Origin of the sequence: Capnocytophaga endodontalis, assembly GCF_002209445.1 — a bacterium.
Taxonomy (GTDB): Bacteria; Bacteroidota; Bacteroidia; order Flavobacteriales; family Flavobacteriaceae; genus Capnocytophaga; species Capnocytophaga periodontitidis.
In genome coordinates, this window is the sequence record NZ_CP022022.1 from 2,978,944 (window position 1) to 3,036,614 (window position 57,671).

A 57,671-nucleotide genomic window follows, 5' to 3' on the forward strand; every position below is an offset into this window, starting at 1 on the left:
TTTTCCAACCTCTGTTAATATGCCATTAACTTGACACCTCAATAAGAATTTATGGGATCAAATTATGAGATCTTGTGAAGAGGGGAATTTTGAAATAGATGAGTATTCATATAAAATTGAATAGAATATGATTGTTTTACAATATACTGTACTGATAAGTTGCCTTGCAGGGTATGCGATAACATTCGACACAAAAATCCCTAAGAAGACATTTATGTTTATGAATATATTTACATTAATAGTTTGTGTAATATCAATAGCTGAAACGTATTATATAGAATGTAATACTGAGAATGAAACTACAATCCCCTTTTTGCTTATTTTTGCTGTAATTGTTCCTTGCATAATTACATTGATAACATTTCTATCTTTATCAATATATTTATCAAGCATTACAAAAGAGAAAAAATATTTGTTGAAAAGTATTCTTATATGTTTAGCTTTTGTAGTATTATTAATTTATACACCAGAACTACTAATTTTATTATTCAATTTATAAGTTGGTAGTTGAACCTGCTCTTTCAAAATAATTGAAATAAATAATATCTATTTTCAAAAATATTTTATTGAGGTGTTAAAATAATTTCATTATTTGTACTCTGAAAATTAATGTATTATGGAATTATTTAAGGGACAAAGCCTCTTAGAGTTTACTGAACGCTTTAAAACAGACTTAGTAATAATGGGAAGAATTTTCCTACATTACATAAGATAATACATCAAGTAACGTTTCCCTAAGTCAATTAGTATGTAGCTAAATAGATACCTCAAAAATTTTAAAAGAAAACAGATGTTACCATATACAAATAAAACAAGATTAGTCCCTATAGTAATATTATTACTATTATTTGCTTGCAAGAATCACAATACCCAAGAAAATAACTATATTGAAAATGATATAGATACCATTGAGGAAGCAGATTATGTACAAGAAATAACCGATGTGAGGATTACAAGGGAAATAAAGGATAAGAATTATGTTATCTTTGTGGAACCAACCTTATTTTACCTTGATAGCCTAAAGAATGTGTCAAAAGATGATGATTTCTATACAACGGTAGACGATGCTACTTTTTATATGACAATGGCAAGCGATCTTGCATTAGAAAAAAGAATAGATACAATAAACATAAAAATAGGCGAAATCCTAAAAATAGGGGAAAAAATAATTCAGGTATCCAAAGACAATCCTTGGACATTGATTTTATACAAACAGGGCGGAAAGACAAAAGAGTTATATCCTATAGAAATACAAATAGATGATAAAATTATTGACATTTTTTTCAATGAATAAGTCCGTATATCCTAACACAAATAAAACTTATTGGAGAGAAATAGGTGTCAGATTTTGTGCAAAGACGTTTCTGGCTTGGAACTGCTTATGAAAATGATTATAAAAAGAGAAAAGAAGAAAAAAGAGAAGTTAATTTTAAAATATTCAGATGGTAAAGATTTATTATTTTATTTCAGCGTGTTTATTGTTGTTTTCTTGTAACAATTGCAATACCCAAGTATCATCTTTCGATGATAGTACAGCTACTATTTCCTCTATCAAAAGAGATACCATAGTAGAAAAAGATACAATTGCACCAATTCAAGTGCCTAAAGAAGAAACTGATGAAGCTACAAAAATGATTTTGGAATTTTATGATAAGTACATCAGGCAACAAGATAAAATACTGTGCTCTGATTCATATGAAGAAGAAAAAAAATGTGAAGATGAATTAATAAGAATTAAGAAAAACTATTTATCAAATAAATTGATAAAAAAAATAAAACCTACTGAAGATAGAGATATGGATTTTATTCTAAATGCCCAAGATATTTACATAGAATGGTTAGACTCTATTAAGGTAAAGAAGATAAATTCAAAAAGATATAATGTGTATCTTTTTGACTTTTATGAAAACAGATATGATGATAGCATACAATTAAAAGTAGCTAAGAAGAAGGACAGGTACATCATTGATGATATTATATTTTAAAATATTCAGATGGTAAAAATTTATTATTTTATTTCAGCGTGTTTATTGTTATTTTCTTGTAACAATTGCAATACCCAAATATCATCTTCTGATGATATTAGAGATACTATTTCCTCTATCAAAAGAGATACAATAGTAAATAAGGATACAATTGCACCAATTCAAGCTCCTAAAGAAGAAACTGATGAAGCTACAAAAATGATTTTAGAATTTTATGATAAGTACATCAGACAGCAAGATAAAATGCCTTGTGGGGAGTTTTGCGAAGAAGAATTAAGGGAAATAGAAAGGGAGTTTCTATCAAGTAAATTAATACGGAAAGTAAATTCAGATGAATTAAGTTCAGATCCTATTGTAAAAGCCCAAGATACCAACCTAAAATGGTTAGACTCTCTTAAAGTAAAGAAGATAAATTCAAAAAGATATAATGTTTATATTTTTGATTTCTTTTTAAATAGATATGATAGCGTACAATTAAAAGTAGCTAAGAAGAAGGATAAGTATATTATTGATGATATTATTTTTTAAAATATTCAGATGGTAAAAATTTATTATTTTATTTCAGCGTGTTTATTGTTGTTTTCTTGCAACAATAGCAACACCCAAGTGTCATCTTTTGATGATACTACAGATACTATTTCCTCTATCAAAAGAGATACAATAGTAAATAAGGATACAATTGCACCAATTCAAGTGCCTAAAGAAGAAACTGATGAAGCTACAAAAATGATTTTAGAATTTTATGACAAGTATATCAGGCTGCAAGATAAAATGCTTTGTCATGATTGTCAAGAAGAATTGATAAGAATTAAGAAAAGATATTTATCAAATAAATTGATAAAAAAAATAAAACCTACTGAAGATAGAGATATGGATTTTATTGTAGATGCCCAAGATGTTTTCATAGAATGGTTGGACTCTATTAAGGTAAAGAAGATAAATTCAAAAAGATATAATGTGTATCTTTTTAACTTTTATGATAACAGATATGATAGCATACAATTAAAAGTTGCTAAAAAGAAAGACAGGTACATCATTGATGATATTATATTTTAAAATATTCAGATGGTAAAAATTTATTATTTTATTTCAGCGTGTTTATTGTTATTTTCTTGTAACAATTGCAATACCCAAGTATCATCTTCTGATGATATTAGAGATACTATTTCCTCTATCAAAAGAGATACCATAGTAGAAAAAGATACAATTGCACCAATTCAAGTGCCTAAAGAAGAAACTGATGAAGCTACATTAATATCTAATGCACAAGAACATTGTGATTTTGACAGTTTTATTAAGGAAGAGATTGGCTATTTAAATGGCGGTTTTGGTAGCAAAGGAAGACTTGATTTAAGGAACATTAATATAAGTTCAATGCTCTCTAAACCATCTTTTCCTTATGGGGTTATTCCTTATATTGGGTTTATTGATATAAAGATTAAAAGAAGATTAGAGATTAATTTTCTAAAAATAGAAAAATCAACAACAAATGATAGTCTTTATATAGCAAAAGGGAAAACAAAAGTTGGTAAAAATGTAAGATTGTTTGAAGGAGATATAAAAATCAAACATATATATTTTTTTGCAGAGCATTCTACAGGATTAGATGATGATATGGTGGGGAAAATAAAATCACAAGGAATTATTATTGCTGATTATTACTTTAGAGAAGATAAGAAATTATCAGCTACTGGTGTTTTTGAAGGAAAGGTTTTATTAAGATGGTATATTAACAATAAAGGAGTGTTTTTATATGATGATATTGATGAATATTCAGATGACTATAGAAATAACCAATTTGTAGGGACTTGGACAAGTTATAAGACAGGAGTTAAAAAAGTAGCTAATTGGGGTGTTTGTCGTATCCCTTGCTCAGGAGACTTAGATTGGGGTGCAGCTGAATTTTCTCCTGCTCCTGAATATAGAAAATATGGTTGGGAAGACTATAAACCTTAAATAAAAAACCCTTTACCTTTGCAAAACAAACAAACAAGATAGAACAATGAACAACCTACTCACCCATTATCCTGTAAATTGGATAGACGGAATGAAGCTAAGCAGCAGGACACACTCTTATTATACTAGGCACGAGCTACAAGCTTGCGCCAGCAGAGGGTGTGAGCCACACGGGCGATTATGGGACTTGTAGGACGGGTGCGACAAGTGGGACAAATGGGGCGAATAGGACGGGGAGAGAATTTTGAATTGTGAATTGGACACAAGCTACAAGCTTGCGCCAGCGGGGGGATTTTTGGGCTATTTTTTCTCTGATAAAGTAGCCGACCATATAGATGAAAATTAGTTGACTATGAAAATATTTACTTTTTTAAGAACTTTATTTAAATCCCCTTACCAGTATGAATTACGTTTTTTTTTACCTGAAAAGATAAGAACACAACTAAATATAGTATCTATTAAAAATTTAACTACTTTTTTCCAAGAAAAAGAAATTCCTTTCGATTGGGTTGGTTTTAATGAAGTTACTCCATATCTTTATGATACCTGTGTGAAATTCAAAGAAGAAAGTTGTTTAAATACTTTTAAAATTAGATTTGAAAAATTTAAGGATAAAGAGCCTCTTGCCCCTTGGGAAGTATTTCCTGACACTACTGAATATGGATATGGACCTTTTTGGCAGTTAGGTGGGTATCCTGAAAGTTATATAGAACTATGGTATAAATTTTATAGCTCTATTAGTGAAGAAGAAAAGAAATCATATCTATTAAGACATTACTGTCCAGAGAAATGGAATTGGTATTTTGATTTTGAAAATAGAAAAAAATCTTAGATTGCTGAGCGTTGGCTCTCAGGCAATGTTGTTGAAAAGGAAAACGCCCTTGTTGCCTTTCTTGAAAACCACCCCAACCACCCTGAGCAGGCGGAAACGCTTGCCTCTCTGCAAGCCCTGCGTGAGGTAACCCCACAGCCTATCGCCTTTGAAGAACTCGACTTTAACCTCGGCGAGCGTTGGTTTTCCAAAGAGATTTACAGCCGTTTTGCCTCGCATCTCTTTCAGACTGATGTTACTATCCACTACAACAAAGCCAGCTTTGGATTTGATAAGAGTGGAAAGAAATCAACTGGAGAGATTACCAGAACCTATTTTATTGATGAAAAAGGCAATGAAATCAAAAAAATAAGCGTAGGTGATACCATACGCGTATGTATTGACTCCAAAGGTGAAATAGCTGATTTTCTGCAATATACTATTTATGAAAAAGACAAGTATATTATTGATGATATTATTTTTTAAAATATTCAGATGGTAAAGATTTATTATTTTATTTCAGCGTGCTTATTGTTATTTTCTTGTAACAATAACAACACCCAAGTGTCATCTTTCGATGATAGTACAGCTACTATTTCCTCTATCAAAAGAGATACAATAGTAAATAAGGATACAATTGCACCAATTCAAGCTCCTAAAGAAGAAACTGATGAAGCTACATTAATATCTAATGCACAAGAACATTGTGATTTTGACAGTTTTATTAAAAATGAATTTCCCGCAAAAGAAAAAAATTTTATGGAGGGGAAACTAAATTTAAAAAACATCAATATAGGTTTTATTTTCTTTAAACCTATTCGTTATTTAGGTTTTATAGATTCAAAGATTAAAAGAAGAATGGATGTTAAATTTTTAAAAATATCTAAATCAGAAATAAATGATAGTATTTACTTAGCAAAAGGGAAAACTATAGTAGGAAAGAATACAAGACTTTTTGAAGGAAAAATTCAAATAAGACAAATTTATTTTTTTAAGTATATTTCTACTGGGGAAGAAGGAGAGATGGATGGAATAGTAAAATCACAAGGAATTATCATTGCAGATTATCATTTTAGAGAAGATGAGAAATTATCAGCTACTGGTGTTTTTGAAGGAAAGGTTTTATTAAGATGGTATGTTAATAATAAAGGTGTTTTTTCCTATGATACAATTAATAATTTCTCCGATGATTACAATAACAATCAATTTATAGGTACTTGGACAAGTTATAAAACAGGTGTTAAAAAAGTAGCTAATTGGGGGGCTCATCGCATCCCTTGCTCAGGAGATTTAGATATAGGTGCTGCGGAATTTATGCCTAATGAAAAATATTATAAATATGGCTGGGAAGACTATAAACCTTAAATAAAAACCCTTACCTTTGCAAACAATAAATAAAACAAGATATGAAATTATTACTTATTAGTTTATTTTTAATAGGGACAGTGAGTTCTTGTGAATGTGTTAATAGTAACACTAAAATAGATTTTCCTACAGATGACATTTCAAGTTTAAAATTTGATGATAAAACCTCAATAAATAATAAAAAAATCTTAAACAAACTCTTTTATCGTTTATTAGAAGAAAATAATAATATATTAATAGATACTCTTTACTCTATTGAAATTAAAGATAGTATTTTAATAGATAGATTGTCTATGGATTGGTATTTATTAAAAATCAAAAAGATTGATACTATTTCAGGAACTGTCAATATATACATAGGAGAAGAGTCTCAATATGAAGATGACCCTAAATTATATGAATGGGGTGAAATAATGAATAATAGATATATTTATTAATGCTAATCAAGGTTTAAAATAAATTTTCAAAGAGTAATGCAGTAGCTATTTTTCCAAAGATATGGACAAAAAGTCCTTTGCTAGAGCGCACTTTTCCAGCATATTGTATTTGAGTCTTTTCATTCAACCAATTAAAGAACGATTCAATAGGTTGTCTTATAGATGAAACAGCCTTATTATACAAAGATTCAAAAGCAAAATCTCTCTGTTTTAATACTTCTGACTTGTTCTTTTTCATTTTTATAGGTGTTATCATTTCACTATTATTTGATTTCAAAACTTCATTAACAGCAGCACTTTGATAAATCTTGTCAGCAATAAAACAAGTATCTGTTAGCTCTTGCCAATTTTCTTTGAAAACACTTAAATCATTTTCACTAGCTTTGGTAACAATATAATCTTTCAAATAAGGAAGAGTACCTTTTTGATAAGCACCTAAGGCGTGTAGTTTCACACCATAATACCACATTTTTTTCGAGGAACAATAGCTTTTATCAGTAAAATCACGAGCTACTTTTCCTTTGCCATTTCCTTTACAAGTAACAATAGGACAAGAGTCTAAAATATTGATAGACATTTCTCTTTGCTCTGACATTCCTATTAAAATTTGTTCAATAGATATATGCTTAAAGACTTCGCTAAGTCTGTTTAAACGATTATTAAAGGCTTGATAAGAAGGTATTTTAGGGAACCAATCAAGCCAGTAATCTTTGATGAAATTATACATTTCTTTTATTTTGTACTTGTGTTCAACACCAGTGCAAAATAGATAAATTGTAATAACTTCTTGATCTGTAAATACAGGTTTGTTGTTATTGCTAAATCGCTGACAAAAATATTGTAAATAATTATCGTATTTTTGACATATTGTTAAATATATTTTTACTAATTTTGTCGCCGTAGTCTGATTTATCATTTATATCTGATTTTTTTTTGACACCACAAAGATAGTGATTTATCAGACTACTTTTATTTTTTCTACTTTTTCAACTCTTGATTCGCATTATTATATAAAGAAAAAGGGGAAATATTTATCTATATCTAATAATCTAACACAAGGTTATGAAGATTTATGTATAGATAAAGATAGTGTGAAAAAATCTAAACTAGAATATTATATTTATGAAGAGTGATATAGAATAAAAACTAATTAATATCTATAATAAATTAAAAACAAGACAGAACAATGAACAATCTACTCACCTATATTTTTATTATATTTATTATTTTCAATAGTTGTACCCCAAATATAATTAATCAAGGAAAAATGGAATGGATTAGTAAATATGACTTATACGAAAACATTTATGGAAAAGGGATTGAATCTAAAAGAGGATTAAATGTTACAAAATTTTTAATTTCGAATGAATCTATCATTTTTATTGCAGCAGAAAAAGATAGCTACTTCTTTGACACTAAAGAAGATAATGCCATTTTATTCATCTCTAAAGATTTAGGAAATGAATACAAAGAAATCATATTTCCTGAAAAATCTATTGTTTCTATCCATTCATATGGCAAAAAGTCTTTAATAGAAACTAATATAGGAGGTTATGGAAACAATGCTAAAAATTGTATTTACTTATTAGATAATACCTCATTAAAATATAAAAAAATTAGAGAATTTTCTCCTAATAGTATTTCTCAGATAAAATTTAATGGAAATTTTATTTCATATAATGAAAATGGAGATGTTATATTAATAGATATTTTAAATAATGTAAATTATAAAATTCCCAATATAGTTACTAAAGGTAATTACATATTAGAAGATAAAGACGCAAATATAATTTTTTTAGATAAGAATAAAATAATTAGATATAATGTTATAGGAGAAAAATTTACAACAATACGAAATTTGACAAAAACATACTCTACCATAACTGATGTTTTTGGAGAGATTAATTTAGGGGAAATTGATTTAGTGACAGGAACTGTGTATATTTACGACCTAACTGAGAGGGAATTATTTAAATTTTCTCCTAAAGATGAAAAATATAAATATCGTTATAAAAATTTTGTATGCGACTATAAAAGAAAAGAGTATTATCCTACGATTCGCTTTTCATATGATTATGGAAAAACTTGGAAAGAATACAATACGAGCGATTTTACAATAGAATCAAGTATATATGGTTTTTATAAGGATAAATACATAATTTTTGAAGCTGCCTTTATGGAAAAAGGGGCGTATATTATGATTGGAGAAATAATGAAATAAAACTATTGAGGCGTCAAAAATAATTTCATATATTTGCACTCTGAAAATTAATGTGTTATGGAATTATTTAAGGGACAAAGCCTCTTAGAGTTTACTGAACGCTTTAAAACAGACTTAGTAATAATGGGAAGAATTTTCCTACATTACACAAAGTAATACATCAAGTAAAGTCTTGGATACGAGGTATATATTCTTGGGTTTCAGAGTTTAATATAGACCGCTATTTAGCTGAGTATAGTTTTAGAATCAATCGCGCTCACAGAGCAAAGAGACTATCTTTAACAATCTAATAAAAAGATTGATTGAAAGAAAACCTATTTTCCAATCTCAGTCGGTATGCTCTTAATTTGACTCCTCAAAAATAGTATTTCTAAAATAGGAGTTTTTATGTATATTGATCATATCAAAGTTGATATTATAGAATACCCTTACTCTTTTTTCAATATTGAAACTATTGATGGAATCCATTTAGCTTCTAAAGAAGATATTTGTGCAATGAAAATGAATGCTATCGTGGGGAGAGGGTCTAAAAAAGACTTTTATGATTTACATCAACTATTAAAAGAATATAATCTTGATGAAATACTTGAATTATATAAAAGGAAGTATAACATCAATAATATGCAAATGATAATGCGTTCTCTTATTTATTTTGAAGATGCCGATAATGAAGAATTTGAAAACAATAATGTCATTAGTCTTCAGAAAGAAACTTGGAATATTATCAAAAAAAATATAAGAACCGTCTATAACAAATTACTAAAAAAAGCACTCCACTAATATAATTACAATGGCAATACAAAAACCAAGCATACCAAAAGGTACTCGTGACTTTTCACCTACTGAAGTAGCTAAACGCAACTTCATTATCAACACTATAAAAAATGCTTTCAATACCTTTGGTTTTCAACCTATAGAAACACCAAGTTTTGAAAACTACAATACCCTAATGGGCAAATACGGCGAAGAAGGCGACCGCCTTATCTTCAAGATACTCAATTCAGGCGACTTTACACAAGGAGTAAACCAAGAAGATTGGGAGGCTAAAAACCCTCAAAAACTCACTCCTCAACTCTCCGAAAAAGCCCTTCGCTATGATCTTACCGTACCCTTTGCTCGCTATGTAGTACAACACCAAAGCGAACTAACTTTCCCTTTCAAACGCTATCAAATACAACCTGTATGGCGTGCTGACCGTCCACAAAAAGGACGTTTTAGAGAGTTCTACCAATGTGATGCCGATGTAGTAGGCAGCACCAGTTTGTGGCAGGAAGTGGAGTTCGTACAACTCTACGACACTGTATTCACAGCCCTCAATCTCAAAGGGGTAACTATCAAAATGAACAACCGAAAAATCCTTAGTGGCTTTGCCGAAATGATAGGTAAAAGCGATAAACTCACCGATTTTACGGTTGCTCTCGACAAACTTGATAAAATAGGCGAAGAGGGTGTGATCAAAGAAATGAAAGAAAGAGGTATTAGTGAGGAAGCTATTGCAAAATTGCAACCTATTTTCACTCTCAAAGGAACAGTTACCAAAAAACTATCTGCCCTAAAAGAGATTCTCAAAAGCTCGGAAACAGGTATGAAAGGTGTAGAAGAATTAGAGTTTATAGCCCAACAAATAGCCCAACTCGGTTTACAAACAGCTATCTTAGACCTCGATGTTACCCTCGCTCGCGGACTCAATTACTACACGGGAGCTATCTTTGAAATTGGAGCTCCTGCAGGCGTACAAATGGGTTCTATAGGTGGCGGTGGACGCTACGACGACCTCACCAGTATTTTTGGACTCAAAGGTATCAGTGGGATAGGTATTTCTTTCGGGTTAGACCGCATCGGGTTGGTGATGGAAGAACTGAATCTTTTCCCTGAATCGCTCAACAGTACTGTAGAGGTGCTTTGTATCAACTTTGGCGATGCTGAAGCATTACAGAGTATGAAACTGCTCAAAGCATTGCATCAACTTGGCAAAACTGCAGAACTCTACCCCGATGCCGCTAAGATAAAGAAGCAAATGGAGTATGCTAACAAGCGTAATATTCCTTATGTGGTGATTATAGGCGAAAGCGAACTCGCTAAAGGTACTTTTGTACTGAAAAATATGTTAGAGGGCACTCAAAAAGAATGTAGCCTCAATGAAGTAAGCAATGCTTTATTTCAGTAGTAACACGACAAACAATTAGAAAATTTTATAGACTTTGTCAAAGTCCCAAAACTTTGACAAAGTTTTTTTTGTGCGAGCCGCACAAGCTAATTCTATTTGTTTTTCATTGCGTTGATAGCGCATTTTAGAGCCAATACGCTTCCCAAATGTACCCCCTCGTGTGAGATATTGAAGTAAATCGCTTCTTCAATGGTATTGAGTTCATACTCTATACCTGTTACATAATGATTGTATTGCTTAAAAATTCCTTTTTGGTAATCAGTTTCGAGTAAATCTACAGTGCGGATGAGGAGTTGCTGTAGTTCCTCTATCTCGGCAGCAGTAGGGATATGCCCATCGGGGATGGTGCCTTTGCGATAACGCTCTACAAATTCAGGGGTGAGATAAGTAGGCAGGTCGCTATTGGCATAGCAATAATTTTGCTGGGTAACTACGCAGTGAGCGAGATTCCACAAGATATTATTTTTAAAGCCCGCAGGAATGATTGCCAATTCCTCGGGGGTAAAGCTATTGAGCAATTTGAGTTGTCGCTCACGCAATTTTCGGTATAAGGTAAATACTTCTTTCATATATTTAAAAATCAAAATCAAAGTCGTTAAGTTCGTCTAATTTGGTATTTTCTTCTTCCGTAAGCACTTCTTGCAAAAGTTCGGCTGTTGCTTCTTTTCCAGTACCCCAAAGGTCTCCTAAAAGTTCGGCTATACTATTTTTTTGGTTAGGCTCAAAATCGGCGAAAGCACGTCGCAAGAACACTACTGAGCGCATAAACTGTTCTTCGTCTAATTGGCGTACATAATTATCTAATTCTTGCCATATAATCGTACGCGATAACAATGCGTATCTATTTCTTCCAGAAAACCCTTCAAACCACGAAGCACCTAAATCGGCGGGAACACCTGCTGAAAGGCGGCGTGATACCTCACGTGCGCATTCTTCTTCAGTTGCTAAATTGTGTTCTAACAATATTGCAAAGGCTACCCCTGATAATTTGGTATTTACATCGTCGCGCCACGCAAGGTGAGTAAGTTCTTTTTGCCACGTTTCGGTATCTACAAGCTCGTATTGTTGTTCGGAGATGAACTCCATTGTATTGATCGCTTCTACGATTGGTTTAGAGGCTTTATCATCACAAGATGAAGCATCTATCAATAATAGAGAAGCGCGCAAAAAGAGTTGTTGCAAGATAGGTTTCAGCGGTTCGAGGTTAAACTGACGCAAATCGCCATACTGAATGAGCATTGAGAGTTCGTGAGCAGCAAAAGCAGTTTCGGCAAAATTATTACTGTCTACCAAAAGGCTTTGCAAGGTGCTGAGTGCATTGCTAAAAATATGCGTAAGCTGACATTCGCAAGCCTGCCTGATGATTTTAGCTACTACCGAAAGGTCGGTTGCTTCGCTCAGTTGTTCTTTGAGTATAAAGGCAGCGGCAATTTCAAGTGTTTCACCTTTGAGGTTAGCTTCAACAATTTCTATTTCTACTTCAGGACTCCATTGCAACACCCATTTTTCAGCCCACGAGGCTTTGTCTTGCTGTACGCGTTGCTGAGTGGCAAAGTGAATGCCTAAAAATTCTAAACGGTGGAGGAAAGTAGAGCGATTTAGGTCGATGAAAGCAGCGTCTTTGGTTTTTACTTTGAGGTTTTCGCGGAGGTCAAGAGAGAGGTCTTGTGCTACTGCCGATTTGTAGTTGGTGAGTTTCAAGCGTTTCAACTCCTGATTCATATCCTCCTGCACGGGCGTCTGACTCACCCCTTCGGGCAATGCCCCGATAGCTGTACCTATATCTACTTTGTTGATAGCTTCGGCTACCGAGGAGAGTCCTCCGCCACCAAAGCAAGTTACAACTGCATCGTGGAGGTCTTCGAGTACGGGATAAGTACCGCCTTTCATCGCGGAGAGCACATTGGCGAGTCGCACGGCTTCAATTACGCTGGCAGAAGAGGCATTTTGTCCTTGATTGCGGAGTATTTTGGCTACCTTGGTAAGATAGGTTGCCGCGAGTTTATCCATTGTATTGGTTTGCATCGCGCGCCACATCAGTTCAAAGTAGTAAGGCGCAATATTGCCTGCTCCGTAACCCGTACGGCTGCTGAGGCGGAGGTAGGAATAAGGCATTAGAGTAAGTTGAGCAGTAGCTTTAGGGAGTTTTTTAAGCTCGTCGTCGGTCATTGCAGGTAGGCTATTTTGTATGCCCAACAAATGGTAAGCACCTACAATCACTACTATTTCCTCGGGTTTGAACTCGGTGCAAGCCTTGTCGATTTCGCGTTTCATATACGCCTCGCGAATAAGGTTATACGAAAAGTCAAACGGTGCTTCTTCGCATTCTTTATCTACTACCATTTGGCGCATTTCGCCCGACTGCAATGCCAAAGCGGGGGCGAAAGTATCGGTATTGAGATTGTGTTCGTAATGGCGTTCCCAATAGTTTTCGTAATCGGTTTCGTCAACCTGTTCGGCGAGTTGTTTGTAGAGTGTATTGTGATACTTATAGAACTCACGTGCTTTTTCGCCTTCCTCGTCGGAGGGTTGTTCTTGGCGGAGTTTGAGCATATTTTCGGTAGGCAAGTCGATAAATCTAAGGGTGACTTTCTTTTTTACGCCCCAGCATATCGCTTGGTACTCAGGAGAATAAGTAGCAAAAGGATAAAGCACCGTTTCTATGGGTAGTTCGGTGGTATACCCCAACATTGCGATAGGCGGTTTCACCCCTTTCTGAGCGATTTGAGGCATCAGAGGGGTGGCATCAGCAGGACCTTCGATAAGGATACATTTAGGTTTATTTTTTTCTAAGAAATCCAAGAGGTGATAGGCAGCTGATGGCGACAAGTGTCGTACACCGAAGAAGTGAAGATTATTCATAATAAGTGAAAGTACGTTCTATAATTTGTCGGGGGTCGCCATTGATGAAGGTCGTTTTGGCAATCCAATTACCTTGAGTATCGTATTTATACTCATAAGTTGCTACATTTTTCTGTTTTTTAGGCAGTTTGGTTTCTGCTTGTAGTTTCACACAATCACCTTTGGCGTTGTATTTTTTTGTAGTGGTACTCACTAAGTTATTATCTTTATCATACACGCGATTGCTCAAGAGTTGGTGTTGTTTGTTAAACTTATTCTTTACTATTTGCAACAAGTTACCTTGCGCATCGCTATAGCGCATTTCCAGAGGATCACCTTGTTTGTTATAAGTATAAGTTACCACAGATTCTAACTGATTAGCGCGATAAGTTTCTTCTTTGAGTATTTGTCCTTCAGCATTTACCTGATAGGTGTAATGTGATTTGAGGAAGCCCCCAGGAGAGTAGGTAGCATCTTTGATGAGGTAGCCTTGAGGGTTGTAGACATAAAGGGTTTTATCGGAGTTGTAGCGAGTTTCAAACAATTGACCTTGAGGATTATAGTAGTAGTCCATACGGCTATAAAGGTCACCGTTCTTGAAGAAGAAACGAGTTTGGGAGAGGAAACCTTTAGGGTTAAAATCTTTTTGAAGGTTTTCGAGATTAGCGATTTTGTTTACCGTATCCAAATCGGCATCGATAGTAGATTTGGCAAAAGATTTCCCTTGAGCAGTTACTAAATAAGGAATACTTCGCATCGTTTTCACCTTAGCTTTGAGCCCTGAAATTTCCCAATCGGTGGGGTTTTGTTGTTGAGCAAAGAGAGTAGCTGTAGCTACCAATAGCATAGAAGTTATTAGATATTTCATCAGTTTTTTAGTTTTTAGTTGTGCAAAGGTACAAATTAATTTATTATTATGCAAATAAGGATTTAGGAGATATAATTTAGGTAATAGAATTTGGAAGATAGTGTTTTGGCACGGTTATTGTAACTATTTTATTCGTAAAACAAACTTATTTATTTTAATTTTTATACTATGAAAAAGTTTTTAACATTTGTATTTTTAGCATTTTTTGGTGTAATGGCTTATGCCCAAGACGCTGAGATTTCTTTCAAATCTGAAGAAATTGACTACGGTAACATCAAACAAGGTGCCGACGGCGTGCGTGTGTTCGAATTTACTAACACTGGTAAAGCACCGCTCGTAATTACTAACGTAGCTTCTTCTTGCGGTTGCACTGTTCCTTCTTGGACAAATCAACCTGTAGCACCTGGAGCTAAAGGGAAAATTGAAGTAAAATACGACACTAATCGTGTTGGCCCAATCAGCAAAACGATTACTGTAACTTCTAACGCTAAAAAAGAGCCTGTAAAAGGTTTGCGTATCAGAGGAAATGTTCAATAATCCATAACTATTTATATTTTAATTACTCCCTAAGTCGCCTGCCACTCCTCATTAGTAGGCGACTTTTTTTGTGTTAAACTTTTGTAAAAAAGACAATTGTAAATATTTTTTATTTACTTTTGCACTGTAAAACTAAATAATATTATCAAATATGAAATTACGTACAATCACTTTATTTGCTGGGCTTTTAGTAGCTCAGGTATCTTTAGCCCAAGTAGACGAAATGGGCACTATGACTGATACTACTATTCCAGTAGTAACCAATGTTGAGCAAACAACTTCTGAAGCAGACCTTAAAACTCAAAAAGAACAGCTTAAAGCACAACAAAAATTACAAAAAGAACAAGAAAAAGCGCTAAAAGCTGAAGAAAAAGCTGCTAAAGAAAAAGAAAAAGCTGAAAAAGAAGCTAAAAAAGCTCAAGAAAAAGCTAAAAGAGAACAAGAAAAAGCTGAAAAAGCTAAAGCTAAGGCAGAAAAAGAAGCTCAAAAGAAAAAAGAAAATTTGAACAAAGCTAACAGTGAAGTTGCTAAAGTAGAAACTAAAATAGCAAAAGCTAAAACTGATTTAGCGAAAGAGCAATCTAAATTTGATATGAAGAAAGCTAAAGGTACTCTTTCTCCTCAAGACGAAGCTAAGCTAAAAGGTAAATTGCTTGACAAACAGCAAAAAATCAACAGTCTTGGTCTTGATCTTATCAAAGCTAAAGAAAAAGTAAACAAATACTCTATGTAAGATATTTTTTACTAAAAAAGAGGGTTATCGCAGCGATAACCCTCTTTTTTATTATAATCATTTTTTAAAACTCGGCGCTTTGTGGAGTACGTGGGTAAGGAATCACATCGCGAATGTTAGTCATTCCTGTAGCAAAGAGTACCAAACGTTCAAAACCAAGACCAAAACCACTGTGTACAGCTGTACCAAATTTGCGAAGGTCGAGATACCACCAGAGCGTTTGCTCATCCATATTGAGGTCGGCGATTTTTTGTTTAAGTACATCGTAACGCTCTTCACGTTGCGAACCTCCAACAATTTCACCAATACCCGGGAAGAGGATATCCATAGCGCGTACTGTTTTACCATCTTCATTCAAGCGCATATAGAACGCTTTGATATTCGCTGGATAATCGTAGAGAATTACAGGGCACTCAAAGTGTTTTTCTACTAAGTAACGCTCGTGTTCGCTTTGCAAATCTACTCCCCATTCGTTTACAGGGTATTGGAATTTCTTCTTTTTGTTGTGATTGCTATTTTTGAGAATATCAATTGCTTCAGTATAGCTCACACGTTTAAACTCATTGTGTATTACAAATTCGAGTTTTTCAATAAGCGACATAGAACTGCGCTCGTTTTGCGGTTTGGTTTTTTCTTCTTCTAAGAAACGTTTATCGAGAAACTCAAGGTCGTCACGACGCACTTCTAAAGTATATTTGAGCACGTATTTGATGAAATCTTCAGCTAAATTCATATTGTCGATAAGATCGTAGAACGCCATTTCGGGTTCTATCATCCAGAATTCAGCTAAGTGACGTGAAGTATTAGAATTTTCGGCACGGAAAGTAGGACCAAAAGTATAAATCTTGCCGAGCGCCATTGCAAAGGTTTCTCCCTCTAACTGACCAGACACAGTGAGGTTTGTTTCACGTCCAAAGAAATCTTTTTTATAATCTACTTCACCATTTTCGGTAAGTGGTGGATTTTTAGCATCCAAAGTAGTTACGCGGAACATCTCGCCAGCACCTTCGGCATCACTACCGGTGATAATAGGTGTATTCACATAGAAAAAGCCATTGTCCTGAAAGTATTTATGTATAGCAAAAGCCAAAGTAGAACGCACGCGCATCACGGCACTAAAAGTATTAGAGCGCACACGCAAGTGAGCATTTTCGCGCAAGAACTCCAATGAGTGTTTTTTAGGCTGGATAGGATATTCTTCGGGGTTGCTATCACCTAAAATCACTACCTCGGTAGCTTGTAACTCTACCGACTGACCTTTACCTTGACTTTCTACTAATTTCCCTTTTACTTCAATAGCTGCCCCTGTGGTAATGCGTTTGAGTATATCGGGGTTTGTATTTTCAAAATCTACTACTACTTGGAGGTTATCGATAGTAGAGCCATCGTTGAGAGCTATAAATCGGTTGCTGCGAAAGGTACGCACCCAACCTTTGAGGGTAATTTCCTCGTGTATGCTTTTTCCGTTTTGTAATAATTGTTTGATATATAACATAATAATTAATTTATCAATTTTCAAATTTGGATTTTACTTTTTCGGCGAGTTGCTCACCCGTATTTTCGGTTATTTGAGTGAGAATTTCTTCTATTACAGCCGCTTTTTTACCATCTTCACTCCACAATCCGCCTTTAAAATACACTTTTTGTTGTCCGTCGTACTGAGCAAAAGCTCCGATAGGTGCCGTACAACCGCCTTCTAAAGCACGGAGGAAAGCGCGTTCCACCTGCGTTGCTGTATATGTATTGCCATCGTGAATGCGCAGGAGTACACCTTGTAAAGGCACGTTGTCCTCGTGTAGTGTGACCATTATAGCCCCTTGTGCGGGAGCGGGAAGCATCCAATCGAGTCGCAAGTGATTTTCAGGTAGTTTATTAATGCGTTCCAAGCCTGCTGCTGCAAAGATAGCCCCATTCCAAGAATTATCGGAGAGTTTTTGCAAGCGAGTATTCACATTGCCACGCAAGTTTTCTATATTGTGATGTGGATAGCGGTGCAACCATTGTGCTTTACGTCGCAAACTGCTGGTAGCGATGGTTGCTATTTCGGCATCTAAAAACGAAAGATCACCTTTGTAGACCAACACATCGTGAGGATTCCCCCGCTTGAGCACTGCCCCTACTACAATCCCGCTGGGTAAAGCTGTAGGCACATCCTTCATACTATGTACTGCTATATCTATCTCACCATTGAGCAGGGCAATATCCAAGGCTTTAGTGAAGATACCTGTAACTCCCATTTCGTAAAGTGGTTTGCTGAGTTCTATATCGCCGTGAGACTTAGTACTAACTATTTCAGTAGAGTATCCTAAAACTTCTAATTGGTGTTGTACGGTTTTAGCTTGCCAAAGAGCCAACTCACTATCACGCGTACCTATACGAATTGTTTTCATTACATATTTCTTTATCGGGGGCAAAGGTAGCAATAATTTGTCAATTAGCCAATTTGATAATTAGCAAATTACATAAGAGATTTTTTCGAGATAGAGAGATTTCACCTTTTCGTCGACAAAATTAACCTTTTCGTCGATAAAGTTTGTTTTACCCTACCTTTACAAGCTATCTTTGCATCAGCTAAATGATAAAAAATGGTTATTAAATTGTAAAGAAGAGGGTGATAATTTTCATCGTACTATCCTAATATCTTTTTCACCTTCTTCTTTCATCTAAAAAAACTAAAGACTATGAAAAGAATTTTATACATATCTCTCTTGCTATCCCCTTTATGGACTATAGGACAATCCAAACAATGGTCGCTAACCGATTGTATCAACTATGCGGTACAACACAACATCTCTGTGAAGAAAACAGAACTCAACCAGCAAACGGCTGAAATCAACCTCAATCAGGCAAAGGATAACCGCTTGCCTACGGTGAACGGCTCGGCATCAGCAAACCTCAACAACGGGTCGGCAATCAACCAGATTTCTAACGAACGGGTATCTCGCCGTACGTTCTCCAACAACTTTGGGATATCAGCCTCTGTGCCTCTGTATCAAGGGAATAAACTGAATCTACAAATAGACCGCAGCAAGTTGTTGCTCGAGCAGAACGAACTCTATGTGCAAGAAGCGAAGAACAACATCACCCTAAGTGTGCTAGAAGCCTACTTGCAAGCGCTTTACAGCTATGAAGGGATTGCAGTAGCCAAAAACACAGCGCTCTCCTCGGCTGAAGAACTCAAGCAAGCACAAACTAAGTTCGCCAATGGATCGATAGCTAAACTCAGTTTGGCAGAAATAGAAACGCGTCACGCCAACAATGAATACGCTATCATTCAGGCAGAGAACCAGTATGCTAACCGTGTGCTAACGCTCAAACAACTTTTAGAGCTCCCTCCTAATAGCGACTTTGCTATTGCTCTCGACCTTCCTAACGATGAGGATGTAGCGATTATCCCTAACAAAGACGAGGTGTTTGCTCAAGCCAAAGAAACGCTCCCCAACTTAAAAATCTATCAATCACAGCAAAAAATAGCCGAAAAGGATATCAAAATAGCTAAAGCGGGTTATGCCCCTACCCTATCGCTACAAGCAGGCGTAAACACTGGTTATTCAAACCTCAACGATTTGAGTTATCGCACGCAATTGGATAGCAATTTTGGTCAGACGATAGGAGCTACGCTTAATATTCCTATCTTTTCACAAAACAAAAACAAGAACAATGTGAAACTCGCCAAGATTACCCAGCAACAAGCTATTTTGGAAGAACAACAAGCTGAAAAAGAATTGTATGCCAAAATAGAAACTGCTTGGCAGAACGCCACCACTCACCAAGCGCAACAAGCAGCCTCGCGTACGGCTCGCGATAATGCTAAATTAGCTTACGATTTGGCAGTGAAAAAACACGAGTTCGGCGGACTCACTAATACTGAACTTTTGGTAAGCCAAAACGCCTACCTCACTGCCGAACAAACGTATTTGCAAAACAAATATATGTCGGCATTATATGTACAGTTGCTGAAGTTTTATATGGGAGTCCTCCCCCTAACCCCCTCCCAAGGAGGGGGAAGGTAGCGATGCAAAAGCGACAACGCTCTGCTAACAACTAATGACTAATAACTAACGACTAAATACAATGAAAAAACACATCAAGAAAATCATTATTGTTGCGCTATTAGCGGTAGTGGCTTATGGCGTTTATCACTTCTTTATGAAGGAAAAACCTGCCCTTATTCTCCTCCAAACCGATGAGGTTACCCAAGGTGATGTTACTACTGAAGTAACTGCTACGGGTAGTGTGCAACCGGTAGACGAGGTAGAAGTAGGTACGCAAGTATCGGGGTTGGTGAGCAAAATCTATGTGGATTACAACAGCCAAGTAAAGAAAGGACAGCTATTAGCAGAACTCGACAAAACCAATCTACAAGAAATGGTTGTAAATGCTACTGCCAATTACCAATCAGCAGTTAACGAACTGAATTATTACCGCCAGAATTACGAGCGTCAGCAAAAAATGTACAATGCCCAAGTGATTAGTCAACAGGATTATGAGCAAGCGTTGTATCAGTTTAACAATGCGAAGACCAATGTAGCACAACGCCTTACGACCCTCAATCAGGCGAAAACGAACTTAGGCTATGCCAATATCTATTCACCTATCGACGGGATTATCCTCAGCAAAGAAGTTGAAGAAGGACAAACTGTAGCCGCCTCAATGAGTGCGCCTACGCTCTTCAAAATAGCCAAAGACATCAAGCGTATGCAGGTGGAGGTGAATGTAGATGAAGCCGATATAGGACAAGTGAAAGTGGGGCAACGCGTGAGTTTCACCGTAGATGCTTACCCTCAAGAAGAATTTGTGGGACGCGTTACTCAAGTGCGCCTATCGCCTACTACCTCATCAAACGTGGTAACTTATACGGTGATAGTAGAGGCAGAAAACCCTGATGAAAAACTAAAACCAGGACTTACTGCAACCATTGCTATTTATACCAATGAACTGAAAGGCGTAACTATCGTGCCCGCCAAAGCTATCAACTTTACTCCTGATACCGATGTGTTACTACAATATTACGCTCAAAAAGGTATTACAGCTGAAGTACCTAAAGTACAGCACGGCAAGGGCAAACAAAAATACGTATGGGTAGTGAACACCGATGGTAGTCTTGCCCAAAAAGCCATAACCATAGGCAGTAATGATGGTATCAATGTGCAAGTAGTAAGCGGACTCAACGTTGGTGAGAAAGTAGCCACTAACCTGCAAGGCGATCGCCCGCAAGTGGCTGGAGGCGACAGTAAGAACAGTGATAGCAGCAGTCCGTTTATGCCAAAACGCCCTAATAGAAACAATTCAAAAGCTAAATAGATGAAAAAAGCCATTATAGATATACGCGATATGAAGCGCAACTTCCAGATGGGCAACGAAATAGTACACGCCCTGAAAGGCATCAACCTGACCATCAGAGAAGGCGAGTTTGTAACCATTATGGGACCAAGTGGGTCGGGCAAATCGACATTGCTCAACATATTGGGGTGCTTAGACCGCCCCTCTTCTGGCGATTACATTTTGGACGGTATCTCGGTGAAAAATATGAGCAAGAACGATTTAGCACATATACGCAACACCAAAATAGGCTTTATCTTTCAGTCGTATAACCTATTAGCCCGTACCTCAGCCATTGAGAATGTAGAACTCCCACTGATGTACAACCCTAAAGTATCAGCTAAAGAACGCCGTGAACGTGCTATCGAAGCCCTCATCAGTGTGGGGTTAGAAAAGCGTTTGAACCACTTGCCCAGTGAGCTCTCGGGGGGGCAGCAACAACGGGTAGCCATTGCGCGCTCCCTTGTAAATCACCCTGTAATCCTTCTCGCCGATGAGGCTACCGGTAACCTTGACACTAAAACCTCTTATGAGGTAATGGAGCTTTTCCAACGCCTTAATGACCAAGGTAGTACCATAGGTTTCGTAACCCACGAAGACGATATTGCCCAATTCAGCAAACGTACCGTTGTACTCAAAGACGGACATATCATCAGTGATAAGGAAGTAACCGATAGGCTAAACGCCAAAGAACAGTTGGCACAATTACGAAATACGAATGACGAATGACGATGCGAGCCTTTGGCATAATAGAAAAGAAATTAGTATCTTTGCCAAAAAATTACTTTACAATGAAACACTTATACTTCTTATCAATAGTGTTGTTCTCACTAAACGCTACAGCACAGCTAAAAGATTGCACCACTTGTGCCACCCAAGTAATTAAGGGACAACAAATCAGCGAATTGAGCATAGATGAATTGCGCTTCCTCACTAACGACCTCTACGCTCGCAAAGGTTATAAGTTTAAAGACTATGAAATAAGCAATTACTTTAATGAAAAATCGTGGTATAAGCCTGTGAGTGACAATAGTAAGGTGAAACTCAACGCAGTGGAAGAACAGAATGTAAAGCTATTTCAAGAACGCACGGCAATACTAAAAGCTGATAGAGAAAAACTATTAGAAGCATTGCGAAGTTTAAAAGCTGCAATCCTAAAAGGTAATAGTCCTATTCCTAAAGGCAACTATAATGAGTATTTTAGTAAAACCATTGCTAAAATAGATATAGATGATATTCATTGGATTAAAAATCAAGGGTATTATAGTATAAAGGTTGATAATTTTAAGGGGAGTAACAAATATTCTATATCTATAGAAGGCAATGAGATAGAGATTGTGTGGTTTGAAGATGGCTATTCTGAAAAAGTATCTGAAGATAAAATCAAAGAAGTATACGATATTGGTGAATACGAAGTTATAGAAAGCGCTACTTATTGGAGATTCAAATGGAAAAATCAAAAATTGGTATTTATAGAGTCTGGAGTAGCAGGATAAAGAGAATAACAGCGAGCACTATTCACACAATTCAGCATAGTATAAATATAGAAGAAATCAAAAAGAAAATACAAATTATCTTAGAGCTTCCTCAGCTAAAACCATTTGGCGGTATATATATGAACCCCGCGTATTGGAAGAAGCAAAAGTAGCCAAAATAGAGAAAGAGAATCACATCACTTCAGTTTATCAAAAAGGCTTTTCCTAAGATAGAGGAAACAGATTTTAGGCTAATGATTTATGTGCTTCACAAGCATTATTCTGGTATGAACTTAGCAACTCTCATCGCTCAACTCTATGGACTGAACCCAATGGATATTTATTTTGGAAAGGAAAAGTTTATCCAAAGAGAAAACTATGATGAACAAACCATTCAGGAGTATGAAGCCCAATTGCGAGAAAGCGGTTTTTATGATTGGGCAGCAGAGGAAGAGTAGAAAATAAAAAAAGAGTACCTTTGCCTAAAATAGATAACAATGAGTCATAGTTCTAAAACAATATCAACGTTCACAAGTGTGGAGGCAATGGAAAAGTTTATCAATGATGTGAATTCGGAAGAAGGCTTTACAGACTGGAACTTAACAGAAGAAGAGTTTCAACAGCTTTGGAACTCGCACCTATTTCACGAACTTAATTACGAATTAGATAAACTTATTGATGACTATGAATGGAAGGTGTGAGCCACACGGGCGATGATGGGAAGTGTGAGCCACACGGGCGATGATGGGAAGTGTGAGCCACACGGGCGATGATGGGAAGTGTGAGCCATATGATGGGTGTTTTTTAGGTAAGAATAATTGATAATTGACCCATAGGATTGTAATAGTGTGAGATACAAACTCTATTTATAATAGGAACAAGTTTGCCACAGTTAGAGGGGAGATTTTAAAAAGTTAGTGATATGAATTTAGATGCAATAGATTACTTGCTCTGCAATTTTGCAGGAGGGGCTGACACAGAAGAGTTTGATGATTTTTCTTTTGATTTTAGTGAAAAAGAACATATTACTCATTTTATTAAGAAAGAATTAACTCCTTTTTTCACAAAAAACTTTTCTGCAGAAAAGAAAAAGGAATTAGAAGAACTATTGGACGAGGTTATTAGTAAAGATATTTCATTAGAGGCTCATTTTAATAGCTTTTTGTATCCTTTTGACTTTTCATCTAATGAAAAATTCTTTTTCAAAGAGTTAAAAACATTGTTATACAAAAAACATCTCTGATGAATTAGCTAAATAAACTAATTCTCATCTTATTAGCAACAACAATCATTCCTATGCAAACACAAAAAACCAAAGAGAATTTTTCTCAGTATTTCATTAAAGCCTTTACAACAGACCAGCAAGTGATAGAAGCTACTATTACTTTTTATAAAGAAGATAGAGAAAATCCCACAGTGTTAGATATGTTTTCTAAAGATGAAACGTTCAACTATACGGGCGGAAAAGTAAAGGTTTTTGTAATGACTTATCACGACGCGCTTAATCATCATTACGAAATGGTTTCAGATGAGGTAAGGTCGCTATTCTATATCCTTCGCAAGCGTTTAGAACAGCAGGGCATAAAACTATTGATACAAGGGGCAAGGCGTCATTATTATATGATTCGGCATTTCAAACAGAATTTTCGAGCGGTAAAGTTAGTTTTAGGAAAAAGGTATGATTATAATAGTGCCGAAATAATAAATATATTTGATCCCGAGAACGATTTTTCACAAATAGCTACCGTTCAGGAGCAAGAAGAATATTTTAACCAATGGATTGAAAGTATTACAGGAGTAAAATACGATGAAAATAAGAGCGATAGTGAATAATAACAATTTGATAGACCTTATTACCAATAGCCACAATACTCCTTTTTGGGAAATCACCTATCATTGGCATAGAATGTATCAGGCTAAGGGCATACAATATCAGCATTTTGTAGGGGAGATTACCACTACTTATAACATTCCCAAAGAGCTTATTTCTTTACTAGATAAACAATGTAAATTAGTTAATGAAGGTATATTCTCGGTTGATGAAATTATTGGTGATAAGATAAAGGCTTTTAAACTCAAATTGCAAAATAAGAACGCTTGTATTGTAAACCTTTATATAGAAGGTGATGGTGTAGATTTTTGTATTGTAGAGAATAATTAGAAATTTTATGAAACACTTACTTATTTTATTTTTTCTCCTTACGACCAATGCCTTTGCGCAAGGTCCTTTTGGAGATTATGCCGTGGTAAAGGACAAAGACGGCTATGTGAACATTCGCGCCAAAGAAAACGTAAAAAGCAAAATTGTAGGTACATTGCCTAATAATACACTTGTATATGAATTTCTTGATGAGGAATTTAATCCTTCTAATTGGGTACATATAGATAGTGGTTATGTGCATAAAAGTCGCCTAAAGATGATAAGCGAATTTCCTTCTATTGGCAAAGGTAAAGAGCAAGGCAATAGTATCACTATTGCTGGTAAAGGGATTAGTGTAACCCTTACCAAACAGCCATTTGACAAAACCAAGCATAAGATTACCAAGAAAAAACACAAAGAGTATAGTGAGTATATCATTGATGGAAAGAAAATATATGGACGAGATAATGATGAGTTCCTGCCTAAAGACCATTACAAAAGTATTACTGTAACTATCAATGGCAAAAACGTACCTATCCCTAAAAGTGCCTATGATGATTTGTATGAGATCGGCATTTGGGACACTAACAATTTTGCGTATTATGATAAGGAAGATGATGTACTTTATATCATTGCACACAATGGCGATGGGTATCTTGCTTACGAAGTGTGCTGGCAAATAGTAAAAGGCGAGTATAAAACCCGTATCATCGGAGAACCACTTTAATGATGTAACTAAAATTTACCAAATATATGACACCAATAAATAATAAACTTAAAGTACAAGATATTGAAATATCTTTAGCTACAATAGACAATCAGGATTATATTTCATTAACAGATATGGCTAAAGGTAAAAATGATGAAGCAAGAGCTGCTGATATAATAAAAAACTGTATAAGAAATAGAAGTACATTAGAATTTTTAGGTACTTGGGAAATACTTTATAACCCTAATTTTAAAGTGGTCGAATTCGACCACTTTAAAAAAGAAGCAGGATTGCCAACATTTACTATTAGCGTTTTAAATTGGGTAGAGAGTACATCTGAAATCTATTAAAAAACTTTCAAACGATACTTATATAAGTATGGAAAGCAACAAACAACTTGACAAATAGCTCATTATCAATTATCTATTAAATATGAAACACTTACTTATTTTATTTTTTCTCCTTACGACCAATGCCTTTGCGCAAGGTCCTCTTGGAGATTATGCCGTAGTAAAAGACAAAGACGGCTATGTAAACATTCGCGCCAAAGAAAATGTAAAAAGCAAAATTGTAGGTACTTTGCCTAACAATACACTTGTGTATGGTTTCTTTGATAAAGAATTTAACCCTACTAACTGGATTGAAGTTGATAAAGGGTATGTGCATCAAAGTCGCTTGAAAAAAATATTTGACTTTCGTGCTATAGAGGGAAAAGTACAAGGCAATAGTGTTGTCTATGATGATAAGGACGTAAAAGTGACCATTACCAAACAGAAGTTCGACAAAACCAAGCACAAGATTATAATAAAAAAACATAAAAATTATGAGGAGTTAATCATTGATGGTAAGATACCTCAAGGTGCGGCCTTTATACCTGAAAACCACTACAAGAGTATCATTGTAACTATGAAAGGCAAAAACGTATCTATCCCTAAAAGTGCTTATGATGATTTGTATGAAATTTTCTATTTTAGCAGTTCCATATACTACGATGAGGAAGCTGAGGCACTTTATATTTTTGCGCACAATAGCGAAGCTGGTTTATTTTACCAAGTGTGCTGGCAAATAGTAAAAGGCGAGTATAAAACCCGTATTATAGGACTACCACTTTAATAATTGTTAATTATCAAATGAAAAATTTGCTACTATTTCTTTTCTTAGTTGCTAATATATCATTAGCTCAACAGCGATACATCGGACAAATAAATGACCCCGATGGCTATACTAATATCCGGAAATCCCCTAACAGCAAAGCAGAGATTATAGGCAAATTACTGAAGAACGAATATTTTTTCTATACAGAAAATCCAAGCGGTTGGTATAAGGTGAGTACCCAACGCAAAGTACAAGGCTTTGTACATAAAAGCAGGATTCAGAAAGTTAATGATAAGGAATTGATTGCCCTGAAAATTGATTTTGAAGACGGTACACCTGAAGCAGAGAACGAAAGATTGCGCGATACAATTGTAAAACTTAACTCATTAAAAGGAACAACTTCTTTCTTTATCATTGGGTACAACTATCCAAAAATACCCCATAAAGTAACAGAAGACAATGAACTATCGGTAAGTAACAAAGATATTAAGTTAGAATTTGTTACTAAAAAAGTAAACAAAAGCGATTATAAGTTCAAGATTAACAAATATGGAGAAGTTTTCGCTAAAAATGGAGAAAGAGTTTGGGGCTATTCAGACACACAGGATTTTCAAGATCATTTAGAAGCAGAAATATTTTATATCCGCATCACTTTTGTAGGTAAAGAACCTTATCTTTTGCCTAAAACCAAATACTTATTTAATCCTACACTCTCATCAGTAAGGGTGTATGATAGGGAAAACGGACAATATATGATTGATTTTATGGGAGGCGATGGCGCTGAAGGCTACAACGCTCTTTTTGTATTTGATGAAAAAGGATTGATAAAGCGATTTTTGTATAGAAATTTCTAACCATAAAATAAACAACAAAATGAAACACTTACTTATTTTATTCTTCCTCCTTACGACCAATGCCTTTGCGCAAGGTCCTTTTGGAGATTATGCCGTAGTAAAAGATAAAGACGGCTATGTGAACATTCGCGCCAAAGAAAACGTAAAAAGCAAAATTGTAGGTACATTGCCTAATAATACACTTGTATACGCTTTATTTGATACTACACACGATGAAACTGGTGAAGAGATATTTTTTAATTGGATTGCTGTAGATAAAGGCTATGTGCATAAAAGTCGCCTAAAGATGATAGGCGAATTTCCTTCTATTGGCAAAGGTAAAGAGCAAGGCAATAGTATCACTATTGCTGGTAAAGGCATTAGTGTAACTATTACTACCCAAAAGTTTGATAAAACCAAACATAAGATTACCAAGAAAAAACACAAATATTACGAGGAGTTAATCATTGATGGTAAGAGAGCTCAAGGTGCGGACTTTATTCCTGAAAACCACTACAAGAGTATTGTGGTTAATATTAATGGTAAAAATGTTTCTATTCCCAAAAGTGCCTACGATGATTTGTACGAAGTATGGGTATATCCGTATAATAATGAGGTATATTATGATAAGGAAGACGATGTACTCTATATCTTTGTTCGCTGTGGTGATGGTGCTAATGCTTACAAAGTGTGCTGGCAAATAGTAAAAGGTGAGTACAAAACCCGTATCATCGGAGAACCTTTCTAGTCTCACAGAATTTGCCAATCTGCTAATTTTCTAATTTGCTAATTAACACTATGAATATACAAAATCTTTTTAAAATAGCGTGGCGTGCCCTCTTGCTCAACAAAACAAGGGCTATGCTTACAATGCTGGGCATCATCATTGGGGTGGGCTCAGTGATAACAATGCTTGCCATTGGCGAGGGCTCTAAAAAGAGCATCAAGGAGAATATCTCTAAAATGGGTACTAATATGCTCAATATCCGTCCGGGGGCAGGTATGATGGGCGGCGTGCGTATGAGTATGAGCGATATGCAATCGCTCAAAATGACAGATTACGAAGCCCTTAAAAAAGAAGGTAGCCTACTGAAATATGTGTCGCCCGTAGTAAGTGGCAACGGACAAAGTATCGCAGGGGGCAACAACTGGCCTACCTCTATCTACGGAGTGAATACCGAATATTTGCCCATACGCGAATGGAGTGTGGCAGAGGGGAGTATGTTTGGTGAAGATGAAATTACTAACTTTGCCAAAGTAGCCGTGATAGGACAAACGGTGGCTAAGAACCTCTTCCCTAATGGCGAAAATCCTATTGGACAAACCATACGCTTTAAAAATATCCCTTTTAAAGTAATTGGTATCCTTACCAAAAAAGGTGAAAGCAACTTTGGTCAAGACCAAGACGATGTGATTATCGCTCCTTATACTACGGTACAAAAGCGTATTTTGGCACAAACATTCTTGCAGAGTATTGTGGCTTCGGTAATAGACGAAAGTCAGTCGGAGAATGCGGTAAACCAAGTAAAGAAGATTTTGGAGCGCACGCATAACCTTTCGGCTGCGCAAGAAAATGATTTCAATGTATTTTCGCAACAAGAACTTATCAGTACATTTAGTTCTACCAGTGAGATGCTTACTATTTTATTGGTAGCTATTGCCAGCATTTCGCTCATCGTGGGCGGTATAGGCATTATGAACATTATGTACGTATCGGTAAAAGAGCGCACTAAGGAAATAGGCTTGCGTATGGCTATTGGAGCTAAGGGTAAGGATATCTTGGCACAGTTCCTCATCGAGTCGGTGCTTATTAGCATTACTGGGGGGGTGTTAGGGGTAATTATTGGCTTATTAGCAACGGTAGGCGTATCGCTGTTTATAGGCTGGCCTGTGAGTATCACCTTGTATTCTATCGTAATATCCTTCTTAGTATGTACCATTACAGGGGTATTCTTCGGTTGGTATCCTGCTCGCAAAGCCGCCGAGTTAGAACCTATTAGCGCCCTCAGATACGAGTAGTGCAGGCTGTAGAGGCAATTAGAAATAATAAGAACTAATGAAAATAAGTTTACAAAATAGACAATTTAGGCTTTGGAAGTATTCCATTAGTCATTCTATGTTGTTGATTAGGAGTTGTAAGAACGCGTTTTTTTCTAATAACATAGACCTTTATTTTGCTGATGTAAAACTCATAAAATTTCATCAGTTTTTTCGAGCAGAGGCACTTACTTCGTATATAGCTGATGAGGATATGGATATTTTAGAAGAGTGTAACAAAACGAATATTCCTTTTAACGAAGATCAAATTTTTGTTTTCAGAGGAGAACAGCAAAAATGTTATATTATAGCTTCTATTTTTCAAATGGAAGAAAACACAAATGAATTAATGGATGTAGCGTTTTGATATGGAAAAACAAATACACTTTACTCCTTTCAATATAGAAGATAAATTCCCTTTCCGGTTGGAGTTTATTGAAAAGACAGTTTTCAAAAACACCTATCAGAACACAATAATATTATCCTCAATCTAAATGAAATTAATGGATTATAAGAATTTTGAAATTATACAATGAAACAATGTATTTGTAACCAGTTAACAGATATTGTAGAGGGGGAATCAATCAAAAACTTTCAAGGTAAAATAGCTTATAAAGAGATAGCTTTTTATCCTACACAATGGGTTACCCTTTATAGATGTGAATGTTGCCATACATTTTGGAAAGAAGCTTATAAAGCAACAGGACACGGAGAGGTACCATTTCTGACGAAAATAACTTTACCTCCTTATGCTACAGCAAAAGACCTGCAAAAATGTATGGTTATTGTTAGAGAAATATTAGATAGCAAAGCCATCACTATTAATGAGGAATACTGTCAAGCGATAGCTTTAGAAGTTATGGGTATTTCTTATGCCAAAGGAGGAGACTATTCCCCTGAAATTATCAAGAGTTTTGCCAAAAGTTATTTAAAAATAGTAGGAATATGAAATTGCAAGCAACCCTATACATTCCTGAAGATGAGGAAGATTCTTACCTCTTATCTCTTACCTAAATTAAATGAAACTTTTAACACACATAGCGTCTTGGGTAGTGGTTTGCATTTTGCCTGCCCTTATTTTTATCTCCGAAGGCAATCAACGCTTTGAGGAGGCTCTTTATCGTTCGCTTATATCATTGCCCTTTTTGATGTTTTTGTTTTACATCAGTTTCTATTGGCTTATTGATAAACTGTGGTTTAAAAAACGATATATACTTTTTATATGGGTGGCAGTGGCACTCATTTTATGTATTTCGTACAGCAAATACGAGCTTTTTTCGTACTTTGCCCTTCACAAGAATAAACACAAAATGCCACCTTTCCACGCTTTTGTCTATTTTGATTTCCTATCGAACCTCTTGCCGGTAGTCTTTGCAATGGCAATACGTTATGCACAGCGCAACTTTTCTTTAGAAATCGCTCAAAAAGAAGTAAAAGCTCAGAAGCTACAAGCCGACCTTACTCAATTGAGATACCAACTTCAACCGCATTTCTTTTTCAATGCGCTCAACAATATCTATTCGCTTATTGCTTTTGACCCTCAAAAGGCACAACAGAGTGTACACAGCCTTAGCAAACTGATGCGTCACTTTATGCAAAACAGCGACCAAAAGCAAATTAGCCTTGCAGAGGAAGTAGATTTCTTGCAACAGTACATCAGCTTAATGCAGTTGCGCCTCACCGATAAAACTACGGTAAGGGTAGATTTCCCAAAGCAACTCCCCCCTCTCACCATAGCGCCTTTGTTGTTTATCAGCTTGGTAGAAAACGCTTTTAAACACGGCGTATCGGCAACTGAGGCAACAGAATTGTCATTCAGTTTGAGAGTGGAAGAGAATAAGGTACTATTTAGAAGTGAGAATACGATTATCCCTACGAATGAAAGTTTGTATAGTTCGGGCATTGGCATTGATAATTTGAAGAAACGACTCAGATTGCTCTACCCCGAAAAACACCAGTACACCGTTGAAGAGAGAGATGGGAAATACATTGCTCAATTAACAATTAATAATTAACAAAAAAGCGATTTTAGTGATTGTAAACATCACCAAAATCAGCCTCTATAAATATTATATGGAATACATTTTCTTGTTGTAACCCTACAAAAACTTTATTGCCACCTATAGCGCGAAATACATCTAAATGAGTTACATCAGGAGTTATAAAATTAGGGCATTGGGGTTTGATATTTTTTACGGGTATTTTCTCCATTCCAAAACTATGTCGTTGTGATTTTCTAATTTCTTCCCATCCCAACTCACTGAGTTTTTGTAAACGCCCTATAAAATCTATGAAGAATTTAGTTTCTTTACAATCTTTGTAAGAAATATTAGTTTGTAAGTGCTTGAATGAAAACAATGGATATTGCTTTTTCTTCTCAACCTCTTCATTGATATCCAACTTTTTCAGTCTCTTTTTCATTCCCAGTTTACACGTGTTTTAAAGTAATTTAAAAGTTTTTCTTTGCTGATAACATTTCCTTTACCTATAGGAGTATTTTTCCAAGTAGGCTCATTATGAGTGCGATGCATCAATCCTACTGCCGAAAAATCATTATAGACATCAAACACCTCGTTTAGCAATTCTTTTTCCTCATCGGTAAATGGAGCTACACCTTCAGGAGTAACCTCTAAATTTCCTTTGCCAAACGAATTGAATTTGTAATATACTTGAGGCACTACAGGTCCGTATTGCCACGCTTCTATTTCTTCATCAAATAAAGGTTTATCAAATACGGCTAAATAATACCCCTGAAAATAATACAATAGTTTTTGGAGTTTTAAGTTGGTAATATTATCACTACTATCCGTATTATTTGCTTTATCAATAATCCAATTGGCTACTTGGGTTGCTGTATAACTCATTTTCTATATCATTAGTTAATCTTGTAAGGCAAAAGTACAACTTTTATAGCAAATCACAAAAAAACTGCTCAATATTAAATTACTGAGCAGTTTTTATAAATTATTTTTAGATACTAAATTGTCAAACCTTTGGTGGCTCTTACATTTTCGCCTTTAGCATCGGCTTTAAATTCAAAACTGAGATGCCCTTTATCACCTTTGCGTTCTCCGTAGTAGGAAGTAGCTGGGTGTATAGCATCTATTACAAAAGAAACTTCTACTGTACCATCTTCTTGAACTTCATAATTCAACTTATCCATACGGAAAGTATTGAACTTATTGTCTTTTTCTAGAATAAGGCTTTCAGCTTTCTTTATCAAATTAGGTACTATTAATAAATTAACCTCGCTCAAACTAATAGTGCGACCTTGCTTAGAAGACAAGCCTGTTTCACTTTCATTTACTTGGTCGTTATAGGTAACATAATTTGCATAGAAGTCTTTTTCACCTTTGTTGAACCTCACTGTGATGATATCTATCACACCTCGGTTAGTTCCAAACGAAACTTCTGTAATATTATTGTACTTAGCAAAGTTTTTTTGCAAAAGTTCTTGAGTTACTTTTAGTCCTTCGGGGCTGTTGAGGTTTGCTCCTTTATCGCCTGGCATACAAGCCACGAGTGTAAAAGCAAATAGTAAAGTGAATATCTTTTTCATAGTTAATCAGTTACTAAATCCCACTCACCATTTTCACCGCGGAAAATTCTCACTTCGTAGTAGTTAGTGATACGTTCTCTTCCTCGGCGATAAGAACTTTCACCTTTTTTAGTCATATCAATTTTGAAGACGGTTTTAAGTTTGCCGTTTTCTTTTTTCATAGAGATTTCGTTTATGTTGAAATCTTCATACTCGGCAGTTTCTTCTAAACCGCTAAAGAATTTAAGGCCGTCTTGTGCTTCGGATAGAAGTTTATCGAAAGGAATTTCGGATACTTTGAAACGTTCTTTATCCTTGTCTAAGCCTGCATTAGCTCTAATACTTGCTGTTTGGTCGGCTTCAGGGTCACCCAATTTAGAAGTGCTGTTGTAAGTTTGTTTCATATCTTTTTGAACAGCTGGATCGTAGTAGCTGGTAGCCACTTCATCAAATTTGCTATTCAAAGCTCCTTTAGTTTTGAGTTCTACCCAATTGAACTCTTTGTCGCCAAAAGGATCTTTGGTGAGTACCTCTTTGGCTTTGTCTATTCCTTCTTTACTGATGAGGTCATCTCCAAAAAGGGAACCTCCACAAGAGGTCATTACTAAGGCAACCATAGTGCCTACTAAAATACTAAGTTTTTTCATTGTATTACAATTTTTATTTGTTACTAATAATGGGGCAAAAATAGTAATTATTTGTAAATAAACAAAACTATTCGCTATTTTTAATTGGAAAATAATCCAGCGACATCCACATTTTGTCGTTGGGCTTCGGTGGCGTATTGCCATTCGTATTTTTTAAAGCCAAAGAGAGAAGCTATTACATTGGAGGGGAATACTACTATGCGGTCGTTGTAATCAGTAATGGAAGCACTGAGGTAACGACGACCCGCTGCCAATTGTTCTTCGCAATCACTGAGAGCGTGTTGCAGTTGCACAAACTGACTATTGGCTCTAAGTTCAGGATAAGCTTCGGCTTGTAGCATAATATTCCTGATAGTTGTGCTTGCTTCATCGGGTTGCAGATAAGGATTCTCGGCAAGTGTAGGTTGCACTGGGCGGCGCAATTCGGTGATTTGCCTGAGAGTGTCTTGCTCATAAGCCATATACTCTTTGGTAGTGGCAATGAGGTTGGGTATCAAATCAGAACGCTGTATAAACAAAGCGTCTAATGACGAAATGGCATTCTCTATCTGGTTGCGGCGTTTAGACAAACTGTTGAACGCTGCAATCACAAAAATTAATAGGAGTACTCCTACTGCGATTAAAATATAGGTTATCATAGGGGGGGGGTTAGGTTTCAGGGGTCAGGGGTTAGTATAAAGTTTTTATTTCCTATTCACTATTCACTACCCCCTATTTTCTATTGTGTCAAGCATTTGCAATTGTTCTATAAGTTCGCGGTATACACTTTCTACCATAGCGAGGTCTATCTTTTGGAAGAGCATCGCAGTAGGCGAATTATCGGTGCGCATTAGGGCATTGCCTTCATTGGTAGCGATAACAATATTGTACTTGTTGATCGCGATATACACTTGTCCTTTGTGACGTTCGTTCAGTTTTTTAAGGCGTTGCATAAAGGCTGGAGTAAGCACATAACGCGCTGTAATCTGGTCGTCACAATACACTTCAAACTGTTTTTGAAACTCGGGGTCTTCTAAGCGTATTTTTTCTCCACCGTGGTTGAGGTAAGTAGCTATTTCATTGTCTTTAAGGTCACTAAAGAAACCTTTTACGGGGTGGATTACAATAGGGTGTTCAAACTTTTTGGGAGAACGCGCTACAAAGTAATTACCGTAGAAAACTACATCATCACCTTCTTTTTCGTTGCGGAAATTAGGGCGAAATGTAACACTGAGATTGCTCGATTGGAAAGGCATTCCGTTGTAATGCCCTACGATTTGGTCACCTCCTTTAAGGGTATAACGTTCCGCTTTGAACAACAACGAATCTAAAAATTCGGCTATACCTATGTGTGCATTTTCGTAATAAGCAAACTGCGGACTGATATAATTCACTAATTTGCCAAAGATTTTCTTTTTCACTTGGGTATAATCACCGGCGCCAGAGAGTTGGTTTTGAGCGTATCGCTTGGAGAGCATACCCCACACATAACTTCCTACGGTGATGATACCTATTACGATAAAGATATTCACAGGATTGCTAAAACTCAATCTACCTGAAGCGACTAAGAAACCTATCAAACCTATTAATCCAAAGGCAAAAGCGAATTGCACATAAGTCATTTTTTTAGTAGTGGTACGCCCTTTTTCCATAGCAGCGAGTTCAGCACCAAATTCGTTTTCGGCAAAAGTGCGGAACTCTTCAACAGGTTTGAGCACAATTGTTTCTTGAGGGGCTGTTACTTGTGAAGTAGTTGTTTCGTCGCTGTAAAGCTCCTGCATTACAGTGTTGTAAGTAGCTAAATTTTGCGGCTGGTTGAGCACGCGTTTCAGCTCGGGAGCTGCATATTTAGCAATAGGCAACTCAAAGTTTTGCGTTCCTATAGATACGTATAAATAGGTAATAGGGTCTAACTGATACTTCACTTTTCCTAAAGGTATAGTAGTGAGGTAGGACTCTAATTCGCGATTGATGCGCACCTCCTGACCTTGTTGCAAAAGAGCGAAAAATTCATCTACTTTTTTAGCGCGGGTGAAGATAGTGCGGGTGCGCATTATAGGGTAGTAGAGTGAGAGCAAAATAGCAACGGGGAGGATATACTTGATATGAGGTGGGATACTATCGCTGCTACTAAGCGCCTTGCTGATAAAAGGCAAAGCAAAAACAGCGAGTAGTGTTATTACAATCACCACCAATGCAATTACGAGAATAAGGTTGCGAAGTGCGATTTTCTTTTCGCGTTCACATTCCTTTTGTACGAGTTCTTGGGCTTCTGTTAAATTCATTTTTATTAGTTTTCAAACACTTCAAACTTACCACCTTCTTCAGTTTTTAGAAGATGAACTCTGTAGTAATAACTCTCTGATTCACCCTTTTTGTTCATATCGATATAGATGGAATTTACTATATGATTGGGGAATTTGCTTCTTCTTTGTTTATCAATGATGATTTCGGAAACAGTAAAGTTATGAAAATCAGCAAAATCTTTGTTTTCTGCTAAAAATTTCTTTGCTTCTTGTATTTCAGTACCAATGCGAGCATAAGGTATATCCGCTGCTTTGAAGATAAACTCATCATCTTTGTCTTTTGGACGAGCTTGGGGTTCACCCACCGCTACTCCTTGGGCATCTACATGTTGAGAGAAAAATTGTTTGTCACCTGGGTTAAAATAACCAACCGAAATATCCTTAAACACATCGTTCATAGGACCTTCACTACCAAAATGTACTCTGGTAAACTCTTTATCGGCTAAAGGACTTTTCTCTAAAGCTGTTTTCAATGCACCGATAATATCTTTATCGGCAAAAGTTATTTTTTTATCCTCTTTTTTAGAGTTGTCATTACCACCACAAGCGGTAATCAAAAGGGCTATTACTGTCCCTACTACAAATACGATTTTTTTCATACGATATTTATATTTAAAATTAATTGTTTTTCTTCCACAAGGCTGAAATACCTACGTTTTGGTCTTTTTGTTGTACAGGGTATTTGCTGTTGATAGCGTCGAGGATATCGGTATCAAAATCTTGGTTGCTACCGTATATGGTTCTGATAATCCATTGCCCTATCCAGCCCCCTTCAGAGTAGAGCATTTTAAGCCAGCCCTTCATAGTACTGCGGTCAAAACCGAGGTAAGTATCCTCACGGCTCATATCATCGGTCATCGGAGCATATTTGGTGGTGATGAGCGTACGGTGATAAGCGTTTTTGGCTACAAAAATGCGATCTTCAGCATTACCAGTTCCAAAAAATTGAGCGGCTGCACTACCTTTTTTGAGAAATTTTACCTCATACCTGTTACCGAGCTTTTCTTTTAATAGCTCAAATAAGTCTTCTAAAGATACTTTTCCTTCGAGAAAAGTAATGGTGATGTTCTTGTCTAAGAGTCCCATAGATGTTACTTTTTTAATTTTTTTGTTATTTGTTTATAAATTTCACGTGGCAAAGTTAAGAATTTACCCCCCCCATTTGTTAAAACAAAGTTAAATTTTTGTTAAACTTTTATTTTTAAAAGATTTATAGATAAGGGTTAGCCTCAAAATCTATAAAGGAAGAGAAATTGAAAAAGGAGATATTTCTTGAGGCAAAAGTATGGGATATATAATTACAAAAAGAAGAATTTCAATATTCGCGCAGGTTGGGCAAATAAGTGCAGAGGCGATTTGAAAATTTGCTGATTTGAAAATTTGTCAATTAGTTTCTCAACAAAAAATCTTGTACATATTCGCGTTTGCGGTCAGATACGGGGAGCGTATGACCGGTAGTAAGTTCTAAGAGTCCATCTTTGTAGTACTTCTTTATATAGGTGCTATTCACTAAATACGACTGGTGGCAACGCACAAATTGAGTTTCGGGCAACAGCGATTTGTATTCTTTTAGCACTTTACTCACTACAATTTGCTGTTTATCGGCGAGGTAGAAGGTAGTATAGCCTTTATCACTTTGGCAATACACAATATCTTGTACGGGCACTATTTGTATGCAATCAGCTGTTTTGAGGGCGAGTTTGGTCACTTCTTTCTTTTCGGTGTAATACTGCATTGTCAATTGCATTTGGTGTTGGTTGAACTTGTATTGCTCTTGCTTTTGGTAACAGCGCAATAGGGTATCGTTTAGAGTAGTTTTGTCTATGGGTTTTAACAGATAGGCAAAAGCCCCTAAATTTAGGGCTTCCATAGCAAACTGATTGAAGGCGGTGATAAAGATAATCTGCAAACTATCAGTTTTTATCCGTGAAAAAAGTGTAAAACTATTGCCATCGGCAAGCTGAATATCCGAAAGGATGAGCTCGGGTTGCAAAACAGGAATTTCTTTTTCAGCTTTAACAATTTCGGAAGCATAGCCTACAATTTGCACAAACGGAAGTGCCTCAACTAAGGAGATGAGGTACTTTAAAATATTAGTTTCGTCTTCTAAAATATAAACTTTCATATCAGTTAAGAGGGTATTACTGGGATTACAATTATTACTCGGTATCCCATTTCGGGAGGGGACAAGGGAGCAGCTTCAAAATAAGCATTGCCTTTTTGTTGGGTGTTAAACAAAAGGTCTAAACGCTCTTGGGTAATCAGTTTAGAAAGCGATTTTTTATGAGGGTTAGATACCCCTTTGCCATTGCCATTATCAATAAGGATAAGATGCAGTTTGTTATCTTTTTCTTCTATAGTAAGCGTGAGTATTCCTTGGTAGTTGATATTTTTAAAGCCGTGTTCAATAGCATTTTCTACAAAAGGCTGAATGAGCATAGGCGGGAGCAAGTAGGCTTCGGTATCCAAATCGGTTTTCACGTGAAAAGTAAAACGGTTCTCATATCGCATTTGCTGAAGTTTTACATAAATTTCAATGGCTTCTATTTCCTCTTGTAAGGTGATAGTTTCTTCGCGGTTTAACTCCAATTGTTTTCTAATAAATTGAGAGAAAGCTACGAGGTAACTATTGGCGCGCTCAGTTTGCTGGTCGCCGATAAGTCCTTGCAGGTTAGCGATTGCATTGTATATAAAATGCGGATTTAGTTGTAATTGTCGGGTTTGTTGCTCCAAGAGCAATTGTTTGTTTTCAGCTTGGAGTTGTTTGTTTTTAGCTTTCAACAGCCTACGGTTGTAAAATAGGTAGAACAACACTAAAATTATCCCCAGAAAGAATACAATAGCTATAATAAGGAACTTCTGTTGAGAAATTCTCTTTTCACTCAGCTCATTATCCATTTTCAGTGCTTTGATTTGCAGGTCTTTTTTCTCGGTTTGGAACTGAGTGAGCAATTCGTTGTTTTTATCGGCTTGTATGGATTTTTCGCGAGCTGCAAATAGGGTGAGTACAGTATCGAGTGCGTAGTAAGCATTGCGGTAATCACCTTTCTTTTTATAAGCCTCGTTGAGAGCGCGATAGTAATTGAAACTATTTGCGGGGTCGGCACCGATAGCGCGATTCATTGCAATTGCCTCGCGCGAGTAGTAGATAGCCGAATCGTACTGTTTGTTTTGCAGAAAGGTACGCGACATATTGAGAAGCAACTGAGGGGAAAGGTTATGGCGTTTTTTTGCCACTTGAAAACTCTGTTGCATTATCGCCAGCGACTGTGCGTTTTTGCCTGTGAGTTTGTAGTATTCGGCTTCAAACTGACGCAAGCGATTGAGGGCTTCGGGCTCGTTCAATTTTTTGGCTAAAGGAGCTGCTAATGCGTAGTATTTTTCAAAATCATTGATGTTTTTCTCGCTGAGGGCAATCATACAACAGATATCGTAATACCGTTGTCGCACGCGGGGGTGCTGCTTGTAAGGGTGGTGGTCTATATACTGTTGTACGTATTTTTTGCTTTCGGTATAGTTACCAAAACTCAGTGCATTTAGGTAAGCATACTTAGCCAACTCGTCATATAATCTGTATACATTCCTGCAATGATGTTGTTCTGCTATTTGAGTTTGTTGCAAGAGTGCTTTTACTGTTTGGTGAGGCGCTAACGATTTGTACTCGTTTTTTGCCTGCAAGCTTTCCACAAAGTGCAAAACTGCCAATTCGTATTGATTATCTTTCAGTTGTACTGCATTTAAAGCATAAGCAATACTATCTTTTTTCTTTTCGGCTTTTAGCAAGCGTTCTTTGGTAAGCCAATAAGCAGGAGAGTTACCCCGCTGCTGAGATGAAAATGTTTCAGCTATAAATTGTTTGATTGTAGTGGGTTGTTGGTTTTCTTTCACCGTATCAAGCGACATTATAAAGCGCACTGTTTCAGCATCTGCTTTTTGGGCTAAAGCAGTGCTAAAACAAAAGAAGAAAAGAGCGATAAGCAGTATTCGCATAAAGTTGTTATTTTCAATCAGAAAGCAAAAGTAGTAATAATTTGCCAATTTACCAATTTGCTAATTTGCTAATTAGATTGGTATAATTCTTGCATCGTAGAGACAACTTCCTCTTATAAATGCTTGTAAAACCTACCACAAACCAGCTTACAACGTTAAATAATTGTTAAAATTGTGTGTAAATATACACAATATGAGAAAAATGTACTACTTTTGCGCCCAGCAATGATTTCTTAGTATTATTTAAAAAAAACACCCTTAACAACACTATGAACAAAAAGTACTTTTTTTTATTTCTTATCTTTGTTTTGAGTACATTTTTGTACTTTGCTAAAGCACAAACATACCTAAGTAAAGAACGCCAATTAGCTTTAAAGAAAGCAGAACTAAACATCAAAGATTTATACAGCGAGCTCAACGCTGCCCAATATGATCTCAGTTTTGAGGCCTTTCGCTATGCTTACATAGGCTATCAATCACTTAAAAAACAACACCGCTTAAACGATAAAGAACTCTTCTCAATTATTGATTTCACTAAAGATTGTAATTCTAAACGCTTTTATACCATTGATTTAGAAAAAATGAAAATCGTTTACTACACTTATGTAGCGCACGGTAAGAAAAGCGGCGAACGCTTGGCTACTTCTTTCTCGGATGTAGTGGAATCTAACAAAAGCAGCATTGGTTTTTATATCACTGGAGAAACTTATGAAGGTAGCAACGGTTATAGCCTAATGCTCTACGGTGATGAAAAAGGTTACAACAGCAATTTAGCAAAACGCGCTGTAGTAATTCACACTGCCGATTATGCTAACGAAAGCTATATCGCTCGCAACGGACGTATGGGTAGAAGTTTGGGTTGCCCTGTGTTGCCTCCTAACATCTACAAGCAAGTAATTAACACCATTAAAGATAAAACAATGATTTTTGCTTACTACAACGACGCTAAATACTTAAAAACTTCTAAATACTTAAATGTTTTAAAACTTATAGAAGACGACTCAGTGTTCTAAAAATTTAAAGATGAATTTTGAAAAAACATTTGAACCTAAAAAGAGAGGCTACCTAAATATAGGTAGCCTCTCTTGTTTATAATTCGCTATTATGTATATTTTCAATATTAAGCACTCACTTCTAATTGGAAGACTTCTTGTAACCAAGTGATACTTTCGTCGATAGACGATGTGTCCTTTAGGTGATTTACAAACTGAGTGGTAATTTTTTGAATAATGCGATTGCTAATGAGTTCAGCTTGTTCCTCGTTGAAATCGCTAATCTTCTTGCGATGAAAGTCCATTTCAGCATTTTTAAGACTTTCAAGTTTGGTTTTCAACGCTTTGATAGTAGGTGCAAATTTGCGATTGTCTACCCATTGAAAAAACTCTCCTTTTACCTCTTCTATAATTGCCAAAGCTTGTGGAATAGCTTCTTTACGGCGTTCTAAGGCTTCATCTTTGCGTTTAGAAAGTTCATCCATATGCAAAAGGGTTACATTAGGAAGTTGCGCAACCTCTTCCGCCACATTTTTAGGAATAGAAAGGTCTAAAATGAGGATAGGTTTATTGGGGTTGATAAATTTTTTGTGTACAGTAGGGGTAGCTGCTCCTGTAGCAACTACAAGTACATCAGCTTTGCTAATTTCGGTTTGCAAATCGGCAAAATCTCTCACTACTACATTAAATTTTCCTGCTACCTGCTCAGCTTTTTCACGTGTGCGGTTGATAAGGGTAATATGCTTGTTTTGAGTATGTTTAATAAGGTTTTCACAAGTGTTTCGCCCTATCTTACCTACTCCAAAGAGGAGAATATTTTTTTGTGATACTTCAGGCACATTTTGCATAATGTACTGTACCGCTGTGAACGACACTGAAGCCGCCCCCGAAGATAACGCTGTTTCATTTTTAATGCGTTTGCTGGCATTGATCACACAGTTCATCAACCGCTCTAAGAAAGCATTTGCCAATCCTTTGTCTCGTGAGAGCGCAAAGGCTTGTTTCATCTGCCCTATAATTTCAAAATCACCTAATATTTGGCTATCTAAACCTGTACCCACTCTAAAAAGGTGTTCTATTGCTTCTTTGTTTTTGTTTACATAGCCTACTTTTTGGAAATCGTCTACCGAGCCTTTGGCATATTTACATAATAATTGAATGAGTTGAAAGGGGTGTTCGGCATAGCCATAGAGTTCTGTGCGGTTACAAGTAGAAATAAGTAAAAACTCCTCAAAGCCTTCTTCTTTAGCTTGAGTGAGTAATTGGTCTTTATTTTCAGGGGTAAGACTAAACATCCCACGTATAGTTGCATCTGCTTTTTGGTAACTAAGCCCAATGCAGTAGAAAGATTTGTTCTTAGATATAGAATGTTGTGTCATAGCTTGTTAGTGATTGATACTACTAAATAGTTGTGTTTTGCAGGGGCAAAAATAAGAAGTTCGCTGTAAATAACACAAGATACAGCGAACTTTTATCATTAAAATACCTAAATATATAAGCAGTCTAAATAATTAGCTAATTTGCCAATTTGCTAATTTCGGTAAAGAGGTAGTGTAGAGCATCGCAACAATCCTTCTTGTTTGGCAATTTCGGCATAAGGGATTTCTTCAACAGTGAAGCCTTGTGAGCGCAACCATTGGTTTAGGCGGGTGAAATTCTTTTCGGAAACTACCACTTCTGGACTGATAGAGAATATATTACTGCACATATTGTACATTTCTTCGCGCTCTATATGGAAGAGGTTTTCCTTGCCAAAGAGGTCTACTAAATACTGATAATCAGCCTCACTTCGGAAGCCTCCTTTGTAAATAATCCCTTTGTTCTTACCTACGGGTTGGAAGCAGCAATCAAGGTGAAGAGCATTATCGCGTGCTTCAGTTTTTGATTTCAGCAAATCGAACTCTTTTACTTTTTTATGAGGGAAGAGCTGTTGGATAAAGGCTACACCAGCCATATTGGTACGAGCAGTTACTTGTTCTTTATAGTCAGCACCTTTATAAGTACCAATGAAAATATGGTCGTTCCAAGGCATTACATCGCCCCCTTCAATATGTACATCGGCGGGAGGTGTAATCACTTTTTCAGGAGGCATTTGAGCGACAATGTACTCAATCGCTTGAAATTCATCTTGCCTATCAGGCAAAATATTCGCTTTGATAAAAGTATCTTCAATCACAAAACCAATATCTCGAGTAAATATTTGGTTGCAATCGGTGATAATTTTGGGGCGATATACTTTTACATTGTATTTTTCAAGTACTGCACTGAAAGCGTCCATTTCAGCTACCATATCCTTTTCTATAGGGTAAGTACCTGCTTTGATGTGCTCTGCCGACTTAGGGTCGTAGGCTTCTTCGAGTTTAGGAGTAGGTCCATTGCTGGTAGCCGTACCTAAAATTACGGCTTCTAACCTATTGGTTTCGTTGGTGATGTGTAATTTTATCATACTGATATTGTCTTGTTTTGGGCAAAGATACAAATAATTTATCAATTTGCAAATTTCGTAATTTACTAATTTGCAAATCCACCAATTTAATTAGACACAATATAAATTAAAGTCATTTCTTTTACTTTTCTTTGCGAATTTCAATCACTTAGCGTATTTTTGTCGCATATTTTACTAATTAAATTACTCACGCATGGAAACAGAAATTTTAGCACGGGTGCAGTTTGCACTCACAATTGCGTTCCATTACATCTATCCGCCTTTAAGTATAGGGCTTGGACTGCTAATGGTTGTCTTTAAAGGCATCTATTTACGCACTGGTAAAAAAGAGTATGACACGCTCGCCCGCTTCTGGACGCGCATCTTCTCACTTACCTTTGGCTTAGGAGTCGCTACAGGGATTGTGATGGAATTTGAATTTGGCACTAACTGGGCTACCTATTCGCGCTATGTAGGTGATATTTTTGGTAGTGCCTTGGCAGCCGAAGGTGTTTTTGCCTTCGCCCTTGAAAGTACCTGTCTTGGTATTGTACTTTTTGGCTGGAACAAAGTGAAACCTAAATGGCATTTCTTGGCTACCCTTGGGGTATTCTTAGGCTCTATGTGTTCTGCTATTTGGATTGTGATTGCCAACAGCTGGCAACAAACCCCCGCAGGTTATGTAATTGCAGGTGAAGGTTTGCAAGCTAAAGCTGTCATTACCGATTTTTGGGCAATGGTATTCAACCCCTCAAGCGTAGACCGTATATGGCACGTGTGGCAAGGAGCTTTCTTGGCTGGTATCTTCTTGGTATTGAGTGTTCACGCTTGGTATTTACTCAAAGGTCGCCACGTTGAAATCTCTAAAAAAGCCTTTAAAGTAACCCTTATCATTGCTACTGTTGTGTGCTTGTTACAATTGGTTTCAGGACACAGCTCAGCTGATGGTGTAGCTAAAAACCAGCCTGAGAAATTAGCTGCTATGGAAGGACATTTCCAAACAGGTCCTGCCGATCTCTATCTCTTTGGTTGGGTGGATAAACAAAACGAGGTAACTCACGGAGTGAAAATCCCTAACGGACTTTCATATATGATTCATTACGACACAGCAGCTCCTGTAACAGGTCTCGACCAATATCTAGTAGAAGACCGCCCTGGGCAGGTGAACGCTGTATTCCAATTCTATCATATAATGGTAGCTATTGGTATGTTCCTCATCGCACTCACCCTCTATGCTTCTTTCCTATTATGGAGAGGCAAATTGTATGACAAACGCTGGCTTTTACATATTTTTGTATGGAGCGTACTCTTGCCACAAATAGGCAATCAAGTAGGTTGGTTTGCAGCCGAAATGGGTCGCCAGCCTTGGATAGTGTACAAACTCTTGCGCACCAGCGATGCGTTGTCTAAATCGGTGTCGGCGAACCAAATACTCTTCGCAATTATCTTATTTACCGTTATTTATATCATCCTCTTCGCTCTATTCATCTACTTGATGAACAAGAAAATTGTTCACGGCATTGATGAACACGAAACTCAAGAACAATTACAAACAGCATAACATTATACAGATATGGAAACATTTTTAGGAATCGACTACCCTACGTGGTGGTTCATCATTATAGGATTTTTGATTACAGGCTATGCTATTTTAGACGGCTTTGACTTCGGCGCTGGAGCGTGGCATTTGTGTTTCGACAAGAAAAAAGAACGCCGCGTAGCTCTAAACGCTATCGGACCAGTATGGGACGGCAATGAGGCGTGGTTAGTAATTGGAGGAGCTGGTATTTTCGCTGGTTTCCCACTAATGTATGCCGAATTGTTTTCGGCTATGAATACGCCTTTTATGCTATTTCTCACTTTTATTATCTTTAGAGCAGTAGCCATTGAGGTACGTGGCAAAGAGGACAACGACCGTTGGCGCAATACTTGGGATACCGTATATAGCGTGTGCAGCATTGTATTGCCTGTGCTCTTAGGCGTGGTGATTGCCAACGTATTACAAGGATTACCGTTAAATGAGAACTTTCAGTACACAGGAGGAGCTCTCTTTACATTCCTAACTCCTTATGCACTGCTTGTAGGCGTAATGACTTTGTTGCTTTTTATGGTACACGGAGGTTTGTATTTACTCATCAAAACTCATGGTGATATGCACCACCGCATCGAGAAACGCATCAATTATGCTTATCTCGCTTTTGTGGTAGTGTTCACAGCTGTAGCAATTTACAGTATGCTCACACCGCATTTAGCTGAGAACATCGCCAATAGCACCGCGCTAAAGGTATTCCCTACCCTATTGCTCCTCAGCATTTTGAGCATAGCATTCTTTATGAAGAAAAAGGACTATAAAAAGGCTTTTGTAGGCACAATACTCACCATCGCTTTCTTTATGGTAGTAGCCGCACTCAACTTGCACCCTACTTTTTTGAGAACTACTTTAGAAACAGGCAATAGTATCACGGTTTACAACGCTGCTGCTTCTCAAAAATCATTAGAGATTATGCTCACTATCACAGCGATAGGTGCACCTCTATTGCTTATCTACACTTATTTTGCTTACAAAGTATTCTGGGGCAAAGTAGAGATTGACGAAAATAGTTATTAATTAACAATTGATAAAACAATCAACAAAAGCCAAATAGCAAAAAGGCTATTTGGCTTTTACTTTGATTGGCACGAAAATTGCTTGTAATCTTGAACTAAAATCATTAAAAACACTGAAAATGAAAAGAATACTATTGGTTATTATCGCTCTGTGCAGCGTAACCATACAAGCCCAACAGGTTGATAAAGCTAAAAAACTATTAGATGAAGTATATGCTAAAATGGTGGCTTACAACAATATATATATAGATTTTAAATACAACCTCGATAATATTGCTGAAAATATCAATCAGGAAACTAAAGGTAATGTAACTATTGCCAAAGATAAGTATGTGTTAAACTATTTAGGAGCTACTAAAATATACGACGGCAGTAAAACTTATACTATTGTTCCTGAAAACGAAGAAATTACCATAGAAAAAAAAGCTTCCGACGACAGTACCATTACCCCCTCTAAAATGCTTACCTTCTACAAAAAAGGCTATAAGTACAAATGGGATATACAACAAAATGTACGTGGTCGCAAAATTCAATATGTAGAATTAAAACCTCAAAAAGCTAATAGCGAGGTAAAACAAATTCTATTAGGTATTGATATTCAAACCAAACACATCTACAATCTTATTGAAATAGGCAAAAACGGTACAAGAACAACTATTACAGTGAATACTTTCAAAACCAATCAGCCGTTATCAGCTAATATTTTCAAGTTTGACCGCGAAAAATATAAAAAAGACGGTTACACTATCACCGAAATGTAGTTAGTCGTTAGTTCGTTAGTCGTCAGCTTTAGTTGTATGAAAATCATAGATCGCTATATCATTACTCAGTTCCTCAAAAATTTCCTCGGGGCACTCTCTATCCTCATCCTCATCTTTGTATTCCACACTATTTTTACATACATCGATGAGCTGGCAGGACGTGGATTGGAACTTTGGATTATCTTTAAATTCCTCTTCTATTTCATCCCACAACTCATCCCTATCATTATGCCGCTGGCAGTAGTAATTGCTTCAATTATGACCTTTGGTTCTTTTGCCGAAAGTTATGAGTTCGCTGCGATGAAAGCCTCAGGTATTTCACTGATGCGTGTAATGCGACCACTGATTATCTTAATGGCATTGTTGAGTATAGGCACTTTCTTCTTGTCTAACAATGTAATTCCGGTAGCCTATCGCGAGGTGTATACCCTCAGGTCGAACATCGCCAAAGTAAAACCTGCAATGGCTATAGCCGAAGGGGTATTCTCTAATATAGGAGAAGATATTAGTATTAAAGTAGGTAAAAAAAGTGGTGATAACGACCAATTTTTAGAGAGTGTGCTCATTCACAAAAAAACACCCGATAGAGTGAACCGCACGGTTATCAATGCTAAACGCGGTGAATTGAAAAGTGCTAAATCTAATCCTAACTTCCTACAACTCATCTTAGAAGACGGTACTTATTACGAAGATATCAAAACCAATACCTACGAAACACAACAAAAAATGCCTTTTGCCAAAGTGCATTTCAAAAAATACGTAATCAATCTCGACCTTTCTCACCTAAACAATGTAGATTTTAACGAAAAAACTGATGCTACTACCTATAAAATGATGAATGTAGGTCAGTTGAATTACGCAATCGACTCGCTTCAATCTGATTTCAAACAAAACATCACCGATTACGGAAATAATATGTTTCGCCGTACGGGCTTTAGCACTGCCCCTCCTTCCCCACCGATACCTACTGATAGTTTGCCACAAAAGAAAAAAGCAGCAGCACCTATAGAGGTAAAATCGGTGGCGCAATTGCTAAAAATGCTCAACAACGGTGAGCAACAACGAGTGCTTGAGATGGCAATGAACAACAACCAAGCACAGTTAGACAATGTTGAGTTTCGCCAGAGCGACCTTGAGTATCGCTACAAACTGATGAACTTGCACATAATGAACCTCAGTGATAAGTTTGCGCTCACCATAGCTTGCTTTGTACTCTTTTTTGTAGCAGCACCTTTAGGCGCTTTTATCCGTAAAGGCGGTATAGGTTTACCCTTAGTTTTTGCGATGATTTTGTTCTTATCCTATTATTTTATAGGAATGTTTATGAAGAATATAGCCGAGAACAACACTATCAATCCTGCTTTAGCCCCGTGGATTCCCGCTTTGATATTAATGCCTTTGGGCGTATATCTCACCGCAAGAGTCGCTACCGACAAAGAAGTATTCCACTTTCCTCTTACTCACAAGCTGATTGTATGGACGAAGGATAAAATTAAAAAAGTAAAAGGTAATAAGGAGAAAGTAATTAAATCTCCCCAACCTACTAAACTGAATAATGAATAAAACGATTGTAAAAGAATAACAAAAAAAGACTTTGTAGCATTTTTGATGTTACAAAGTCTTTTTTATAACCTACTTTTCACTTTTCACTCTTCACTAAAAGAAAATCCATTGAGCAAATCGGCAGTTTTCATACGCTTTTTGGCGGGAAGCTGCAATTCTAAAAGCTGGATAAACCCATCTTTCACCGCTACGCGCAGTTGTTTCTTCTCTGCTAAAAGTTTTCCGATGGGTTCATTATGAGTTGCAGGCTCAAACACAGCATCATATACCTTGGTAGCAAGCATTTCCCCTTTGTGAGGAAACTCCGCCCAAGCAGTAGGATACGGACTCATTCCTCTAATAAGGCGTTCGATAGTCATCCCATCGTCTTCCCAATTGATTTTACAAGTCTCTTTATATATTTTAGGTGCTTCGGCAAAAGTAATCTCCTTGTTTTGCGGCTGAGTGGTACAAGTACCTGCAGCGATACTATCTACTGTTTTGAGTACCAAATCAGCCCCTTGCAACATTAGTTTATAGTGGAGTGTACCTGCTGTTTCGTGAACTTCAATAGGAGTAACAGCTTGAGCGATAATTGCACCTGTATCAATCTTTTCATCTATAAAGAAAGTAGTTACCCCCGTTTGTTTTTCACCATTGATAATCGCCCAGTTGATAGGAGCAGCCCCGCGATAATTAGGCAAGAGCGAAGCGTGGAGGTTGAAAGTACCGTATTTAGGCAATCGCCACACCACTTCAGGCAACATACGGAAAGCTACGACTATTTGTAAATCAGGTTGAAGGGCTTTAAGTTCAGTGAGGAAATTCTCATCTTTGAGTTTCAAAGGTTGAAGTACAGGTATGCCTTTGCTCTCGGCATAAACTTTCACTGGTGACTGATGCAATTTTTGTCCGCGACCAGAAGGTTTATCTGCAACAGTTACCACGCCTACTACGTTATAATTATTTTCTACTAAGGCTTTTAGGGACGCTAAAGCAAAATCGGGCGTTCCCATAAATACAATTCTCATTTTCTTCAATTAACAATTAACAATTGACAATTAACAAAGTCTTATCTTTTATCTTTTATCTCTCAGCTCTCAAATACTCATTTTCTTGTTTAAGCTGTGCAATGAGTTCATCTTTGGCTTTGATAAGTTGCTCGGTAATTTCGCGCAAAAGTATAAAATTTGATGCTAATAGTAAAGTTTTTTGAAGTAAAAGTTTTAATAGTTGTATCTAATTATGTAAAGCAATAAGTATTCACAAAGGCGCAATACCCCAAAAGTATTGCGCTTTTTTTGGTAGCAAGCAAAAACAACGAGCTCACAATAGTGAGCACCTCAGACAAGTCGAACTAGTCTGACTGGTCTGAATAACCAAACAAAACTACCTCCTATTTCCTTAAAAAATCTTCAAAAAATTTTGCCACGTAAAAAATAATTCGTAATTTTGCCGCCGATTTAAACAATAATTAAAAACGTTAAAGCTATGTATGCAATTGTAGAGATAGCAGGGCAACAATTTAAAGTAAGCAAAGACCAAAAAGTTTACGTGCACCGTTTGCCTAATGCAGAAGATGAAAAAGTTACTTTTTCTAACGTACTTCTCATTGATAATAACGGAGCTGTAACTGTAGGCGCCCCAGCTATAAACGGAGCTTCAGTAGAAGCTAAAGTTTTAAAACATTTGAAAGGAGACAAAGTGCTCGTTTTCAAAAAGAAAAGACGTAAAGGTTACAAAGTGAAGAACGGACACCGTCAGTATCTCACCCAGATTGTAATCGAGAACATTGTTGTAAAATAATTGTTAAACTTAAAAATTAAAGAAAATGGCTCACAAGAAAGGTGTCGGTAGTTCAAAGAACGGTAGAGAATCACACTCTAAACGCTTAGGCGTGAAAATTTTCGGTGGACAAGTTGCCATCGCTGGAAACATTATCGTTAGACAACGTGGAACTCAACACAATGCTGGCGAGAACGTGTATATTGGTAAAGACCATACTTTGCACGCTAAAATAGATGGTATCGTAAAATTCGAGAAAAAGAAAAACGATAAATCTTATGTTTCTGTTATTCCATTAGAAGCATAATTGTAAAATTTAAATTTAACTAAAAAGAGAGTTATTCATTTTAATGAGTAACTCTTCTTTTTTGTCTAAAAGATAAGGAGTTTGGCAAAGTTTTTGAGGCAAAACGAGTCAAAAAAATCAATTATAGCAATATGAAATATCTTGTGCAACTTTGCCGTATATTAGTAGGTGTTACTTTCATCATCAGTGGGATGATAAAACTTAACGACCCTATGGGATTTTCGTTTAAATTAGAAGATTATTTCGCTCCTGGTGTACTCAATTTACCTTTCCTCGTGCCTTATGCTTTAGCATTTGCTATCTTTGTGTGCATTTTTGAGGTAGTATTGGGTGTAACTCTATTAGTAGGCTATAAAAAAAAACTCACACTGTGGCTTTTGCTTGCTATGTTAGTATTCTTTGGCTTCCTTACCTTCTATTCGGCGTATTTTAACAAGGTAACCGATTGCGGTTGTTTTGGCGATGCTATTAAATTCACTCCTTGGCAATCGTTTACTAAAGATTTAGTGCTTTTAGCACTCACTTTGGTTGTTTTCTTCGGTCAGAAATATATTCATCCGCTTACAAAAGGCAAACTACCTTTGGTAGTAACTTGTCTCTCAGTGCTTTTCTGCATCATCTTCGTTTATTACGTGTACAACCACTTGCCAGTGAAGGACTTCCGCGTATACAAAATAGGTACTAACATCCCTAAGGGTATGGAATTACCTCCTAATGCAGTTACTTACTATTGGACTTTTAAAATAGACGGGCAAAACAAAGTGATTGAAACTAAGGACCCTTCTTTCCCGAAAATAGCGGGTGAGTACGTGAGTCTTACTTCTAAAACTGAAATGCCTCCTATCCACGATTTCTACATTCAGGATAAGGATAGAAGCACCGATTATTTAGAGGAATTCATCAATAAAGATAAACTTTTGATGGTGATTTCCTACCGCCTTGACCGCGCTAACCAAGAGGCTTTTAAAGCTATTAAAACCGTTACCGATAAAGCAATGAAAAACGGCTATACGGTAATAGGTCTCACTTCACAAATGGAAAAAGCACCTTATATCGTAAAGAAATACGAACTCAACTTCAACTTCTATTACAACGATGCTACCACACTAAAAACGATGATTCGCTCTAACCCAGGGCTTATTACCCTCTCCAAAGGAACCATCATCGATAAAAAACACTACAACGACAGTGAAAAATTATCAATTGATAATTAACAATTAACAGGTGTGGCGTGAAACAAATATAGCTTTTCAGCATTATCTGCGACTGCAACGAGGCTTGTCGCAGAATACAGCTGTGTCGTACGGTTTGGATATCGAAAAACTCATCTGCTATTTAGAAAAATACAACATCACCGAAACTCCTATCAACATCGAGGAAGACACTTTGCGGCAATTTGTATACGAAGTAGCTAAAGACTTGAATGCACGTTCGCAAGCGCGACTCATTTCGGCATTGAAGAGTTTTTTCAAATTTATGATGTACGAAAAAGGGCGTGAAGACTTCCCGATGAGTCTCATTGAAAGCCCCAAAATAGGCGTAAAACTCCCCGATACACTTTCACTACAAGAGATAGACGCGATGCTCGCTTCTATAGATTTAAGCACCGATGAAGGTCATCGCAACAAGGCGATGATAGAGATGCTCTACGCTTGCGGGTTACGCGTATCGGAGCTTATTTCGCTCAGATTGTCCGATTTGTTTTTTGATGAAGATTTTATCAGGGTGATGGGGAAAGGCAGCAAACAGCGGTTAGTACCTATTGAGGCTTACACCCAAAAGCAAGTGAAGCAATATATAGACAACCAGCGCCGACAGCTAAAAATAGCCAAAGGACACGAGGATTTTGTATTCTTAAACAGAAGGGGAAAACAGCTCACACGAGCGATGATTTTCACGATTGTAAGACAAGTAGCGGAAAATATAGGGTTACAGAAGACAATTAGTCCGCATACATTTAGGCATTCGTTTGCCACACACCTATTGGAGAATGGTGCCAACTTGCGAGCTATACAAATGATGTTAGGGCACGAGAATATTACTACTACTGAAATTTACGTACACGTAGAGAAGAGTTATTTGCGAGAAGCACTGATAAAGTACCACCCACGCCAGAAGATGAGCTTTACCCAATAGCCCATTACGTCATCACTCTATATACAATGAGTGAAGCTCCACCTTATTAGCGTTTTTTAGTTAGAGGTCTTCAAAATCAAGGCTGCGATAAGTGCCATTAGTAACACCGTTACCATTAACTCTTACGTTTTCCAATCGTTCAGCATATAGCTCTTTCTTAAAATCCTTTTGATGGCGTTCAGAAATTACTTCTTCACCTCTTTCATCAAAAACATAGGCTGTCATTTCGTTTAAAATGTCTTTAAACAATTCAAAATCTTCTTTATAGAGATAGATTTTGTGTTTTTTGTAGTGTACAGACCCATCATCGTGCGTAAATTTCTTACTTTCGGTAATGGTCAAGTAATAATCATTAGCGCGTGTAGCCCTCACATCAAAGAAGTAAGTGCGCCTACCCGCCCTTAGGACTTTAGAGAAGATCTCCTCATTGTCCAAAAATTCTTTTTCTTCCATTGTACATACTGTTTTAATTATTCGCGTACAAAAGTCTATAAATAGAGAATACTATGCAAGTTTTTTAGCTATTATTTTATCGTTTCAGCTATATTTTATTATAATTTTAACATATATAGTGTAAAAATAGGAGTTAAACATAAAGTTATTAAAATGTAATTTGCTAATTTCTTCATTTGCTAATTTGCTAAATTCCTAATTTGTTCATTTGCTAATTGTTTTGTACTTTTGCAGCCTTAAAAGAAAACAATGTCCGAAAAAACATCACGCACTAAACATACTTTTCATCAGCTATCGCGCTTTGTAAAACCTTATCGAGGCGTATTTATAGCTGTCGCGCTCTTTGCGATACTTTCTTCTATTTTTTCAACGGCTCAGCCTTACCTCATAAAAGTAGCAATCGACGATTATATCACCCTTAAAAACTACGAAGGGCTGTTGCGCATCACCTATATATTAGTAGCCTTGCTCTGCGCCGAAGTGTTGATGCAATTCCTCTTTTCTTATTATTCTAACTGGTTAGGACAAACCGTTATACGCGATATACGCGAAAAACTCTTTGCTCACTTGTTGCGCCTAAAGATGAGATATTTCGATAAATCGTCAATTGGTGTGCTCGTAACCCGTGCGGTGAACGATATGGAACGCATTGGCGAGATTTTCAGCTCAGGACTTTTTGAGATGGCAAGCGATGTGCTCAAAATGTTAGTTATCACCATCGTAATGTTTCTAATCGATTGGAAATTAGCACTCATCAGTTATGCTACGATGCCGCTAATTCTCTACTTCACCCGTTGGTTTCAGCGTTCTATGAATGCCGCTTTTGTGGAAGTGCGCAAAGAAGTAGCTAACCTCAATGCCTTTGTGCAGGAGCGCATTTCGGGTATCAAAGTGGTACAGCTTTTTGCCCAAGAGCGCGAAGAATTAGAAAACTTCAAGAAAATCAACGAGAAACACAAGCAAGCGTGGCTCAAAACAATATGGTATAACTCTATCTTCTTCCCTATTGGCGACTTGTGCGTATCGATTACTATTGCTCTTATCGTGTGGTTTGGCGGACGACAAATCGTAGGCGACAGTGTGTACGACTTGGGGAATATCTTCTTGTTTATCCAACTCTCTCAACAGCTTTTCCGTCCTATCAGGCATATCGCCGATAAGTTCAATACTTTACAAATGGGCATTATCGCTTCCGATCGTGTGTTTGCTATTTTGGAAACTAAAAACGACTCGGAAACTGAAGGACACAAGGAACTTACCGAAGTGAAAGGGGCTATAGAATTTAAAGATGTTCACTTTGAATATATAGCAGGCGAAGAAATTTTGCACGGCATCAGTTTTGAAGTCAAAGAGGGTGAAACTATTGCTATTGTAGGGGCGACAGGCGCTGGGAAAACTACGATTACCAATCTGCTGAACCGTTTTTACGACCTTAGCTCGGGTGCGATTTACATCGATGGAGTAAATATTAAGGAATACACCCTCAGTTCGTTGCGAAAACACATCGCCACTGTATTGCAAGATGTATTTTTGTTTGCCGACAGCGTGCTGAACAACATCACCCTGAAAAATCCCACCATCAGTGAAGAGGAAGTGATTGCAGCAGCTAAGAGCATAGGCGTTCACGATTTCTTGATGAGCTTGCCTGAAGGTTATCACTACAATGTGAAAGAGCGCGGCACAATGCTTTCGGCAGGACAACGCCAGCTTATTGCTTTCCTACGTGCTTATGTACACAAACCACAGATACTCATTTTAGACGAAGCAACTTCATCAGTCGATTCTCATTCCGAACAACTTATACAAAAGGCTACCGATAAAATGACTGAAGGGCGCACTTCTATTATCATCGCCCACCGCCTTACAACGGTAAAAAAAGCCGACAAAATTATCGTGTTAGACAAGGGAAATATCGTAGAAACGGGCACACACGAGGAGTTATTGCAAATAGAGAACGGTTACTACCGCAATTTGTACGAAGTGCAGTTTTTAGACGAATAAATTTTGGTATATTGTTTGATTTACAGCTAATAAGTTTCATCAAAACATTGTTTAGTAATGAAAATCAAACATTTTTTATCTTCAGTAGCTTTACTGCTTCCCTTTGTGATCACCGCACAGAAATCGGTGGTGCCCGAGGTGAAGGTAGTAAATGAACGCAATGCCAACCCTATGGTGTTGCAAGACCTCTCCATAGACATATTGGTAATAGGGCAAACAGCCGTTACTACTATGGAAATGACCTTTTACAATCCCAACAGCCGCGTAATGGAAGGCGAATTTCAGTTTCCTCTTGCCGACGGTCAGCAGGTGTCACGCTTTGCTTTGGACATCAACGGCAAAATGCGCGAAGGGGTGGTAGTAGATAAGACCTCAGGACGCAAAGCCTTTGAGGAAATTGTGCGCAGGGGTGTAGACCCTGGTTTGTTAGAAAAGACGGAGGGCAATAACTTCAAAGCCCGTGTGTATCCTATGCCTGCCCAAGGCACTCGCCGTGTGCTCATCGCATTTGAACAAGAGCTACACGAGCGCGACGGACAGGATTATTACTTCTTGCCTATCACGGCTAACACCACCCTTAAAAACTTCAAAGTACGCACTGAGGTGGTATCGCGCTTTGTAAAAGCTGATATTCAAAACAGCTTGCAATTAGACTTCAAGCAAGCGCGCAACAGCTATATCAGTGAGGTGAGCCAACAGAATTTTGCGCTCAACCAGAACATTGCTCTCACTTTTCCAAAAATTAAGAAACCGCAAAGTATTAGCGCTACTAAAGGCAACAAAACCTATTGCTACGGCAATATCGCTTTGGCGACTGCCCAACCCAAAAACAAACCTATCCCTACAGAAATAGGTATTTTATGGGATGCGTCACACTCGGCAAGCAATCGCGATAGAGCAAAAGAATTTGCTTTCTTAGACGCTTATTTCAAAGCACTCAAAAACGTGAAAGTCGTTCTTAGCAGTTTCAATATTCGCACTGATAAAACCCTTACTTTTGAAGTGAAAAACGGCAATTGGCAAGCGTTGAAATCACATTTAGAAAATTTGCCTTATGACGGTGCTACCGATGGCAACGCTATCAATTTCAGTCTCAAAGCCGATGAATTACTCCTCTTTAGCGATGGTATTTTCAACTTTGGCAGTAAAGATTTTTCAGTAAACGACGTAGTAAAACAAGCTAAAACCCCTATAACAGTAGTCAATGCTTCGGCAGTTGCCAATACCCCAAAAATGCAATACCTCGCCAATGCTACGGGCGGTAGCTTTATAGATTTGACCACCCTCACTACCGAGCAGGCTCTGAAAGTAGCGCAGACTATACCTTTCCAACTGCTGGATATAGAGGTGAAAAATGGCAAAATAGCCAATATTTTCCCACAGAAAGGCACAGCTATTAGCAAAGGCAATTTCACTCTTGCAGGCGAATTGCAAACTAAGGAAGCGAGCTTAGTACTCAGCTTTGGATACCCTAAAAATATAATCGTACAAAAAGAAATCCATTTTGTAGCCAACCCCGATGCTTCGGGAAGTGAGTTTGAACTATTGCGCCGTATATGGGCAGAAAAGCAAATTGCACAATTAGAACGCGAAGGCGCTGAACAAAAGCAAATAGATGCCGTAGGACGTGAATATGGCATTGTAACTGAAGGTAACTCACTTATCATTTTAGAAACCGTAGAAGATTATGTGCGCTACCGCATTACACCTCCTGAAGAATTGGCTAAAGAGTACTATGCGAGACTAAACTCTCAAGCAGAAGAGAAAAAAGAGAGGAAAAAGGAAATTTTAGAAGACCTTATTGAGCAATCAAACGAGCAAACAGAATGGTGGAAAACCGTATATCCTCTAAAAGATAAAAAAACTAAAAACAGAAAGCAGCAAAATGTAGTAGTAGATGAAATAACCGACAATCGTGCTGAAATAAAAGATGAGGTTATAGCTTCTGCTGAAATAGCTAAAATGGAAGAGTCTGTACCTCAAGCTGAAGTTCAAGCTCAAGCGCGAGGAATCAGTATGAGAGGGATAAGCTCTGTTTCAGAAGATACTGATCGCTCAGAACTCAATGAGGTAGTAGTAAGGGGTTACGCTCCTGTGATGGAAAGAAGTCTAACAGGCTCTATTTCTTCTGTTATAGTTACAAATGATGTGAGAGTTGAAAATACCCCAATGGCAAATATAGAACTCAATGCCTATAACCCCGATACTCCTTATTTAAAGGTAATGGAATACACTGAAGAAGCTAAAGCTGTAGAAACCTATTACAAACTAAAAAAAGAATATGGCACAACACCTGCTTTCTATGCCGATGTAGCCGATTACTTCTTCAAAAAAGGCAATCGCGAGCAAGCGATTTTAGTGGTTTCTAATTTGGCAGAACTCGGTTTAGACGACCCACAACTGCTCAGAGTATTAGGTTATAAACTCAGTCGTTACAATGCCAAAAAAGAAGCGGTACAAGTATTCCAAAAAGTAGCAACTATACGACCAGAAGAGCCTCAATCTTTCCGTGATTTAGGCTTAGCTTTAGCCGATGATACCCAGTACAATGAAGCAGTGAAGAACCTTTACAAAGTAATTACTGAAGATTGGAACGACGATCGATTTGAAGATGTAAAGCTCATTACCCTGAACGACCTCAACAGTATTGTAGCGCGTAATAAAAATGTA

The 57,671-nt window shown here is 36.9% G+C and carries 60 protein-coding genes and 4 pseudogenes (2 of these 64 only partly in view); 44 read left to right on the forward strand and 20 right to left on the reverse strand.

Annotation, left to right across the window (positions count from 1 at the left end):
• The 9 genes and pseudogenes from CBG49_RS15800 to CBG49_RS13440 form a co-directional block, all read left to right on the forward strand.
• A pseudogene (locus tag CBG49_RS15800) lies at positions 1–29 on the forward strand (IS1595 family transposase) (its annotated part extends 199 nt beyond the left edge of the window); the annotation flags it as partial.
• Between the two features lie 761 nt (positions 30–790).
• Positions 791–1,294 carry a hypothetical protein gene (locus CBG49_RS13400; protein WP_088594865.1) on the forward strand — a complete coding sequence of 168 codons (504 nt, stop codon included), beginning with the start codon at positions 791–793 and terminating at the stop codon, positions 1,292–1,294.
• 148 nt (positions 1,295–1,442) lie between these two features.
• Positions 1,443–1,985 carry a YqhG/Tai3 family protein gene (locus tag CBG49_RS13405; RefSeq protein WP_088594866.1) on the forward strand — a complete coding sequence of 181 codons (543 nt, stop codon included), beginning with the start codon at positions 1,443–1,445 and terminating at the stop codon, positions 1,983–1,985.
• Between the two features lie 9 nt (positions 1,986–1,994).
• Positions 1,995–2,513 (forward strand): DUF3828 domain-containing protein, encoded by a 519-nt coding sequence (locus CBG49_RS13410; protein ID WP_088594867.1) that lies wholly within the window; start codon positions 1,995–1,997, stop codon positions 2,511–2,513.
• 9 nt (positions 2,514–2,522) lie between these two features.
• The gene (locus CBG49_RS13415) at positions 2,523–3,041 is read left to right on the forward strand and encodes a YqhG/Tai3 family protein (protein WP_088594868.1); all 519 of its coding nucleotides are present in this window, start codon (positions 2,523–2,525) and stop codon (positions 3,039–3,041) included.
• 9 nt (positions 3,042–3,050) lie between these two features.
• Entirely contained in the window at positions 3,051–3,941 is an 891-nt protein-coding gene (locus tag CBG49_RS16415) for a hypothetical protein (RefSeq protein ID WP_088594869.1), read from the forward strand.
• A 352-nt stretch (positions 3,942–4,293) separates the two neighbouring features.
• Positions 4,294–4,773 carry a hypothetical protein gene (locus CBG49_RS13425; RefSeq protein ID WP_088594870.1) on the forward strand — a complete coding sequence of 160 codons (480 nt, stop codon included), beginning with the start codon at positions 4,294–4,296 and terminating at the stop codon, positions 4,771–4,773.
• Positions 4,774–5,247: 474 nt separating this feature from the next.
• A pseudogene (locus CBG49_RS16180) lies at positions 5,248–5,433 on the forward strand (DUF3828 domain-containing protein); the annotation flags it as partial.
• A 725-nt stretch (positions 5,434–6,158) separates the two neighbouring features.
• Positions 6,159–6,554, forward strand: coding sequence for a hypothetical protein (locus CBG49_RS13440; RefSeq protein WP_088594873.1), 396 nt, complete (start codon positions 6,159–6,161; stop codon positions 6,552–6,554).
• Between the two features lie 13 nt (positions 6,555–6,567).
• Here CBG49_RS13440 and CBG49_RS13445 read toward each other — a convergent pair whose 3' ends face one another.
• Positions 6,568–7,470, reverse strand: a complete 903-nt coding sequence (locus tag CBG49_RS13445) for a transposase (RefSeq protein ID WP_088592837.1) — start codon at positions 7,468–7,470, stop codon at positions 6,568–6,570.
• A gap of 270 nt (positions 7,471–7,740) precedes the next feature.
• On the opposite strand from CBG49_RS13445, the gene CBG49_RS13450 reads away from it, so the two are divergent.
• The 4 genes and pseudogenes from CBG49_RS13450 to hisS all read left to right on the forward strand — a co-directional run bounded on the left by CBG49_RS13450 (position 7,741) and on the right by hisS (position 10,942).
• On the forward strand, positions 7,741–8,775 hold the full coding sequence (locus tag CBG49_RS13450; protein WP_088594874.1) for a hypothetical protein: 1,035 nt from the start codon (positions 7,741–7,743) through the stop codon (positions 8,773–8,775).
• Between the two features lie 116 nt (positions 8,776–8,891).
• Positions 8,892–9,121: pseudogene (locus CBG49_RS13455) on the forward strand (IS1595 family transposase); the annotation flags it as partial.
• Between the two features lie 41 nt (positions 9,122–9,162).
• Complete coding sequence (locus CBG49_RS13460; protein ID WP_227002901.1) at positions 9,163–9,555, forward strand: nucleotidyl transferase AbiEii/AbiGii toxin family protein; 393 nt, start codon at positions 9,163–9,165, stop codon at positions 9,553–9,555.
• A gap of 10 nt (positions 9,556–9,565) precedes the next feature.
• Positions 9,566–10,942 (forward strand): histidine--tRNA ligase, encoded by a 1,377-nt coding sequence (gene hisS, locus CBG49_RS13465; protein WP_088594875.1) that lies wholly within the window; start codon positions 9,566–9,568, stop codon positions 10,940–10,942.
• Between the two features lie 92 nt (positions 10,943–11,034).
• Here the strand turns inward: hisS and CBG49_RS13470 are convergent, their stop codons facing one another.
• From CBG49_RS13470 to CBG49_RS13480, 3 genes are read right to left on the reverse strand one after another with little or no spacing between them, the layout of a single operon-like run.
• Positions 11,035–11,511: a DinB family protein gene (locus CBG49_RS13470; protein ID WP_088594876.1), complete on the reverse strand. Its 477-nt coding sequence runs from the start codon at positions 11,509–11,511 to the stop codon at positions 11,035–11,037.
• Positions 11,512–11,515: 4 nt separating this feature from the next.
• Positions 11,516–13,804 (reverse strand): DUF5682 family protein, encoded by a 2,289-nt coding sequence (locus CBG49_RS13475; protein ID WP_088594877.1) that lies wholly within the window; start codon positions 13,802–13,804, stop codon positions 11,516–11,518.
• Entirely contained in the window at positions 13,797–14,651 is an 855-nt protein-coding gene (locus CBG49_RS13480) for a hypothetical protein (RefSeq protein WP_088594878.1), read from the reverse strand. Before CBG49_RS13480 ends, CBG49_RS13475 begins: the two co-directional genes overlap by 8 nt.
• 168 nt (positions 14,652–14,819) lie before the next feature.
• Between CBG49_RS13480 and CBG49_RS13485 the strand changes: the two genes are divergently transcribed.
• Positions 14,820–15,188, forward strand: coding sequence for a DUF1573 domain-containing protein (locus tag CBG49_RS13485; RefSeq protein WP_002681708.1), 369 nt, complete (start codon positions 14,820–14,822; stop codon positions 15,186–15,188).
• Between the two features lie 151 nt (positions 15,189–15,339).
• Positions 15,340–15,921: a hypothetical protein gene (locus tag CBG49_RS13490; protein ID WP_009750866.1), complete on the forward strand. Its 582-nt coding sequence runs from the start codon at positions 15,340–15,342 to the stop codon at positions 15,919–15,921.
• Positions 15,922–15,985: 64 nt separating this feature from the next.
• On the opposite strand, the gene asnS is transcribed toward CBG49_RS13490, so the two are convergent.
• Positions 15,986–17,416, reverse strand: coding sequence for an asparagine--tRNA ligase (asnS, locus tag CBG49_RS13495; protein WP_034555604.1), 1,431 nt, complete (start codon positions 17,414–17,416; stop codon positions 15,986–15,988).
• Positions 17,417–17,429: 13 nt separating this feature from the next.
• On the reverse strand, positions 17,430–18,311 hold the full coding sequence (gene hemC, locus CBG49_RS13500) for a hydroxymethylbilane synthase (RefSeq protein ID WP_088594879.1): 882 nt from the start codon (positions 18,309–18,311) through the stop codon (positions 17,430–17,432).
• Between the two features lie 291 nt (positions 18,312–18,602).
• Here hemC and CBG49_RS13505 point away from each other — a divergent pair, with 291 nt between their 5' ends.
• From CBG49_RS13505 to CBG49_RS13590, 18 genes are all read left to right on the forward strand, one after another.
• Complete coding sequence (locus tag CBG49_RS13505) at positions 18,603–19,934, forward strand: TolC family protein (RefSeq protein ID WP_088594880.1); 1,332 nt, start codon at positions 18,603–18,605, stop codon at positions 19,932–19,934.
• Positions 19,935–19,995: 61 nt separating this feature from the next.
• Complete coding sequence (locus CBG49_RS13510) at positions 19,996–21,225, forward strand: efflux RND transporter periplasmic adaptor subunit (RefSeq protein ID WP_088594881.1); 1,230 nt, start codon at positions 19,996–19,998, stop codon at positions 21,223–21,225.
• Positions 21,226–21,972, forward strand: coding sequence for an ABC transporter ATP-binding protein (locus CBG49_RS13515; protein ID WP_088594882.1), 747 nt, complete (start codon positions 21,226–21,228; stop codon positions 21,970–21,972).
• 62 nt (positions 21,973–22,034) lie between these two features.
• Positions 22,035–22,739 (forward strand): YARHG domain-containing protein, encoded by a 705-nt coding sequence (locus CBG49_RS13520; RefSeq protein ID WP_088594883.1) that lies wholly within the window; start codon positions 22,035–22,037, stop codon positions 22,737–22,739.
• A 233-nt stretch (positions 22,740–22,972) separates the two neighbouring features.
• Positions 22,973–23,176, forward strand: a complete 204-nt coding sequence (locus CBG49_RS16185; protein ID WP_227002902.1) for a hypothetical protein — start codon at positions 22,973–22,975, stop codon at positions 23,174–23,176.
• Between the two features lie 87 nt (positions 23,177–23,263).
• Complete coding sequence (locus tag CBG49_RS13530; protein ID WP_157668406.1) at positions 23,264–23,419, forward strand: hypothetical protein; 156 nt, start codon at positions 23,264–23,266, stop codon at positions 23,417–23,419.
• Between the two features lie 221 nt (positions 23,420–23,640).
• The gene (locus CBG49_RS13535) at positions 23,641–23,961 is read left to right on the forward strand and encodes a hypothetical protein (protein WP_088594885.1); all 321 of its coding nucleotides are present in this window, start codon (positions 23,641–23,643) and stop codon (positions 23,959–23,961) included.
• Between the two features lie 53 nt (positions 23,962–24,014).
• Positions 24,015–24,551, forward strand: a complete 537-nt coding sequence (locus CBG49_RS13540; RefSeq protein ID WP_088594886.1) for a hypothetical protein — start codon at positions 24,015–24,017, stop codon at positions 24,549–24,551.
• Entirely contained in the window at positions 24,526–24,879 is a 354-nt protein-coding gene (locus CBG49_RS13545) for a hypothetical protein (RefSeq protein WP_088594887.1), read from the forward strand. The genes CBG49_RS13540 and CBG49_RS13545 overlap by 26 nt, the downstream gene beginning before the upstream one ends.
• A gap of 7 nt (positions 24,880–24,886) precedes the next feature.
• Positions 24,887–25,585 (forward strand): SH3 domain-containing protein, encoded by a 699-nt coding sequence (locus tag CBG49_RS13550; RefSeq protein ID WP_088594888.1) that lies wholly within the window; start codon positions 24,887–24,889, stop codon positions 25,583–25,585.
• A gap of 26 nt (positions 25,586–25,611) precedes the next feature.
• Positions 25,612–25,917 (forward strand): KilA-N domain-containing protein, encoded by a 306-nt coding sequence (locus tag CBG49_RS13555; RefSeq protein ID WP_088594889.1) that lies wholly within the window; start codon positions 25,612–25,614, stop codon positions 25,915–25,917.
• 82 nt (positions 25,918–25,999) lie between these two features.
• The gene (locus tag CBG49_RS13560; RefSeq protein ID WP_088594890.1) at positions 26,000–26,680 is read left to right on the forward strand and encodes a hypothetical protein; all 681 of its coding nucleotides are present in this window, start codon (positions 26,000–26,002) and stop codon (positions 26,678–26,680) included.
• A 17-nt stretch (positions 26,681–26,697) separates the two neighbouring features.
• On the forward strand, positions 26,698–27,516 hold the full coding sequence (locus CBG49_RS13565; RefSeq protein ID WP_088594891.1) for an SH3 domain-containing protein: 819 nt from the start codon (positions 26,698–26,700) through the stop codon (positions 27,514–27,516).
• Positions 27,517–27,535: 19 nt separating this feature from the next.
• Positions 27,536–28,243, forward strand: coding sequence for a hypothetical protein (locus CBG49_RS13570; RefSeq protein ID WP_088594892.1), 708 nt, complete (start codon positions 27,536–27,538; stop codon positions 28,241–28,243).
• A gap of 50 nt (positions 28,244–28,293) precedes the next feature.
• Entirely contained in the window at positions 28,294–29,514 is a 1,221-nt protein-coding gene (locus CBG49_RS13575; protein ID WP_088594893.1) for an ABC transporter permease, read from the forward strand.
• 37 nt (positions 29,515–29,551) lie between these two features.
• Entirely contained in the window at positions 29,552–29,899 is a 348-nt protein-coding gene (locus tag CBG49_RS13580; protein ID WP_157668407.1) for a hypothetical protein, read from the forward strand.
• Positions 29,900–30,310: 411 nt separating this feature from the next.
• The gene (locus CBG49_RS16375) at positions 30,311–30,481 is read left to right on the forward strand and encodes a succinylglutamate-semialdehyde dehydrogenase (RefSeq protein ID WP_193433100.1); all 171 of its coding nucleotides are present in this window, start codon (positions 30,311–30,313) and stop codon (positions 30,479–30,481) included.
• Positions 30,482–30,551: 70 nt separating this feature from the next.
• Positions 30,552–31,547: a sensor histidine kinase gene (locus CBG49_RS13590; protein ID WP_088594896.1), complete on the forward strand. Its 996-nt coding sequence runs from the start codon at positions 30,552–30,554 to the stop codon at positions 31,545–31,547.
• A 13-nt stretch (positions 31,548–31,560) separates the two neighbouring features.
• Here CBG49_RS13590 and CBG49_RS13595 read toward each other — a convergent pair whose 3' ends face one another.
• The 10 genes from CBG49_RS13595 to CBG49_RS13640 form a co-directional block, all read right to left on the reverse strand.
• Positions 31,561–31,953 carry a hypothetical protein gene (locus CBG49_RS13595; protein ID WP_088594897.1) on the reverse strand — a complete coding sequence of 131 codons (393 nt, stop codon included), beginning with the start codon at positions 31,951–31,953 and terminating at the stop codon, positions 31,561–31,563.
• On the reverse strand, positions 31,950–32,396 hold the full coding sequence (locus CBG49_RS13600; RefSeq protein ID WP_088594898.1) for a Panacea domain-containing protein: 447 nt from the start codon (positions 32,394–32,396) through the stop codon (positions 31,950–31,952). Before CBG49_RS13600 ends, CBG49_RS13595 begins: the two co-directional genes overlap by 4 nt.
• Before the next feature lie 113 nt (positions 32,397–32,509).
• On the reverse strand, positions 32,510–33,091 hold the full coding sequence (locus tag CBG49_RS13605; protein ID WP_088594899.1) for a hypothetical protein: 582 nt from the start codon (positions 33,089–33,091) through the stop codon (positions 32,510–32,512).
• 2 nt (positions 33,092–33,093) lie between these two features.
• Positions 33,094–33,717: a hypothetical protein gene (locus tag CBG49_RS13610; RefSeq protein ID WP_009750843.1), complete on the reverse strand. Its 624-nt coding sequence runs from the start codon at positions 33,715–33,717 to the stop codon at positions 33,094–33,096.
• A gap of 80 nt (positions 33,718–33,797) precedes the next feature.
• Positions 33,798–34,355: a LemA family protein gene (locus CBG49_RS13615; protein WP_088594900.1), complete on the reverse strand. Its 558-nt coding sequence runs from the start codon at positions 34,353–34,355 to the stop codon at positions 33,798–33,800.
• A gap of 66 nt (positions 34,356–34,421) precedes the next feature.
• Positions 34,422–35,981 carry a DUF3137 domain-containing protein gene (locus CBG49_RS13620; protein WP_088594901.1) on the reverse strand — a complete coding sequence of 520 codons (1,560 nt, stop codon included), beginning with the start codon at positions 35,979–35,981 and terminating at the stop codon, positions 34,422–34,424.
• A gap of 5 nt (positions 35,982–35,986) precedes the next feature.
• A complete protein-coding gene (locus CBG49_RS13625; RefSeq protein ID WP_088594902.1) occupies positions 35,987–36,601 on the reverse strand; it encodes a hypothetical protein in 615 nt (204 codons plus the stop codon).
• Positions 36,602–36,620: 19 nt separating this feature from the next.
• Positions 36,621–37,088: a hypothetical protein gene (locus CBG49_RS13630; protein ID WP_088594903.1), complete on the reverse strand. Its 468-nt coding sequence runs from the start codon at positions 37,086–37,088 to the stop codon at positions 36,621–36,623.
• A 301-nt stretch (positions 37,089–37,389) separates the two neighbouring features.
• Complete coding sequence (locus CBG49_RS13635) at positions 37,390–38,127, reverse strand: LytR/AlgR family response regulator transcription factor (RefSeq protein ID WP_088594904.1); 738 nt, start codon at positions 38,125–38,127, stop codon at positions 37,390–37,392.
• Between the two features lie 5 nt (positions 38,128–38,132).
• Positions 38,133–39,992, reverse strand: a complete 1,860-nt coding sequence (locus tag CBG49_RS13640) for a sensor histidine kinase (RefSeq protein WP_088594905.1) — start codon at positions 39,990–39,992, stop codon at positions 38,133–38,135.
• Positions 39,993–40,261: 269 nt separating this feature from the next.
• Between CBG49_RS13640 and CBG49_RS13645 the strand changes: the two genes are divergently transcribed.
• A complete protein-coding gene (locus CBG49_RS13645) occupies positions 40,262–41,005 on the forward strand; it encodes a murein L,D-transpeptidase catalytic domain family protein (protein WP_088594906.1) in 744 nt (247 codons plus the stop codon).
• A gap of 107 nt (positions 41,006–41,112) precedes the next feature.
• Here CBG49_RS13645 and hemA read toward each other — a convergent pair whose 3' ends face one another.
• Positions 41,113–42,363: a glutamyl-tRNA reductase gene (hemA, locus tag CBG49_RS13650; protein WP_088594907.1), complete on the reverse strand. Its 1,251-nt coding sequence runs from the start codon at positions 42,361–42,363 to the stop codon at positions 41,113–41,115.
• Between the two features lie 152 nt (positions 42,364–42,515).
• Positions 42,516–43,430, reverse strand: a complete 915-nt coding sequence (locus CBG49_RS13655) for a dimethylarginine dimethylaminohydrolase family protein (protein ID WP_088594908.1) — start codon at positions 43,428–43,430, stop codon at positions 42,516–42,518.
• Between the two features lie 193 nt (positions 43,431–43,623).
• Here CBG49_RS13655 and CBG49_RS13660 point away from each other — a divergent pair, with 193 nt between their 5' ends.
• From CBG49_RS13660 to CBG49_RS13675, 4 genes are all read left to right on the forward strand, one after another.
• Positions 43,624–44,970, forward strand: coding sequence for a cytochrome ubiquinol oxidase subunit I (locus CBG49_RS13660; protein WP_088594909.1), 1,347 nt, complete (start codon positions 43,624–43,626; stop codon positions 44,968–44,970).
• A gap of 12 nt (positions 44,971–44,982) precedes the next feature.
• Complete coding sequence (gene cydB, locus CBG49_RS13665; RefSeq protein WP_088594910.1) at positions 44,983–46,017, forward strand: cytochrome d ubiquinol oxidase subunit II; 1,035 nt, start codon at positions 44,983–44,985, stop codon at positions 46,015–46,017.
• Between the two features lie 118 nt (positions 46,018–46,135).
• Positions 46,136–46,777, forward strand: coding sequence for an outer membrane lipoprotein periplasmic chaperone LolA1 (lolA1, locus tag CBG49_RS13670; protein WP_088594911.1), 642 nt, complete (start codon positions 46,136–46,138; stop codon positions 46,775–46,777).
• A 36-nt stretch (positions 46,778–46,813) separates the two neighbouring features.
• On the forward strand, positions 46,814–48,340 hold the full coding sequence (locus tag CBG49_RS13675; protein WP_088594912.1) for an LptF/LptG family permease: 1,527 nt from the start codon (positions 46,814–46,816) through the stop codon (positions 48,338–48,340).
• Between the two features lie 83 nt (positions 48,341–48,423).
• Here CBG49_RS13675 and fmt read toward each other — a convergent pair whose 3' ends face one another.
• Positions 48,424–49,350 carry a methionyl-tRNA formyltransferase gene (gene fmt / locus CBG49_RS13680; protein ID WP_088594913.1) on the reverse strand — a complete coding sequence of 309 codons (927 nt, stop codon included), beginning with the start codon at positions 49,348–49,350 and terminating at the stop codon, positions 48,424–48,426.
• 460 nt (positions 49,351–49,810) lie between these two features.
• On the opposite strand from fmt, the pseudogene rplU reads away from it, so the two are divergent.
• The 4 genes and pseudogenes from rplU to xerD all read left to right on the forward strand — a co-directional run.
• Positions 49,811–50,116: pseudogene (gene rplU, locus CBG49_RS13685) on the forward strand (50S ribosomal protein L21); the annotation flags it as partial.
• Between the two features lie 34 nt (positions 50,117–50,150).
• Positions 50,151–50,411: a 50S ribosomal protein L27 gene (gene rpmA, locus CBG49_RS13690; protein WP_002679833.1), complete on the forward strand. Its 261-nt coding sequence runs from the start codon at positions 50,151–50,153 to the stop codon at positions 50,409–50,411.
• Between the two features lie 131 nt (positions 50,412–50,542).
• The gene (locus CBG49_RS13695) at positions 50,543–51,625 is read left to right on the forward strand and encodes a BT_3928 family protein (RefSeq protein WP_088594915.1); all 1,083 of its coding nucleotides are present in this window, start codon (positions 50,543–50,545) and stop codon (positions 51,623–51,625) included.
• 10 nt (positions 51,626–51,635) lie between these two features.
• The gene (gene xerD, locus CBG49_RS13700; RefSeq protein ID WP_088594916.1) at positions 51,636–52,547 is read left to right on the forward strand and encodes a site-specific tyrosine recombinase XerD; all 912 of its coding nucleotides are present in this window, start codon (positions 51,636–51,638) and stop codon (positions 52,545–52,547) included.
• A 60-nt stretch (positions 52,548–52,607) separates the two neighbouring features.
• On the opposite strand, the gene CBG49_RS13705 is transcribed toward xerD, so the two are convergent.
• Positions 52,608–53,000, reverse strand: a complete 393-nt coding sequence (locus CBG49_RS13705; protein WP_009750826.1) for a PUR family DNA/RNA-binding protein — start codon at positions 52,998–53,000, stop codon at positions 52,608–52,610.
• A gap of 249 nt (positions 53,001–53,249) precedes the next feature.
• Here CBG49_RS13705 and CBG49_RS13710 point away from each other — a divergent pair, with 249 nt between their 5' ends.
• Together CBG49_RS13710 and CBG49_RS13715 are read left to right on the forward strand one after the other, a co-directional pair.
• Positions 53,250–55,001, forward strand: a complete 1,752-nt coding sequence (locus tag CBG49_RS13710; protein ID WP_088594917.1) for an ABC transporter ATP-binding protein — start codon at positions 53,250–53,252, stop codon at positions 54,999–55,001.
• 57 nt (positions 55,002–55,058) lie between these two features.
• Positions 55,059–57,671, forward strand: partial view of a VIT domain-containing protein gene (locus CBG49_RS13715; RefSeq protein ID WP_088594918.1) — the 5' portion only. Its footprint extends 408 nt past the window's final position; only the first 2,613 of its 3,021 coding nucleotides appear in the window; the start codon lies at positions 55,059–55,061; the stop codon falls past the right edge of the window.

Coding starts and splice junctions, on each gene's coding strand:
- CBG49_RS13470 (WP_088594876.1), bottom strand. CDS start 11,511: ATGAAAGAAGTATTTACCTTATACCGAAAATTGCGTGAGCGACAACTC.
- CBG49_RS13445 (WP_088592837.1), bottom strand. CDS start 7,470: ATGATAAATCAGACTACGGCGACAAAATTAGTAAAAATATATTTAACA.
- CBG49_RS13545 (WP_088594887.1), top strand. CDS start 24,526: ATGAAAATAAGAGCGATAGTGAATAATAACAATTTGATAGACCTTATT.
- CBG49_RS13520 (WP_088594883.1), top strand. CDS start 22,035: ATGAAACACTTATACTTCTTATCAATAGTGTTGTTCTCACTAAACGCT.
- CBG49_RS13475 (WP_088594877.1), bottom strand. CDS start 13,804: ATGAATAATCTTCACTTCTTCGGTGTACGACACTTGTCGCCATCAGCT.
- CBG49_RS13705 (WP_009750826.1), bottom strand. CDS start 53,000: ATGGAAGAAAAAGAATTTTTGGACAATGAGGAGATCTTCTCTAAAGTC.
- CBG49_RS16415 (WP_088594869.1), top strand. CDS start 3,051: ATGGTAAAAATTTATTATTTTATTTCAGCGTGTTTATTGTTATTTTCT.
- CBG49_RS13645 (WP_088594906.1), top strand. CDS start 40,262: ATGAACAAAAAGTACTTTTTTTTATTTCTTATCTTTGTTTTGAGTACA.
- CBG49_RS13535 (WP_088594885.1), top strand. CDS start 23,641: ATGAATTTAGATGCAATAGATTACTTGCTCTGCAATTTTGCAGGAGGG.
- CBG49_RS13615 (WP_088594900.1), bottom strand. CDS start 34,355: ATGATAACCTATATTTTAATCGCAGTAGGAGTACTCCTATTAATTTTT.
- CBG49_RS13660 (WP_088594909.1), top strand. CDS start 43,624: ATGGAAACAGAAATTTTAGCACGGGTGCAGTTTGCACTCACAATTGCG.
- CBG49_RS13400 (WP_088594865.1), top strand. CDS start 791: ATGTTACCATATACAAATAAAACAAGATTAGTCCCTATAGTAATATTA.
- CBG49_RS13575 (WP_088594893.1), top strand. CDS start 28,294: ATGAATATACAAAATCTTTTTAAAATAGCGTGGCGTGCCCTCTTGCTC.
- CBG49_RS13640 (WP_088594905.1), bottom strand. CDS start 39,992: ATGCGAATACTGCTTATCGCTCTTTTCTTCTTTTGTTTTAGCACTGCT.
- CBG49_RS13515 (WP_088594882.1), top strand. CDS start 21,226: ATGAAAAAAGCCATTATAGATATACGCGATATGAAGCGCAACTTCCAG.
- CBG49_RS13710 (WP_088594917.1), top strand. CDS start 53,250: ATGTCCGAAAAAACATCACGCACTAAACATACTTTTCATCAGCTATCG.
- CBG49_RS16185 (WP_227002902.1), top strand. CDS start 22,973: ATGATTTATGTGCTTCACAAGCATTATTCTGGTATGAACTTAGCAACT.
- CBG49_RS13610 (WP_009750843.1), bottom strand. CDS start 33,717: ATGAAAAAACTTAGTATTTTAGTAGGCACTATGGTTGCCTTAGTAATG.
- fmt (WP_088594913.1), bottom strand. CDS start 49,350: ATGAGAATTGTATTTATGGGAACGCCCGATTTTGCTTTAGCGTCCCTA.
- CBG49_RS13425 (WP_088594870.1), top strand. CDS start 4,294: ATGAAAATATTTACTTTTTTAAGAACTTTATTTAAATCCCCTTACCAG.
- CBG49_RS13565 (WP_088594891.1), top strand. CDS start 26,698: ATGAAAAATTTGCTACTATTTCTTTTCTTAGTTGCTAATATATCATTA.
- CBG49_RS13655 (WP_088594908.1), bottom strand. CDS start 43,430: ATGATAAAATTACACATCACCAACGAAACCAATAGGTTAGAAGCCGTA.
- CBG49_RS13590 (WP_088594896.1), top strand. CDS start 30,552: ATGAAACTTTTAACACACATAGCGTCTTGGGTAGTGGTTTGCATTTTG.
- CBG49_RS13625 (WP_088594902.1), bottom strand. CDS start 36,601: ATGAAAAAAATCGTATTTGTAGTAGGGACAGTAATAGCCCTTTTGATT.
- CBG49_RS13630 (WP_088594903.1), bottom strand. CDS start 37,088: ATGGGACTCTTAGACAAGAACATCACCATTACTTTTCTCGAAGGAAAA.
- CBG49_RS13505 (WP_088594880.1), top strand. CDS start 18,603: ATGAAAAGAATTTTATACATATCTCTCTTGCTATCCCCTTTATGGACT.
- CBG49_RS13600 (WP_088594898.1), bottom strand. CDS start 32,396: ATGAGTTATACAGCAACCCAAGTAGCCAATTGGATTATTGATAAAGCA.
- CBG49_RS13530 (WP_157668406.1), top strand. CDS start 23,264: ATGGAAAAGTTTATCAATGATGTGAATTCGGAAGAAGGCTTTACAGAC.
- CBG49_RS13480 (WP_088594878.1), bottom strand. CDS start 14,651: ATGAAATATCTAATAACTTCTATGCTATTGGTAGCTACAGCTACTCTC.
- CBG49_RS13450 (WP_088594874.1), top strand. CDS start 7,741: ATGAACAATCTACTCACCTATATTTTTATTATATTTATTATTTTCAAT.
- lolA1 (WP_088594911.1), top strand. CDS start 46,136: ATGAAAAGAATACTATTGGTTATTATCGCTCTGTGCAGCGTAACCATA.
- CBG49_RS13620 (WP_088594901.1), bottom strand. CDS start 35,981: ATGAATTTAACAGAAGCCCAAGAACTCGTACAAAAGGAATGTGAACGC.
- rpmA (WP_002679833.1), top strand. CDS start 50,151: ATGGCTCACAAGAAAGGTGTCGGTAGTTCAAAGAACGGTAGAGAATCA.
- CBG49_RS13405 (WP_088594866.1), top strand. CDS start 1,443: ATGGTAAAGATTTATTATTTTATTTCAGCGTGTTTATTGTTGTTTTCT.
- CBG49_RS13605 (WP_088594899.1), bottom strand. CDS start 33,091: ATGAAAAAGATATTCACTTTACTATTTGCTTTTACACTCGTGGCTTGT.
- hemA (WP_088594907.1), bottom strand. CDS start 42,363: ATGACACAACATTCTATATCTAAGAACAAATCTTTCTACTGCATTGGG.
- CBG49_RS13560 (WP_088594890.1), top strand. CDS start 26,000: ATGAAACACTTACTTATTTTATTTTTTCTCCTTACGACCAATGCCTTT.
- CBG49_RS13675 (WP_088594912.1), top strand. CDS start 46,814: ATGAAAATCATAGATCGCTATATCATTACTCAGTTCCTCAAAAATTTC.
- CBG49_RS16375 (WP_193433100.1), top strand. CDS start 30,311: ATGGTTATTGTTAGAGAAATATTAGATAGCAAAGCCATCACTATTAAT.
- CBG49_RS13415 (WP_088594868.1), top strand. CDS start 2,523: ATGGTAAAAATTTATTATTTTATTTCAGCGTGTTTATTGTTGTTTTCT.
- CBG49_RS13570 (WP_088594892.1), top strand. CDS start 27,536: ATGAAACACTTACTTATTTTATTCTTCCTCCTTACGACCAATGCCTTT.
- asnS (WP_034555604.1), bottom strand. CDS start 17,416: ATGTTATATATCAAACAATTATTACAAAACGGAAAAAGCATACACGAG.
- hemC (WP_088594879.1), bottom strand. CDS start 18,311: ATGAAAACAATTCGTATAGGTACGCGTGATAGTGAGTTGGCTCTTTGG.
- CBG49_RS13510 (WP_088594881.1), top strand. CDS start 19,996: ATGAAAAAACACATCAAGAAAATCATTATTGTTGCGCTATTAGCGGTA.
- CBG49_RS13410 (WP_088594867.1), top strand. CDS start 1,995: ATGGTAAAAATTTATTATTTTATTTCAGCGTGTTTATTGTTATTTTCT.
- CBG49_RS13460 (WP_227002901.1), top strand. CDS start 9,163: ATGTATATTGATCATATCAAAGTTGATATTATAGAATACCCTTACTCT.
- CBG49_RS13695 (WP_088594915.1), top strand. CDS start 50,543: ATGAAATATCTTGTGCAACTTTGCCGTATATTAGTAGGTGTTACTTTC.
- CBG49_RS13550 (WP_088594888.1), top strand. CDS start 24,887: ATGAAACACTTACTTATTTTATTTTTTCTCCTTACGACCAATGCCTTT.
- CBG49_RS13595 (WP_088594897.1), bottom strand. CDS start 31,953: ATGAAAAAGAGACTGAAAAAGTTGGATATCAATGAAGAGGTTGAGAAG.
- hisS (WP_088594875.1), top strand. CDS start 9,566: ATGGCAATACAAAAACCAAGCATACCAAAAGGTACTCGTGACTTTTCA.
- CBG49_RS13580 (WP_157668407.1), top strand. CDS start 29,552: ATGAAAATAAGTTTACAAAATAGACAATTTAGGCTTTGGAAGTATTCC.
- CBG49_RS13490 (WP_009750866.1), top strand. CDS start 15,340: ATGAAATTACGTACAATCACTTTATTTGCTGGGCTTTTAGTAGCTCAG.
- cydB (WP_088594910.1), top strand. CDS start 44,983: ATGGAAACATTTTTAGGAATCGACTACCCTACGTGGTGGTTCATCATT.
- CBG49_RS13440 (WP_088594873.1), top strand. CDS start 6,159: ATGAAATTATTACTTATTAGTTTATTTTTAATAGGGACAGTGAGTTCT.
- CBG49_RS13540 (WP_088594886.1), top strand. CDS start 24,015: ATGCAAACACAAAAAACCAAAGAGAATTTTTCTCAGTATTTCATTAAA.
- CBG49_RS13555 (WP_088594889.1), top strand. CDS start 25,612: ATGACACCAATAAATAATAAACTTAAAGTACAAGATATTGAAATATCT.
- CBG49_RS13485 (WP_002681708.1), top strand. CDS start 14,820: ATGAAAAAGTTTTTAACATTTGTATTTTTAGCATTTTTTGGTGTAATG.
- CBG49_RS13635 (WP_088594904.1), bottom strand. CDS start 38,127: ATGAAAGTTTATATTTTAGAAGACGAAACTAATATTTTAAAGTACCTC.